Origin of the sequence: Bacillus sp. 22-7 (assembly GCF_010628845.1) — a bacterium.
In the GTDB taxonomy this organism is placed as follows: Bacteria; Bacillota; Bacilli; order Bacillales; family Cytobacillaceae; genus Cytobacillus; species Cytobacillus firmus_B.
Genome location: NZ_NJQY01000018.1, coordinates 1 through 57,671, shown reverse-complemented (window position 1 = coordinate 57,671; position 57,671 = coordinate 1). Strand labels below are relative to the sequence as shown.

57 protein-coding genes and 1 other annotated feature (1 of these 58 running past the window's edge) are annotated in these 57,671 nt (G+C 40.4%); of the genes, 13 read left to right on the top strand and 44 right to left on the bottom strand.

What is annotated here, in order from left to right; genetic code table 11:
- The 5 genes from pepF to CE058_RS15415 form a co-directional block, all read right to left on the bottom strand.
- Positions 1-1,070: the 5' portion of an oligoendopeptidase F gene (gene pepF / locus CE058_RS15435; RefSeq protein WP_163143803.1), read on the bottom strand. It extends 748 nt beyond the left edge of the window; 1,070 of the gene's 1,818 nt are visible here — the first part of the coding sequence; the start codon lies at positions 1,068-1,070; the stop codon falls past the left edge of the window.
- A 122-nt stretch (positions 1,071-1,192) separates the two neighbouring features.
- Complete coding sequence (locus tag CE058_RS15430; RefSeq protein ID WP_457990153.1) at positions 1,193-2,356, bottom strand: competence protein CoiA; 1,164 nt, start codon at positions 2,354-2,356, stop codon at positions 1,193-1,195.
- 471 nt (positions 2,357-2,827) lie between these two features.
- Positions 2,828-3,493 (bottom strand): adaptor protein MecA, encoded by a 666-nt coding sequence (gene mecA / locus CE058_RS15425; RefSeq protein ID WP_048010951.1) that lies wholly within the window; start codon positions 3,491-3,493, stop codon positions 2,828-2,830.
- Between the two features lie 347 nt (positions 3,494-3,840).
- Entirely contained in the window at positions 3,841-4,236 is a 396-nt protein-coding gene (gene spxA / locus CE058_RS15420; protein ID WP_009331204.1) for a transcriptional regulator SpxA, read from the bottom strand.
- Positions 4,237-4,710: 474 nt separating this feature from the next.
- Complete coding sequence (locus CE058_RS15415; protein ID WP_163143799.1) at positions 4,711-5,286, bottom strand: GNAT family N-acetyltransferase; 576 nt, start codon at positions 5,284-5,286, stop codon at positions 4,711-4,713.
- A gap of 244 nt (positions 5,287-5,530) precedes the next feature.
- On the opposite strand from CE058_RS15415, the gene CE058_RS15410 reads away from it, so the two are divergent.
- A complete protein-coding gene (locus CE058_RS15410; RefSeq protein WP_076256698.1) occupies positions 5,531-5,719 on the top strand; it encodes a hypothetical protein in 189 nt (62 codons plus the stop codon).
- A gap of 114 nt (positions 5,720-5,833) precedes the next feature.
- Here CE058_RS15410 and CE058_RS15405 read toward each other — a convergent pair whose 3' ends face one another.
- The 6 genes from CE058_RS15405 to CE058_RS15380 form a co-directional block, all read right to left on the bottom strand.
- The gene (locus tag CE058_RS15405) at positions 5,834-7,039 is read right to left on the bottom strand and encodes a putative glycoside hydrolase (protein ID WP_163143797.1); all 1,206 of its coding nucleotides are present in this window, start codon (positions 7,037-7,039) and stop codon (positions 5,834-5,836) included.
- Between the two features lie 365 nt (positions 7,040-7,404).
- Entirely contained in the window at positions 7,405-8,340 is a 936-nt protein-coding gene (locus tag CE058_RS15400) for an ABC transporter ATP-binding protein (protein ID WP_163143795.1), read from the bottom strand.
- A gap of 2 nt (positions 8,341-8,342) precedes the next feature.
- On the bottom strand, positions 8,343-9,410 hold the full coding sequence (locus tag CE058_RS15395) for an ABC transporter ATP-binding protein (protein ID WP_048010956.1): 1,068 nt from the start codon (positions 9,408-9,410) through the stop codon (positions 8,343-8,345).
- 11 nt (positions 9,411-9,421) lie between these two features.
- Complete coding sequence (locus CE058_RS15390) at positions 9,422-10,339, bottom strand: ABC transporter permease (protein WP_048010957.1); 918 nt, start codon at positions 10,337-10,339, stop codon at positions 9,422-9,424.
- On the bottom strand, positions 10,339-11,274 hold the full coding sequence (locus CE058_RS15385) for an ABC transporter permease (RefSeq protein WP_048010958.1): 936 nt from the start codon (positions 11,272-11,274) through the stop codon (positions 10,339-10,341). Before CE058_RS15385 ends, CE058_RS15390 begins: the two co-directional genes overlap by 1 nt.
- Positions 11,275-11,369: 95 nt before the next feature.
- A complete protein-coding gene (locus tag CE058_RS15380; RefSeq protein WP_048010959.1) occupies positions 11,370-13,016 on the bottom strand; it encodes a peptide ABC transporter substrate-binding protein in 1,647 nt (548 codons plus the stop codon).
- Between the two features lie 612 nt (positions 13,017-13,628).
- Positions 13,629-13,846, top strand: a binding site (T-box leader).
- Positions 13,847-13,955: 109 nt separating this feature from the next.
- On the opposite strand from CE058_RS15380, the gene trpS reads away from it, so the two are divergent.
- Positions 13,956-14,945: a tryptophan--tRNA ligase gene (gene trpS, locus CE058_RS15375; RefSeq protein WP_163143793.1), complete on the top strand. Its 990-nt coding sequence runs from the start codon at positions 13,956-13,958 to the stop codon at positions 14,943-14,945.
- 24 nt (positions 14,946-14,969) lie between these two features.
- Here trpS and CE058_RS15370 read toward each other — a convergent pair whose 3' ends face one another.
- The 10 genes from CE058_RS15370 to CE058_RS15330 form a co-directional block, all read right to left on the bottom strand.
- Complete coding sequence (locus CE058_RS15370) at positions 14,970-15,716, bottom strand: YjbA family protein (RefSeq protein ID WP_048010961.1); 747 nt, start codon at positions 15,714-15,716, stop codon at positions 14,970-14,972.
- Positions 15,717-15,843: 127 nt separating this feature from the next.
- Positions 15,844-16,059: a YuzI family membrane protein gene (locus CE058_RS25335; protein ID WP_076256683.1), complete on the bottom strand. Its 216-nt coding sequence runs from the start codon at positions 16,057-16,059 to the stop codon at positions 15,844-15,846.
- Between the two features lie 157 nt (positions 16,060-16,216).
- Positions 16,217-17,137, bottom strand: a complete 921-nt coding sequence (gene opp4C, locus CE058_RS15365; RefSeq protein WP_035327219.1) for an oligopeptide ABC transporter permease — start codon at positions 17,135-17,137, stop codon at positions 16,217-16,219.
- A 12-nt stretch (positions 17,138-17,149) separates the two neighbouring features.
- Positions 17,150-18,115: an oligopeptide ABC transporter permease gene (opp4B, locus tag CE058_RS15360; RefSeq protein ID WP_048010963.1), complete on the bottom strand. Its 966-nt coding sequence runs from the start codon at positions 18,113-18,115 to the stop codon at positions 17,150-17,152.
- 97 nt (positions 18,116-18,212) lie between these two features.
- A complete protein-coding gene (gene opp4A, locus CE058_RS15355; RefSeq protein ID WP_048010964.1) occupies positions 18,213-19,943 on the bottom strand; it encodes an oligopeptide ABC transporter substrate-binding protein in 1,731 nt (576 codons plus the stop codon).
- 35 nt (positions 19,944-19,978) lie between these two features.
- Positions 19,979-20,995, bottom strand: a complete 1,017-nt coding sequence (locus tag CE058_RS15350) for an ABC transporter ATP-binding protein (protein ID WP_048010965.1) — start codon at positions 20,993-20,995, stop codon at positions 19,979-19,981.
- Entirely contained in the window at positions 20,995-22,020 is a 1,026-nt protein-coding gene (locus tag CE058_RS15345) for an ABC transporter ATP-binding protein (protein ID WP_048010966.1), read from the bottom strand. The genes CE058_RS15350 and CE058_RS15345 overlap by 1 nt, the downstream gene beginning before the upstream one ends.
- 147 nt (positions 22,021-22,167) lie before the next feature.
- Positions 22,168-22,833 (bottom strand): DUF2268 domain-containing putative Zn-dependent protease, encoded by a 666-nt coding sequence (locus CE058_RS15340; protein ID WP_163143791.1) that lies wholly within the window; start codon positions 22,831-22,833, stop codon positions 22,168-22,170.
- Positions 22,834-23,071: 238 nt separating this feature from the next.
- Positions 23,072-24,310: a beta-ketoacyl-ACP synthase II gene (fabF, locus tag CE058_RS15335; RefSeq protein WP_163143789.1), complete on the bottom strand. Its 1,239-nt coding sequence runs from the start codon at positions 24,308-24,310 to the stop codon at positions 23,072-23,074.
- 46 nt (positions 24,311-24,356) lie between these two features.
- Positions 24,357-25,289, bottom strand: coding sequence for a beta-ketoacyl-ACP synthase III (locus tag CE058_RS15330; protein WP_163143787.1), 933 nt, complete (start codon positions 25,287-25,289; stop codon positions 24,357-24,359).
- A gap of 214 nt (positions 25,290-25,503) precedes the next feature.
- On the opposite strand from CE058_RS15330, the gene CE058_RS15325 reads away from it, so the two are divergent.
- The gene (locus tag CE058_RS15325) at positions 25,504-25,890 is read left to right on the top strand and encodes a hypothetical protein (RefSeq protein ID WP_163143785.1); all 387 of its coding nucleotides are present in this window, start codon (positions 25,504-25,506) and stop codon (positions 25,888-25,890) included.
- Between the two features lie 53 nt (positions 25,891-25,943).
- Here CE058_RS15325 and CE058_RS15320 read toward each other — a convergent pair whose 3' ends face one another.
- The 4 genes from CE058_RS15320 to CE058_RS15305 form a co-directional block, all read right to left on the bottom strand.
- Complete coding sequence (locus tag CE058_RS15320) at positions 25,944-26,132, bottom strand: ComZ family protein (protein ID WP_048010971.1); 189 nt, start codon at positions 26,130-26,132, stop codon at positions 25,944-25,946.
- A 29-nt stretch (positions 26,133-26,161) separates the two neighbouring features.
- A complete protein-coding gene (locus CE058_RS15315) occupies positions 26,162-27,118 on the bottom strand; it encodes a BMP family ABC transporter substrate-binding protein (RefSeq protein ID WP_163143783.1) in 957 nt (318 codons plus the stop codon).
- Positions 27,119-27,227: 109 nt separating this feature from the next.
- Entirely contained in the window at positions 27,228-28,055 is an 828-nt protein-coding gene (locus CE058_RS15310) for a hypothetical protein (RefSeq protein ID WP_163143781.1), read from the bottom strand.
- 80 nt (positions 28,056-28,135) lie between these two features.
- Entirely contained in the window at positions 28,136-28,873 is a 738-nt protein-coding gene (locus tag CE058_RS15305) for an alpha/beta hydrolase (protein WP_163143779.1), read from the bottom strand.
- 181 nt (positions 28,874-29,054) lie between these two features.
- Between CE058_RS15305 and CE058_RS15300 the strand changes: the two genes are divergently transcribed.
- Positions 29,055-29,246 (top strand): DUF2929 family protein, encoded by a 192-nt coding sequence (locus CE058_RS15300; RefSeq protein WP_048010975.1) that lies wholly within the window; start codon positions 29,055-29,057, stop codon positions 29,244-29,246.
- A 69-nt stretch (positions 29,247-29,315) separates the two neighbouring features.
- On the opposite strand, the gene clpB is transcribed toward CE058_RS15300, so the two are convergent.
- Positions 29,316-31,913 carry an ATP-dependent chaperone ClpB gene (gene clpB / locus CE058_RS15295; RefSeq protein WP_163143777.1) on the bottom strand — a complete coding sequence of 866 codons (2,598 nt, stop codon included), beginning with the start codon at positions 31,911-31,913 and terminating at the stop codon, positions 29,316-29,318.
- Positions 31,914-32,064: 151 nt separating this feature from the next.
- Entirely contained in the window at positions 32,065-32,244 is a 180-nt protein-coding gene (locus CE058_RS15290) for a YjzC family protein (RefSeq protein WP_163143775.1), read from the bottom strand.
- Positions 32,245-32,415: 171 nt separating this feature from the next.
- Here CE058_RS15290 and CE058_RS15285 point away from each other — a divergent pair, with 171 nt between their 5' ends.
- A complete protein-coding gene (locus CE058_RS15285; protein WP_163143773.1) occupies positions 32,416-33,228 on the top strand; it encodes an undecaprenyl-diphosphate phosphatase in 813 nt (270 codons plus the stop codon).
- Positions 33,229-33,381: 153 nt separating this feature from the next.
- Here the strand turns inward: CE058_RS15285 and argF are convergent, their stop codons facing one another.
- From argF to CE058_RS15235, 10 genes are all read right to left on the bottom strand, one after another.
- Positions 33,382-34,338 carry an ornithine carbamoyltransferase gene (gene argF, locus CE058_RS15280; protein WP_163143771.1) on the bottom strand — a complete coding sequence of 319 codons (957 nt, stop codon included), beginning with the start codon at positions 34,336-34,338 and terminating at the stop codon, positions 33,382-33,384.
- Positions 34,335-37,460, bottom strand: coding sequence for a carbamoyl-phosphate synthase (glutamine-hydrolyzing) large subunit (locus CE058_RS15275; protein WP_163143769.1), 3,126 nt, complete (start codon positions 37,458-37,460; stop codon positions 34,335-34,337). Before CE058_RS15275 ends, argF begins: the two co-directional genes overlap by 4 nt.
- Positions 37,453-38,532 carry a carbamoyl phosphate synthase small subunit gene (locus CE058_RS15270; protein ID WP_048010981.1) on the bottom strand — a complete coding sequence of 360 codons (1,080 nt, stop codon included), beginning with the start codon at positions 38,530-38,532 and terminating at the stop codon, positions 37,453-37,455. The genes CE058_RS15275 and CE058_RS15270 overlap by 8 nt, the downstream gene beginning before the upstream one ends.
- 77 nt (positions 38,533-38,609) lie before the next feature.
- Positions 38,610-39,767 (bottom strand): acetylornithine transaminase, encoded by a 1,158-nt coding sequence (locus CE058_RS15265; protein ID WP_048010982.1) that lies wholly within the window; start codon positions 39,765-39,767, stop codon positions 38,610-38,612.
- Positions 39,764-40,537, bottom strand: a complete 774-nt coding sequence (gene argB, locus CE058_RS15260; RefSeq protein ID WP_163143767.1) for an acetylglutamate kinase — start codon at positions 40,535-40,537, stop codon at positions 39,764-39,766. Before argB ends, CE058_RS15265 begins: the two co-directional genes overlap by 4 nt.
- Before the next feature lie 12 nt (positions 40,538-40,549).
- Positions 40,550-41,779 carry a bifunctional ornithine acetyltransferase/N-acetylglutamate synthase gene (gene argJ / locus CE058_RS15255; RefSeq protein WP_048010984.1) on the bottom strand — a complete coding sequence of 410 codons (1,230 nt, stop codon included), beginning with the start codon at positions 41,777-41,779 and terminating at the stop codon, positions 40,550-40,552.
- Between the two features lie 13 nt (positions 41,780-41,792).
- Positions 41,793-42,824 carry an N-acetyl-gamma-glutamyl-phosphate reductase gene (argC, locus tag CE058_RS15250; RefSeq protein ID WP_048010985.1) on the bottom strand — a complete coding sequence of 344 codons (1,032 nt, stop codon included), beginning with the start codon at positions 42,822-42,824 and terminating at the stop codon, positions 41,793-41,795.
- A gap of 186 nt (positions 42,825-43,010) precedes the next feature.
- Positions 43,011-43,730 carry a YwiC-like family protein gene (locus CE058_RS15245; RefSeq protein WP_053071384.1) on the bottom strand — a complete coding sequence of 240 codons (720 nt, stop codon included), beginning with the start codon at positions 43,728-43,730 and terminating at the stop codon, positions 43,011-43,013.
- Positions 43,731-44,038: 308 nt separating this feature from the next.
- Positions 44,039-44,575 carry a molybdopterin-guanine dinucleotide biosynthesis protein B gene (mobB, locus tag CE058_RS15240; RefSeq protein ID WP_163143765.1) on the bottom strand — a complete coding sequence of 179 codons (537 nt, stop codon included), beginning with the start codon at positions 44,573-44,575 and terminating at the stop codon, positions 44,039-44,041.
- Positions 44,563-45,828, bottom strand: coding sequence for a molybdopterin molybdotransferase MoeA (locus tag CE058_RS15235; protein WP_048011918.1), 1,266 nt, complete (start codon positions 45,826-45,828; stop codon positions 44,563-44,565). The genes mobB and CE058_RS15235 overlap by 13 nt, the downstream gene beginning before the upstream one ends.
- Positions 45,829-46,342: 514 nt before the next feature.
- Here CE058_RS15235 and ric point away from each other — a divergent pair.
- Entirely contained in the window at positions 46,343-47,035 is a 693-nt protein-coding gene (gene ric / locus CE058_RS15230) for an iron-sulfur cluster repair di-iron protein (RefSeq protein WP_048011916.1), read from the top strand.
- Positions 47,036-47,147: 112 nt separating this feature from the next.
- On the opposite strand, the gene moaA is transcribed toward ric, so the two are convergent.
- The gene (moaA, locus tag CE058_RS15225) at positions 47,148-48,164 is read right to left on the bottom strand and encodes a GTP 3',8-cyclase MoaA (protein WP_163143763.1); all 1,017 of its coding nucleotides are present in this window, start codon (positions 48,162-48,164) and stop codon (positions 47,148-47,150) included.
- Positions 48,165-48,448: 284 nt separating this feature from the next.
- Here moaA and CE058_RS15220 point away from each other — a divergent pair, with 284 nt between their 5' ends.
- Positions 48,449-49,150, top strand: a complete 702-nt coding sequence (locus CE058_RS15220; protein ID WP_048011914.1) for a Crp/Fnr family transcriptional regulator — start codon at positions 48,449-48,451, stop codon at positions 49,148-49,150.
- Between the two features lie 31 nt (positions 49,151-49,181).
- On the opposite strand, the gene CE058_RS15215 is transcribed toward CE058_RS15220, so the two are convergent.
- The 3 genes from CE058_RS15215 to CE058_RS15205 all read right to left on the bottom strand — a co-directional run bounded on the left by CE058_RS15215 (position 49,182) and on the right by CE058_RS15205 (position 51,627).
- Positions 49,182-50,309, bottom strand: coding sequence for a TIGR04053 family radical SAM/SPASM domain-containing protein (locus CE058_RS15215; RefSeq protein WP_163143761.1), 1,128 nt, complete (start codon positions 50,307-50,309; stop codon positions 49,182-49,184).
- 170 nt (positions 50,310-50,479) lie between these two features.
- The gene (locus tag CE058_RS15210; protein WP_048011912.1) at positions 50,480-50,788 is read right to left on the bottom strand and encodes a metal-sulfur cluster assembly factor; all 309 of its coding nucleotides are present in this window, start codon (positions 50,786-50,788) and stop codon (positions 50,480-50,482) included.
- Positions 50,789-50,859: 71 nt separating this feature from the next.
- Positions 50,860-51,627, bottom strand: a complete 768-nt coding sequence (locus CE058_RS15205; protein WP_048011911.1) for an alpha/beta fold hydrolase — start codon at positions 51,625-51,627, stop codon at positions 50,860-50,862.
- A gap of 279 nt (positions 51,628-51,906) precedes the next feature.
- Here CE058_RS15205 and CE058_RS15200 point away from each other — a divergent pair, with 279 nt between their 5' ends.
- The 3 genes from CE058_RS15200 to CE058_RS15195 all read left to right on the top strand — a co-directional run bounded on the left by CE058_RS15200 (position 51,907) and on the right by CE058_RS15195 (position 53,189).
- Complete coding sequence (locus CE058_RS15200) at positions 51,907-52,725, top strand: Cof-type HAD-IIB family hydrolase (protein WP_048011910.1); 819 nt, start codon at positions 51,907-51,909, stop codon at positions 52,723-52,725.
- Between the two features lie 123 nt (positions 52,726-52,848).
- Entirely contained in the window at positions 52,849-53,001 is a 153-nt protein-coding gene (locus tag CE058_RS24795; protein WP_174750431.1) for a hypothetical protein, read from the top strand.
- A gap of 2 nt (positions 53,002-53,003) precedes the next feature.
- The gene (locus tag CE058_RS15195; RefSeq protein WP_048011909.1) at positions 53,004-53,189 is read left to right on the top strand and encodes a DUF3813 domain-containing protein; all 186 of its coding nucleotides are present in this window, start codon (positions 53,004-53,006) and stop codon (positions 53,187-53,189) included.
- Positions 53,190-53,224: 35 nt separating this feature from the next.
- Here the strand turns inward: CE058_RS15195 and CE058_RS15190 are convergent, their stop codons facing one another.
- On the bottom strand, positions 53,225-53,974 hold the full coding sequence (locus CE058_RS15190) for a BsuPI-related putative proteinase inhibitor (protein WP_163143759.1): 750 nt from the start codon (positions 53,972-53,974) through the stop codon (positions 53,225-53,227).
- Positions 53,975-53,993: 19 nt separating this feature from the next.
- Complete coding sequence (locus tag CE058_RS15185) at positions 53,994-54,824, bottom strand: YitT family protein (RefSeq protein ID WP_048011907.1); 831 nt, start codon at positions 54,822-54,824, stop codon at positions 53,994-53,996.
- A gap of 125 nt (positions 54,825-54,949) precedes the next feature.
- On the opposite strand from CE058_RS15185, the gene CE058_RS15180 reads away from it, so the two are divergent.
- Complete coding sequence (locus CE058_RS15180) at positions 54,950-55,804, top strand: DegV family protein (protein ID WP_163143757.1); 855 nt, start codon at positions 54,950-54,952, stop codon at positions 55,802-55,804.
- 109 nt (positions 55,805-55,913) lie between these two features.
- Complete coding sequence (locus tag CE058_RS15175) at positions 55,914-56,045, top strand: DUF3941 domain-containing protein (protein ID WP_009331260.1); 132 nt, start codon at positions 55,914-55,916, stop codon at positions 56,043-56,045.
- A gap of 52 nt (positions 56,046-56,097) precedes the next feature.
- On the opposite strand, the gene CE058_RS15170 is transcribed toward CE058_RS15175, so the two are convergent.
- A complete protein-coding gene (locus CE058_RS15170; protein ID WP_048011905.1) occupies positions 56,098-56,961 on the bottom strand; it encodes a CvfB family protein in 864 nt (287 codons plus the stop codon).
- A gap of 157 nt (positions 56,962-57,118) precedes the next feature.
- Here CE058_RS15170 and CE058_RS15165 point away from each other — a divergent pair, with 157 nt between their 5' ends.
- Positions 57,119-57,610 (top strand): YajQ family cyclic di-GMP-binding protein, encoded by a 492-nt coding sequence (locus CE058_RS15165; protein WP_163143755.1) that lies wholly within the window; start codon positions 57,119-57,121, stop codon positions 57,608-57,610.
- Positions 57,611-57,671: the final 61 nt, after the last annotated feature.

The following is a 57,671-nucleotide window of genomic DNA, read 5'->3' as shown; positions in this document are numbered from 1 at the left end:
ACATCAACCCATCTATTTTCAAAACCCTCTTTTAAAATATTTAGATAGTCTTCACCAAGTGGCTTTAATCCTTTTAAAATCAGGTCTTTTGCCTCATTATAAGGTATCTCCATTTTTACTTCCTTCACTAAAGGAGTGTAGAGATCGTACATATGAAGCTCCTTAACCCCAAGAACCTTCTTGCGGAGCTTGACATAGCGGTGCAGCAAATGCAGGTTATCGTTAATGGTATTGACCAGATTTTCATAAACACTTTCAGGAATATTGTCCGCAGAAAGGGCAGCATGGCGCGCGGAGTCATAATTCCGGATCTTTGCATTGAAGTTATCTTTTTTTACGTTTCCACTTAGAGTGCTTGCAAATGTATTGCGAAACTTCCCATAAGTCTCATATACAGCTTTGAAAGCATCATGCCGGACACGCTGCTCATCGCTTTCAAGAAAACGAATGAATCGTCCGTGAGTAATTTCAACTTCTTCCCCATTTTCATCTTTAATGGACGGAAACTCCAAATCTGCATTATTCAGCATGCCAAATGTATTACTGGAAGCCCCAAGCACCTCGGAAGCCTGAGCAAGCAGGGATTCCTGCTCAGCAGATAATACATGAGGCCTTTGAAGGTTAATTTCCTCCAGTGAATGTTTATATAATTGCAGCTCGGTTTTATCCTTCAAAAAGCCTGCAATCTTCTCTTCATCTTCAGCAAGCAGCTCAGGAACAATATAGGCAAGTGCACTAGCAGCTTCAGAATACAAATTTTTAATTCTGTCATCCATTCCCTGATAAAATGAATTTGTTGTATCCTGATCATAGCGCATATGTGCATATGTATAGAGCTTCCCCAGGCGTGAAAGTAAATGATCCTGGAACTGAAGCGCTGCATATAATGTTTCAGCACTTTCCCCGAGCCTGCCCTGATACTTACCTGCATCCGGAATCAGCTTCTGAACTTCACTGTATTCCTTGTTCCACTCATCATCAGAAGGGAAAATATCCTCCAAACGCCACGTATCTTCAGGTGAAATCTCATTCCTTGCCGGCAGTTTCTTTACTGTTGTTTCATTAGCCATACATTCATCCTCCATTCAAAAGTCCCATTACACTATCTTCTCTTTGAAGAAAAAAATTCCTGCTTTTTAAAGAGCAAAAGTGGAAGTCTTTAATTATTTTATGTTAAATAAGACTTTTTCATTTATTTGCCCTGCAAAATCCTTTGAGTGATGCCTCTATAAAAATCGTCCTCTATTTGGATTATACGGGAGTAATGATCAGGCTCACTGCTTAATGCAGTTTTTTTGTATAAACCTTTTTCTGCATGTTTAACAATGTTTAAGTTAATAAGGACATCAAGATATTCTTTAATTGCATGGATTTCGGACCCGGTTTGCACAAGTGGGATTGACCTGATTTTTATATCATTATTCTTTACCCTGTTGCAAAAGGCTGCAATCATCTGCGGAAGTGAGAAGGGCCTCTCTTTGCCGATTATATCCATAAACAAATAACTCTGCCACTGTATAGGTGAGGTTTCTATATATGGAGAATGACGTACAGGAAGGCCAATTTCAGGCGGGAGGAACGAAGGAGCAATTGAGCGGGAGTATAAATCCTGAAGAAAGTTATTTCTAATAGCACCGCTATTATGTGAAAGGGAATTCTTTATTTTCCGAACTTCTCTTTTCCATTCATCTATATTTAAATTATTTTTAAAATATGGATTAAATAATATAGCTGGATCTGCTTGGAAAATTGGTTTTACATCATAATGCGCGCAGGCATTTCTGACTGTAAGGGGCTGGATTTGGTGGATATTGATAAAAGACTTTGTTGTGGGGCAAAAAGATGGAATTACCCAATGGCCTGAAGCTGCTTGCCGAAGAAATAGGTATTGGAACCCAGATAAAGAAATTTTTGTTTTACCCATACGCTTAATACTTTTCCCTGCCAGTATCCAAATTGGAACGATACCTGCCATAAGGTAGGCTTCTGTACGTTTTATAAATAACTCCTCTGAAATGCTTGAACATTGATATTCAAGAGCATAATGTACACCTTCGTAATGGACCCCAATATCCGGCCGCTGTGATATTTCCGGATAAAATGGTTCCAGAATGGGATTTAACCCTTTTTTCTTTAGCCATTGAAACAATAACACCTTTCCGGACATATGGTATTCTGATTCCCTTTCATACCTTTCCGGACATTCTGAACCCTTTCTGTGGCTGAAATGCGGGATTTTTTTCTTTCCGATTTTCATTATTACTTTCTCTTTGCATTCCGGGCAGTAAAAGTTGTGATTTTCCCTGTACTGCTGTAAAGCCGGGATGCTGTGTGAACCTATGAGGCTTATTCGCACTCCATTCTCTATAGAGGCAACTAACAAATGACCATCTCCTTTCCTCCTTATTGTTCTATTTTTAATGGCTAAATTCCTTTTTGTCTGATGTATTCTCTTACAGTTTTTTGCTTAGGCTCTTTTTGAAAGATCAATGTTTCTTTATTTATGAATTTAGCCCGTTGATTTCCGCTGCAGGCACGCAGCGAACCCGCGGGGAGGAATGCGAGCCTCCTCGGCTTCGCCTGCGGGGTCTCACACTTCCCTCTCCTCCCGCATGACATTGAATAAGCTTCTTCGAATGAAGACCGCACGAGGAAAATGCGTCAGCATTTTCGAGGATCAAGTGCCCACAGCGAAGATCAACTCAGCAAATTTAACTAAGTTAAAATAGCAACAAACTATACTAAAAAGCTTAAGCTTATTGATTGCTTCTATGAAACAGTTCACATACAGAAAAGCCGATTTCAAAATGAAATCGGCTTTTCTTTACTATTTAAAATGTTTTCTCAGATTTTCAAAAACATCATTTTCTATAATCAATTTACCATATTCCATTACACGGTGAATAGTTGTACTTGTTTCGTGCCCGTATTCAAGAAGAATACTCAGCATGTTATCTATGTCATCCTCTTCAAAAAGCTCTTCAGGGAACTCTGCGAATAAATAGTATTTCCCTTCAAAGGAATATAGCCTTGTAGTAATGGAATCAAGAATTGACCGCTTTGATAATGAAATAATGTCTTCGAAATCTTTAAATGTTAATAGGAACTCAAGATCTCCTTCATATCCGTTATCATTATCATCATCGGATTTACGGAAATGATGATCAAGCATTTCCTCTATATGTTCATCCACAGGCAAATCTTTCACTTTTTCATCCGGGACAGGAAGCTCAAACTTTTGACCATCCTTTGATAGCTGAGCTTTTGTTACAAGAACCTCCAAACCCTTATCCAACGCTTGAACCTGTATCCATAAAGGGCCTTCAACAAGAAATTCTTCCTCCTGATGGACTTCATCCATCATTTCCCAAAAGAGTTCCTCACTCCGCTCACGATTGTACCAAATCTCTTCACGGTCAAAGCCTCTTTCTTCTATATCAAGATAAGAAATATAAAATTTAACAGTATGATCATTAATACGTTCGATTTCCATGCAGCAACTCTCCCTTCTGGCTATGATTGAAGGGACTAAATACCCCCAGCAGTCATGTGTTATCCATTTACCCGTAAATCAATTGGTTAATCCCCGATTAACTTGAAGGTAAAATGTATTTTGTACCTTGTACTTTTATTTTATGACAAATTGAGCATAAAGGGAATTAAAAAGTCATATGTTTAAAAAAACCGTTAAATGCCTATATTGTCCCAGTTGGTCCATCTCATTGGCTTAACTAAGTATTCTCTTATTATATCCATTTTCCTTTTTCTTTTTCACATAAAGGACAAAAAGACCTTCTTCTGTTAAACAGAAAGAAGGCCTCTCAATTTTAAGTATATTTGTTAATTAACCATACGTTGTGCTTCACGCAACTGGTAAGTACGGACTTTTCTTGGAAGGAAACGTCTTATTTCGTCCTCATTATATCCCACCTGCAAACGTTTTTCATCAAGAATGATTGGACGTCGAAGCAGCCCCGGGTTTTCCTTGATTAGCTCAAATAAATCTTGGAGAGGCATTGATTCAAGGTTTACATCAAGCTTTTGGAATGTCTTTGAGCGAGTTGAAATAATTTCATCTGTTCCATCTTCAGTCATACGAAGAATTTCTTTAATTTCATCAATCGATAGCGGTTCTGAAAAGATATTTCGTTCTTTATAGGCAATTTCATGCTCTTCCAACCATGATTTAGCTTTCCTGCAGGATGTACAACTTGGTGAAGTGTATAATGTGACCATTTTACAATTTCACACTCCTTAAATTTAGACATATATGAAACTATCAGAGATTATATTTGTTTAATCAAATATTTCTAGAGTGTTCTAGATTAAAATAACTTTAATCAAGGAATTTATATTATTAATTATACACTAAACAATATCTATTTGGTATAACTTTTTATAAATATGATAAAAGTATTAAACATTCATTAAACAAACGGATTAAGAATTAGAATCTACTTAATAAGACGAATGAACAAGCAAAAAGTTTCATTTTTTTATATGTTTTTTGTTATAATTACTTCCATAAAGTTTCTTTAGCCTAAACCTAAGGAAATTTTATGTATGAATTTTTTTAGTTCATTACTAAATTATTCTTTATATACCCTTGTTAATTTTTAATAAACCAAAATGCTTATTAATATTTTCTCAATTAATTAATGAAAATGAAAACACAGCCATTTACAAAAATGGCTGTGTTTTTCCAAATTCTTATAAATCCTCTAAGACATCCGGTCCATTTTTATCTTCTTCATAAGTCAGAACCTCATCTACTGGCTGATATGACTTTCCATAAAAATGCGAATCTTTATAAGTGTGAATCATTTCATAGGTTTTCTTCATGGCTTCATAAATCATTTCTTCACTTTCGTTCTCTGGGGACCAATATAGAATTTCCATTGTATTGATTTCATTGGTCGCAAGAGACCGGCGGCTGTACCCGATTGATTGGGCATGCTCAAACCCTTCTCTTTTATAGAACTTAAGGCGCTTTTCAGTATCCGTGTCTTCATAATCAACCGGCTCAACTTCCAATATGATCGGTTTGCCTTTGGCTTTAAGAGTTTGAAGTAGTTTATGGCCAAGTCCCTGTCCTCTGGATTCCTTCGAAACAAACAGATAATCAATAAAAACAAAGTTATCCAGCTCAACATACATAAGCACATGATGTGGACCTTCATCTTTATGATAGATGTCTGACCGTTCCTTTAATAAGGTTTCCATATGCTCTCTTGATTTCATTTCTTCAATCGGGAAATATTGATTCAGTTTTTCATACCAATGCATGGATCTTCTCCTTTTTTGCCCGTAAACAAAGTATTGTTTTAAGAGCATGAATATTTATTCCAGCATGATAAGCTCCCAGCTTTCCTTTCCACTTACTTACTTAGGGTGATATTATTTCCAATCAGTTTAAGTATTTGTGGAATTTCCCCTTTTAATACTGGAAAATTTCGAATAAAATATGATTAGGGATGTTTAAACACTAACTAATCACAGGAGACTGTGAAAAGAAAGATGGAGGTTTATCATGGTTGGTTACATAACTGATTTAACAATTGTTGCATTGCTTATAATTGGATTTACTGCCTTGTTAGGTGTACTAACTAATGGTATTGGAGAAAAGATTTTTGGCGGTAAAAATAAATCCGAGTTCGTGGATCAATCCGCAAGAGTGCAGACTGGATGGAAAAGCGTAGGCGGACAAAAAAAGCAGTAGCCTATGCCTCTATACTATGATACCGTATACAAAATTCGTGTCAAATAATATGTAACTTAATTAATTGATAAACAAATCAAGAAAGAGACCGAAATAATCGGCCTCTTTTTGCTTTCATGGTGTATAATCCACATTTCGTGTATACGAATTACCTGCATTCCATAAAAGGAATTCATTAATTCCCTGTTCTTTCAATGCCTTTATTTGCGCTTCAACTTCCGCTCTTCCATACTCCTTATAGTTTCCTGCTCCTAAATAAGAGGCTGTAAAGTCCTGAAGCCATGGTCTGGATACAGGAGGACTATCCAATTCTCCCAACTTTCGCTTCTCAAGTTTAGCATATTCAGAAACCAGCTTATAAGGTTCCAGGTCCGGCTTGGCTATGCCGAAATAAGATGTCCAGTGGCTTGGATAAATCATAGAAGAAATTACATCCACATGTTCTGAGATCTTAGAGAAATTTTGGCCAATTCCCGGTGCCTCAGGAAGGGTCGCCGTGTAGCCAAAGATATCGACCGAGACCTTTACCCCATATGGCTCGAGCTGCTTCCTGGCATACTCGACAAAATCAGTAACCGCACTTACACGCTTTTGTACATTTTCAATTTTAAGACTTTCGTATTCACCCATACTATATTTCAAAGAGCTATCACGGTGTTCAAACCCCTCAGGAAATCGGACATAGTCAAATTGAATCTCCTGAAACCCCATTTTTGCAGCTTCGATTGCAATTCCAATATTGTAATCCCAAACTTCTTTTAAAAATGGATTTACAAAGGATTCACCTCTGCCATTCTTCCATACTGTATTTCCTTCTTTATATGACCATTCAGGCTTTTTATTCGCCAGAACAGAATCCTTGAAAACGACCACCCGGGCAATCGGATAAATTTGCTTTTCTTCCATGGTTTTCAAGACTTTTTTAGGATCATTTATGTAAGGCTTGCCGATATCGGTATAAGGTGATTTTTCTTCTGGTATATACGTTAAGTTCCCCCAATCGTCCTTAATATCGATGACCATCGCATTCAAATCGGTTTCATCCATCATTTTCACTAATTTATTAAATTTTTCACCCCCTGCTGAGTGGCCTGTGACATATATGCCTCTTACAGCATCTGGATATTGAAAATGAAAGCCAGAATCAAATTGAAAACGGCTTACTTTTTCCGGGAGAGTTTTCACAAGCGAAACATGTTCCCTTTGGGGGTTTTGTCCTGCTTCCTGATTTTCCTGTTCTTTTGCCTCACTTGGATTGGCTGACATAAATAAAGCTGACACTAACATTAAGGCAGCAGCTAACTTTAATGACTTATTCATGTTATGCCCCCTTTTCTAATCATTCTCTTGCTACCTACATTATAAATTTTTTCAAAGAATTAAGAACTATCTTTATACTAAATTATCTTTTTAAGTACTCTTTAAACCAATTTAATTAAAAAATATGAAATTCATGTTTAAATAAACAAAATGACGGAAAAATATAAATAATTGAAAATTCTCATAGTAATATTCCGGAAAATGAGGTATTATATATAAAAGCACACATTAGCGAATAAAAGTGTTAAAGAGAATTTCCACTCTCTCCATATGTGACTGGGCAATTTACATCTTGGTAATTCCTTTATAGCGAACATTTACTTTTCCAGGATGTAAAAAACGATCTCAGTAGAGATCGTTTTTTGTTATTTGACATATTTAGCTTTTAATTCGTTATACTCTTTTTCAGAGCAATAAACAAAATGACCAGCTGTTATTTCGCGCATTTCCAGCTTTTCATTGTCAGCGTAATTGTGAACTGCCGGATCATAAGATTTTCTTCTGCGGGACCGTTCCGTTTCAGGATCTGGAAGCGGAATAGCTGACAGCAGTGATTGAGTATAAGGGTGCATTGGGTTATTATATAAATCTTCTGCTGGTGCAAGTTCAACCAGTTTACCGAAGTACATAACACCAATGCGGTCACTGATGTATTTTACCATAGATAAATCATGTGCGATAAACAGGTATGTCAATCCTTTTTCACGCTGCAGCTTTTTCATAAGGTTTACTACCTGTGCCTGAATGGAAACGTCCAATGCTGAAATGGGCTCATCGGCAATAATGAAATCCGGGTCAACTGCAAGAGCGCGCGCAATCCCGATTCTCTGTCTCTGCCCGCCAGAGAATTCATGAGGGTAACGGTTAGCATGTTCTTTGTTCAGACCAACAGTGTCCAAAAGTTCGTATACCCTCTCCATACGTTCCTTTTTGCTCTTTGCCAAACCGTGAATATCGATTCCTTCAGCAATAATATCGGCAACCGTCATACGAGGGTTTAAGGAAGCATAAGGATCCTGGAAGATCATTTGCATTTTCCGGTTAAACTTTTTCAGTTCTTTTGCAGATTTTTTGCCGTGAACATCTTCACCTTCAAAAAGAACCTGCCCATCAGTTGCATCGTATAATCTGATAATTGTTCGTCCAGTAGTTGATTTACCGCAGCCAGACTCACCAACAAGTCCAAGGGTCTCACCCTTATAAATATCAAAAGTAATCCCATCAACTGCTTTCACCATATTCGGACGGCCAACATTAAAATGCTGTTTTAAGTTTTTAATTTCAAGCAATTTTTCTGCCATTACTATTTTCCCTCCTTGACTAGTACAGGCTTTTCAAAAGTGGAGGATAATTGGCGCATACGTTTTTTTACTGCTTCCGGCGGCTCAACCTTAGGAGCATCCGGGTGAAGAAGCCATGTTTTTGCAAAATGTGTTTCTGAGATTTGGAACATCGGCGGCTCTTCTTCAAAATCAATTGCAAGTGCATATTGATTTCTTGCTGCAAACGCGTCTCCTTTTGGAGGATTCGTCAGATCCGGGGGCGTCCCTGGAATTGCAGCTAATTCAGCTTTCTCATCATTTTCTAAGCTTGGCATGGATGCAAGCAATCCCCATGTATAAGGGTGACGCGGGTCATAGAATATTTCATCTACAGTACCCATTTCAACAATCTGGCCAGCATACATTACAGCTACCCGGTCCGCAACATTTGCTACAACACCGAGGTCATGCGTAATAAAGATAATGGATGTATCCATTTTATTTTGCAGATCTTTCATTAGCTCCAGAATTTGCGCCTGAATCGTAACGTCAAGTGCAGTTGTCGGCTCATCAGCGATAAGCAGCTTGGGATTGGCTGCAAGAGCGATCGCAATCATCGCACGCTGTCTCATACCGCCGGAGAATTCATGCGGATATTGATTTACCCTTTTCTCAGGCATCGGAATACCAACAAGTCTCAGTAATTCTATTGCTCTGTTTTTGGCATCAGTTTTAGACATATTCTGATGTTTAATCAGCACTTCCATTATCTGTGTTCCAACTCTCATCGTCGGATTCAATGATGTCATTGGATCCTGGAAGATCATACTGATTTCTTTGCCGCGGATCTTTTCCATTTGTTTTTCTGTTTTGGGCACGATGTCATCACCGCTAAGCAGGATTTGCCCGCCTGAAATTTGGCCTGGCGGCATAGGTATTAACTTCATAATAGACTGGGAAGTAACACTTTTGCCTGACCCTGATTCACCAACAATCGCAAGCGTCTCTCCCTTATGAAGGTCAAAGCTGACTCCACGGACTGCTTTTACTGTACCTCCATATGTTTGGAATGAGACTTCTAAATTTTTTACTTCAAGTAATTTTTCCATGTTCTCACTCCTTATTTACGCATTCTTGGATCTAGAGCATCACGCAAGCCGTCACCAACCACGTTAAATGCAAAGATTGTTAAGCAGATAAACACAGCAGGGAAGAATAAGCGCCATGGGTAGTACCGCATAGCCGCAAGTCCATCATTGGCCATTGTTCCCCAGCTCGCAATCGGCGGTGTTAGCCCAAGACCAATAAAGCTTAGGAATGCTTCAGTGAAAATAGCAGATGGGACAGTCAGCGTCATGGTGACTAGGATAGGCCCCATTGAATTTGGAATTAAGTGTTTGCCCATAATCCTGCTTGTATTGGCACCAAGCGTTTTGGCAGCCAGGACATATTCCTGATTTTTAAGAGATAACACCTGACCACGGACGATTCGCGACATATTGATCCATCCAGTTATGGACATGGCTATAATCATTGTCGACAATCCCTGTCCAAGTACAACCATTAACAAGATTACTAATAATAGATAAGGTACACCATATAAAATATCGGCAAAGCGCATCATTCCTTCATCTGTGCGTCCGCCTTTATAACCGGCAATACCGCCCCAAAGCACACCAATAATCAAATCAATTACAGCTGCTGCAACTCCAATGAAGATGGAAATTCGTGCACCTTCCCATGTACGGGCAAACATGTCACGACCAAGATCATCCGTTCCAAACCAATGTTCAGAAGAAGGGGACTGGTTTTTGTTGCTTAGATCATTTGATGCATAATCATATGGAGTCATATATGGTCCAAAGATTGCCATGAAGATCAGCAGTCCTAATAATACTAATCCAAACAGGGCAAGCTTGTTTTTTCGAAATCTAATAAATACATCCTTCCAGAAAGAAAGACTTGGTTTTGAAATCTTCTCAGCTTCACCAAGCTGTGTTCCGACTAACTTAAATTTATCTTTCGAAATCTGCATAATTACTCTCCTTTCTTCCCGCCTGCAAGTTTGATGCGTGGGTCGATGATTCCGTATGCAATGTCAACAAGGAGAATAGATACAAGCAACAGAATACTGTAGAAAACGGTTACACCCATTATGACCGTATAGTCACGGTTGTTGATACTAGTTACAAAGTGCGCACCAAGTCCAGGAATACCGAAGATTCTTTCAATAACGAAACTTCCTGTTAAAATACCCGCTGTCAGTGGCCCCATATAAGTTACTACTGGTAAAAGGGCATTACGAATCGTATGTTTTACTGTAATTACTCCCCTGCTTAAACCTTTTGATTTAGCAGTCTTAATATAATCATTCGCGAGAACTTCAAGCATGCTCGAACGGGTTAACCTCGCGATAAACGCCATTGGTGTTGAAGCCAACGCCACGGCTGGCAGAACGCTGTGCATAAAAGTTTCCCACCGTGCTACAGGGAAAATACCCATTTTTATTGCCAGGAAATATTGCAGGAATGATGCCATGATAAAGGAAGGTACTGATATACCTAATACAGCCACAATCATTGCTGTGTAATCCGGCCATCTATTGTGCTTTAATGCCGCAATAATTCCTAAAAGAACCCCTACTGCAACGGCGATAAAAATGGCTTCCATTCCAAGAAGAAATGAAACAGGGAAACCTTCATTAATCAAGTCGTTAACAGTTTGACTTTTATATTTAAATGACGGGCCGAAATCCCAATTCACGATACGAACAAGATACTCCCAATATTGTGCATACCAAGGCTTGTCCAAGCCAAAATGAGCATTCAGGTTAGCTTCAATTTCGGGAGGAAGTTTTTTCTCAGATGCAAAAGGGTTTCCGGGTGCAATGCGCATGAAGAAAAAAGTTGCCGTAACGATCATCCATAAAGACAGAAGCATGTACAGCAAGCGTTTTCCAATATATTTCGCCATTGTCAAACACCTCCAATTTATTACTATGCCTTAATCAGAAACGAAGGTATATGGGACAATTAATCCCATATACCTTTCGTCTTAATCAATATTTTTTATTCAAAGTGTGCCCACTTGTACTGAACATCACCAAGACCAGATACAACAACATCTTTTAAGTTATCAGCCTGTACCCAGTTATTAGTGTAGAAGTAAATTGGTGCTACCGGCATATCTTCCATGAAGATTGCTTCAGCATCTTTTAATAGCTGCTGGCGAGCTTCAGGGTCTGTTTCAGTTGAAGACTTAGCAAGCAGATCCTGGAACTCTTTGCTTTCCCATCCAGTATTGTTATTTCCGCCATCAGCGTCACGATACATTTCAAGGAAGTTCATTGCGTCGTTAAAGTCACCTAGCCAGCCCATACGTGCCACTTGGTAATCCATTTGATTTACCTTATCAAGGAATACATTCCACTCAGCATTATCTAGGGTTACTTCAACACCAAGATTTTGCTTCCACATATCCTGAATTGCCTGAGCAATCTTTTGGTGTGCTTCAGAAGTGTTGTAAGATAGCGTTACTGCTGGAAGCTCAGAAGCATCTTTATAGCCAAGCTCTTCAAGACCTTTTTGTAAATACTCTTTTGCTTTTTCTACATCATTGTCAGGGAAATAACCTTTTTCATTTTCTTCAAACATTGATGGAGGAACAATCGCCATAGCTGGAAGCTGTTCACCCTGAAGGATATTGTCGATGATTTCCTGACGGTTTATAGCATGTGCAAATGCCTTACGAATATTAACATTGTTGAAAGGTTCAACAGTTGTATTGAATTTGTAGTTGTAAATACCTGCAATTGGGTTTGTTACTAAACGGCCATCATCTTTAAGAGCCTGCATAGCATCAGTTGGAAGTGCACCAGTAGGAGCTCCAGCCCAATCTAGTTCTCCATTGTCAAACATTGATAATTCAGTGTTCGGATCATTGATCATGATCATTTCAATGCTGTCCAGCTTAACTGATTCAGCATCCCAATAAGTTTCGCTCTTTTCAAGAACGATTTTATCGCTGTGAGACCATTCTGTTAAATGGAAAGGTCCGTTAGTTGTATAGTTTTCACCAGCATCAGTTGCCCACTCTGGATTAGCTTCTGCAACTTTGCTGTTAACCGGCAGGTAAGTATAGAATGCTGTCAATTCCAAGAAATATGGAGTTGGGTTAACAAGCTTTACTTCAAGAGTTTTGTCATCTACTGCTTTAACGCCTACAGCATCAAGTGAGCCTTTGCCAGTGTTGGCTGCTTCAGCACCTTCGATGTAGTAAAGCTGGTATGCATATGTTGAGTTGTTCGCTGGATCAAGCGCCCATTTCCAAGCATATACAAAGTCATTAGCAGTTACAGGGTCTCCATTAGACCACTTTGCATCACGGATTTTGAAAGTGTAAGTCTTTTGGTCATCAGAAACCTGAACATCTTCTGCCATTGCATTTTCAGGCTTTCCTTCTTTGCCAATACGAGTCAAACCTTCAAGAACCTGGCGAAGAACTGTACCAGATGTGGCATCCTCTGCTAAGCCTGGGTTTAATGATGGTGGTTCAGTGTTGATATTTACTCTTAATTCCTGCGGTACATCAGACTTTCCGCCGTCATCTCCGCCTTTTTCGCCGCCGTCAGCATTGTCTCCGCCGCCGCTGCATGCAGCAAGGAACATACTTAGCACAAGCAGCATGCTAAAAAAGATCGATAATCTTTTGTTCACGGTATTAACCCCCTATTAATTTCCTCAAACAATCCCCTTACCATTTGTCTTTCACAAAAAACACAACTGTGCGCCCCAGATATATTACTTAAATAGTCTGTTAATTCAATTTAAAAAATTTGCAGACTATTTAAAAGGCAACAAAAAAAGCAAGTTTATATTCTCTTAACGATAGATTATCCTTATATTCTGATAATTCAGATTAAATAGATTAACCTATAATATGTAAGCTATAAACTTACTCAATATGCACCATATTCTCGCAATCTGGAGTGATATAGTTTTGTTTTAAATGTAACAAATTCGTAAAGATTATGTTTGTTACGTTTATTATAAATAGTTTAAAAACTTATTGCAAGTGGCTTTTTGTACATGCAATTCCTTGAAGTGCGACATTTTTCGTCAAAAAGTCTTATAAATTAAGATTTTTGAGATAATAAAAAAATTTTTTTTTTAAGATATTTTGCTATTTTACTAGGGTTTTTCAACCATATATTGGTAAAACATCTCCTTGAACTACAGGCATGAACGCCCTTTAATTTCTTATTCTGTGCTTGATTTTTGTGTCCGAATAGTTTACCTTATAATATAATACGATAAAAATAAATGATCTTGTCGGCAATGAAAAAAGAGTAGTACATTTACCCAGGGTTAGCAGAGAGTCTGTGGATGGTGCAAACAGGCAGCCCGGTAAATCGAATGGACTTTTGAGCCTCTGATTTTTCAGGCGCTTCCCTGCGTTATCGGGGACCTATGCGTTTTTCTGCATAGGGCAGAGTGACTCAGTTTTTGAGTAATTAGGGTGGCAACGCGGACCATTCGTCCCTATTTTATAGGGATGAATGGTTCTTTTTTATGCCATTTTTTATAATTACATGACAAACTTCACTTCAACACCTGACAATTCATGATCTTTAAGCCGATTAAAGGAGGAAAAACATGAAAACTATATTTTCCGGCATCCAGCCCAGCGGCACAATTACTCTTGGCAATTACATTGGTGCAATGAAACAATTTGTTGAACTGCAGAATGACTACAACTGCTATTTTTGCATTGTTGATCAGCATGCCATAACTGTTCCCCAGGACAGACTGGAATTGAGGAAAAACATTCGAAGTCTTGCTGCCCTATATTTGGCTGTTGGTATCGACCCTGAGAAATCCACCCTGTTCATCCAATCGGAAGTTCCAGCCCATGCCCAGGCAGGCTGGATGATGCAGTGTGTTTCTTACATCGGTGAGCTCGAGCGCATGACTCAGTTCAAAGACAAATCAGAAGGTAAAGATGCCGTTTCTGCAGGACTGCTGACCTATCCCCCTTTGATGGCTGCAGATATCCTTCTATACAATACTGACTTGGTTCCGGTTGGAGAGGATCAAAAACAGCACTTGGAATTAACCCGCGATCTTGCTGAGAGATTCAATAAGAAGTACAACGACATCTTCACTGTTCCAGATGTCAGAATCGCCAAAGAAGGCGCAAGAGTAATGTCACTTCAGGATCCATTAAAGAAAATGAGCAAATCTGATCCAAATAAAAAATCATTTATTTCATTATTAGATGACCCAAAACAAATTGAAAAGAAAATAAAAAGTGCCGTAACAGATTCTGAAGGCATTGTTAAGTATGATAAGGAAAACAAACCAGGAGTATCTAATCTCCTTTCCATCTACTCAATACTTTCAGGTAAAACCGTTGCAGAAATCGAAGGAGAATATGAAGGCAAAGGATACGGGGAATTTAAAGCCGGCCTTTCTGATATTGTTATTGGAACAATTAAACCTATTCAGGATAAATACTATGCATTAATGGAATCTGAAGAACTTGATCTTGTACTTGATCAAGGAGCTGAAAAAGCTAATAAAGTCGCATACAAAATGATTAAAAAAATGGAAAACGCCATGGGACTTGGCAGAAAGAGAAAATAAAAAAACAGCCTTGGGCTGTTTTTTTTAATTTACTTTTGGACCATGCTCCATTTCCCACAACTTCTCAAAAAACGGCTGTCCTTTTATTAAGTTTTCACAAAACTTTTCATGTTTACTTGACCAGCCGTATTTACTTTCATCAAATAATTCATACCAGGCCTCTTCAAAATTCATTGATTGTATTTTCGTATAACGTTCAGGGCTCCACTCCGTATACCAATAACGAATTTCAGCATCATTTTTGGAGGAATGAAGCTGATCCAGCGCCATAAACAGAAGCTGTTTAAGCTGTCTTTCTTTTCTTGTCAGGCCTGCCATCAAATCCGGAGAAGGAGAAAGAATATGGAATTCCTTCAATGCGGTTTGATCATTAAAAGAGTAATTAGCCGTTTCCTGATTTTCCAGCATTTCATATGCAAGCTGCTCCTGCCTTGGTATTAACCTGCTTTTTCTGATTGGAATATTGTAGCCGATTGTATCTACAGCCAGTATGCCTGTCCCATCTGATACAACAAAGCAATACTCCAATTGGATGCGTTCATGATTTTTTCTTAAGTAAGCTTTTTGATAAATGTCATCTAGCAGTTGTTGTGGCAGCTCAGAAAGATCATTCTCAATATAATTAAAAAGGACCGGGTCAATCTTCAGCAGCGGAACCTGGTCAAGCAGTTCTACCCCATCATCTTTTCTCCATTCATGAAAATGGCATACATTGTATCCATTTTCTTCTCCTTCAAACCAATTCACCCAAACATCATGAAGATACAACATTTTTCAACCCCCACTTCAACAAACTATTTGTCACTCAGTATGGGCAGCAGGCAGTAAATTTATTCCTATTTTGCACTCACAATCCATTTTTTGTAATTAGCAAGCTTTATTTTGATGAGATACTCTTTTAATCATCCTCATTTGAATAGGGAAGATATATGCTCAATGTAATGATAATTATTCCAATCGGAAGCAAATAGCATTCCGGGCGATAGGTGATAAAATGCAAATATTCTTTGAAGGTTTGTCCAGTTGTAAGCAAATTCAAGTACCCTATGACACTGACTCCTCCCGAAACAGAGACTCCAAACCCCGTTAAAAGCCAAAATGCCCTAAATAACATGTTCTTTACTATATTTGTGAGTCATATAAGGTTTTATTGCTGCCATAAACTCACTCCCACTATCTTTTTTACATGTATATGAAAGCATTTGTTTAGATATGTACAAGCTATAGGCCACAAGACAGCAAAAAAACGCCTTATTACAGGCGTTTTTTTGCTATCTGTTGGATTTAGGGTTGAAGGCATCTTTCAAGCCTTCCCCTATGAAGTTGATTGATAGGATTGTAAACGTCAGAATCGCAGCAGGCGGAATCCAAATCCACCATTTACTTGTTAAAACATCAGGACTTCTTGCTTCCTGAAGCATGTTTCCCCAGGTTGGAATGTTGATTGGTACACCAAATCCGAGGAAGCTTAGGCCTGTCTCAGCTACAATCATCGCTGCAAGAGTAATGGTTGCCTGAACAATAATGGTTGACATGACGTTCGGCAGCAAGTGTTTAAAAATGGTTTTTGGTGCAGAGCATCCAATGGAAACAGCACTCATAATATACTCATTTTCCTTCTCAGCCATGACCTTGCTTCGCACCAGACGTGCCGTTCCTGTCCAGCTTAGTACACTTATTACAAATATGAGGGTTCCTGTACTTGATTCGATAAAAATGGATTTCAATACGATAACAAACAGCAGGAATGGAAAGTTCATCATAAAGTCTGTAAATCTCATCAGGGCATTATCGACCCAGCCGCCAAAGTATCCGGCAGTAGCACCAACTAGAGTACCAATGGTAATAACAGCCAGCGTGATAGAGAATGCAAGCAAGAGTGATGTCTTGCCGCCGTGAAGAGTTCTGGCAAAAACGTCCCGGCCAGACTTGTCAGTGCCGAAGTAATGGTCAGCAGATGGTTCTTTGCTCATTTGTGTTAAATTAATCTTAGCTGTCTCCTCAACCGGCATAGTTAGCGGCTCAGCTAATATGGACATTACACAGACCAGCAGCAGGAAAACAAGACTGATCATTGCTGCTTTATTGCGCAAAAACTTGCGGCGGGCGAGAGCCCATGGTGATTGACTCTTCGGCGGTTTAACAGGCTCTGCTAAACCAGGCGAAGTTTGCTGTGAAATTGATGGTTCCATACTCTCACCTACCTAACTTAAACGAATACGCGGATCTACTAATCCATATAGTAAATCTGCAACTAAATTTCCAATTAGTGTTAAAATAGTCAGCATCATGGCAATAGCCATCATGACTGAATAATCACGTGAATTAACTGATTCTACGAATAAATAACCGATGCCAGGGTATGTGAAAATGGTTTCTGTGATAATTGCCCCTCCAAATAGGTTGGCAATATCGAATCCAAGTAAAGTAACAATAGGTATGATTGAGTTTCTTAGAATGTGCTTATTATAAATCGCAGATTCTTTCGTACCTTTAGCTCTTGCTGTACGAACATAATCTTTGCGAGAGCTTTCGATCATATCATTTCTCAAGAACTGTGTATAAGCGGCTGTAGCCATGGCTCCAAGTACTATAGCCGGCAAGACTGTATGTTTGGCTTTACTTAAGTAATATTCCAGTGTCCCTGCTTCTACCCCGCTGCCGATACTTCCACTGGCTGGAACCCATCCAAGATTGATGGCAAAAACATAAATGGCAACTAAAGCTGCAACAAAGCTTGGAATTGCAAGTGCTAGATAGTTAAACGCTGATATTAAATAATCTCCAATGCTATAGGCAAACCGCCCAGAGTATCTTCCCATTAAAAAGGCTAAGAAATAAGTAATTAATAGAGCTGATATTCCTAAAATAATCGTGTTCGGCAAACGGTCACCAATTAATTCCATAACCGGGCGCTTATGAACAAATGAATCTCCAAAATCCCCTTGTACCACACCACTCATCCAGCGGACATACTGCACAGGAATAGGATCGTTCAATCCCATCTGCTCACGCATTTCTTCAATATATTCCGGATCTGAGTTTAATGGGTCAATTTTTCCAGATAGTGCATCACCAGGCATAAGCTTTGCCAGGGTGAAAACCACTACCGAGATAAGGAAAATTATGGGAATCATACCTATGAGTCGTCGAATTGTGTACTGTAGCATTTCCATTCCCCTTACCAAACAAAAATTTATTCGCTGGTTAAACTTGTATTCCTTGGAGGAGCAACTCCCCCAAGGAATACAGGTTCCTATTATTCTGTTACTCTACAATGTGCCACTTGTGGAACTCATCTGTTCCAAATGGTGTTACTTTAACTCCGCCAACACGCTTGTTGATCGCCCATGGATCTACACGCTGCTCGAAGAAGATGATAGGCAATTCTTCATTAACTAGCTTTTGCCATTCATTATAGACTTCCTGACGGTGTTCAGTAACATCTTTACTTGCATCTTCAGGGAATGCAACACCCTTCTTAATTAGCTCATCAGACTTTTCATTGTACCATCTCCACATGTTCCACTTATCAGTAGATAACCAGATTCCAGCTGGATCTGGATCATTTGCAAGTCCCCATGCACCCATGAATGTTTCAACAGATGGATCATCTGCTTCGATAGTGTCATAGAAAAGGTTGAAATCTTTTAATGAACCGCCGTTAAGCTTTGCGTTTAAGCCAACTTCCTGCCAGGATTGCAGGATGAATTGAGCACGTGCCTCTGAAGTTTCAGCGCCTGCCATTGCATCAAAGTTAATTGTGAATGGCTTTCCTTCTGGATCTTCACGGAAACCGTCGCCGTCTTTGTCCACATAACCTGCTTCGTCAAGTAATTTCTTTGCTTTTTCAGGATCATACTCATATGGATTGATTTCTGAATCATCAATCTTAGCCCATGATACTGAAGGGAAAGGAGTGTTTAATGGTTTTCCTAAGCCGTTTGCAAAACCATCGATAAATGCCTGACGGTCAATAGCATGTGCCATTGCATGGCGAAGGGATTTGTTCTGGAACTTCTTATTATCAGATACTACTACACCTTTTTTAGTGTCATAGTGACCCCAGTCAAAAGCAATATAGCTGTAAGACATAGCATCTGCTTCTACAGGATTTACATTATCAAGAGCTTTAATAGCTTCCCACTGATCTTTTGGAGCTTCAATAACATCAATTTCTCCGTTTTGTACTAAACCTTGCGCAAGAGAACCATCAATGATTTTGTAAACTACGCCATCCAATTTGGCTGGTCCCTGCCAGTAATCATCAAAACGCTCAAATTCGATCATTTCGCCAGGTACGATGTTTTTCACTTTAAAAGGACCTACACCGATTGGAGCTTTACGAATTTGATCGGCATCCGGAAGCTCTTTAGAAGAAATATCTCCGTAGTAGTGCTTTGGCTCAGGATAAATCCAAATATTTTCCAACAAGTTAACAGAAGGCTCAGTTACTGTTACCTCAATTGTATAATCGTCTACTACCTTGATACCTTCAATTTTGTCAGCTTTACCATCTTTATATTCTTGAGCACCTTTGATCATTGCTACGTTAGCAAAACGAGCACCTTCATAAGTTGGATCTGCAATTAAATACCAAGCAAATTCCATATCTTCCGCTGTTAATTCTTCACCATCATGCCATTTAACACCTTGCTTAAGCTTGAAGGTTAATTTAGTATTGTCTTCAGATAACTCATAGTCTGCCAAGTTCGGTTCAGAAATAAGCTCATCATTTACTTTGAGCAATCCTTCATGCATAAATTGAAGGGCATTTGCATCATCTTCACCTTCATAATAAGCAAAAGATAAAACGCCTTTAAATGGCTGTGTGTAACCGAATGTTACTGTGCCGCCTTCTTTTACTTCTCCAGATGCTTTCCCATCATCTTTTGGTTCCTTTTCAGTGTTCGCTTTTTCTCCGCCGCCAGAACATGCTGCAAGGAATACAGACATGACAAGCAGAAGCGAAAGCAGCCAAAATGCTGATTTCTTCATTGTTTTCCCCCCGAAAAATATTTTTTGACAAAGCCTTATTTATATAAGTGACAAGCGACTCTATGCCCAGGCTTCACCTCCTTTAATTGCGGTTTTACACTCTGGCATTCCGGCATTGCATGTGCGCAGCGCGGATGGAATGTACATCCTTTCGGAGGATCAATCGGGCTTGGTACATCACCCTCTAATATGATTCTTTCTTTTTTCTTGCGCGGATCCGGTTCAGGAATCGCGGAGATCAGAGCCTGAGTATATGGATGCAGAGGCTCTGCATAGAGGCTGTCCTTTTCAGCAACTTCAACAAGGCCTCCCAGATACATAACCCCTATCCGGTCACTCATATGTTTAACAACACTCAAATCATGGGCAATAAATAAGAAAGTAAGATCAAATTCATCCTGCAGCTCTTTTAAAAGATTCAATACCTGTGATTGGACTGAAACGTCAAGTGCTGAAACAGGCTCATCCGCAATAATCAGCTTAGGCCTTAAAGCCAGGGCTCTTGCGATCCCGATACGCTGTCTTTGCCCGCCGGAAAACTCATGCGGATATTTATAGTAGGCATCTTCAGGCAGCCCAACTTTCGCAAGAAGATCCATTACTTCCGGCTTCAGTTCCTTTTCGGATTTGCTGTTGTAATTTCTGATTGGCTCCGACACAAGGTGTCCGACCATCATCGTAGGATTTAATGAAGCATATGGGTCCTGGAAGACCATCTGGAAGTCCTGGCGGATTTTCCTCAGGCTGGTTCCTCTTACATTTGTGATATCCTGTCCGTCAAAGATGATTTGCCCCTCAGTCGGTTCCAGAAGTCTGAGTATTGTCCTGCCTGCTGTTGATTTTCCACAGCCTGATTCTCCAACCAGGCCTAATGTCTCCCCTTTTTTAATTTCAAAGGAAACATCATCGACAGCCTTAACGACAGCTACAGTCCTTCTAAGGATTCCGCCTTTTATCGGGTAGTATGTTTTTAGGTTTTTAACCTCTAATAGCACTTCATTGCTGCTTTTATCCTTTTTTAGAACAGCTGTATTATTATGTTCTGTACTCATTATGCGTTCACCTCTTGTTTCGGCTGGCTTGTCTCGTAAAGCAGGCAGGCAACCTCATGTCCTTCTTCATTTTCTGCCAATTGAGGTGTAACTGTCAGGCATTCTGGCATTGCCTTAGGGCAGCGTGCCGCAAATTTGCAGCCTGTTTTAGGCATATTTTTTAATGAAGGTACAATTCCTTTTATTGTGCTTAGCTTTTCCACTTCTTCATCCATTTTCGGAATGGCCCCCATCAGGAGCTGAGTGTATGGATGCTTTGGATTGTGAAATAAAGAATCTACATCTGTCCGCTCTGCTATTTTCCCTGCATACATAACAATTACTTCATCGCACATCTCAGCCACTACACCAAGATCATGAGTAATCAGAATGACGGACATATCATTGACTTCCTGGATTTCTTTTAAAAGCTCAAGAATTTGGGCTTGTACAGTCACATCCAGGGCAGTAGTCGGCTCATCAGCGATCAGCAGCTTCGGCTGGCAGGCAATGGCTATGGCAATCATGACCCTTTGCCTCATACCTCCTGAAAGCTGATGTGGATATTCATCTACAATTTTTTCAGGCCTTGAAATTCCTACACTTTTTAGAAGTGCAATACTTTTAAGCCGTGCTTCTTTTTTGGAGATCTTCATATGATTGAATAATACTTCCTGCAGCTGGAACCCGATCGAGAAGACAGGATTTAATGAAGTCATAGGTTCCTGGAATATCATCGCGATATCTTTTCCCCTGATCTTATTAATCTCTGAATCTGTCATGTTCTCCAAATGTACACCGTCAAAGAGAATTTCACCGTTTCGGATCTTGCCAATGCCTTTAGGCAGGAGTTTCATAACAGAGAGGCTCATTACAGATTTTCCACACCCGGACTCTCCCACTATTCCAACTATTTGCCGGGGTTTCACTCGGAAAGAAACATTATCAACTGCGTTATAGTATGTACCATCTATGGAAAAAGCCGTTTCTAGATTCTTCACCTCTAGTAAAGGTGCGTCTTTATGCTGACGGGGATTTGCGCTCATAGGACACCTCTTACATTTTTAATTATTCTGTCAATTCATTCTATTTGTCTAAAATATTATTACAAACTTATTACAATTGCAAGATTTTTTTAAAATTTATTAAAATTCATTTTTCTTTATTTTAAAAAAAGCCCACATTTTAGGGCTTTAAAGCGAATGTGAATCCAGTTTATATAAAGTTTGATCTACAAAATATTCGGACGGCATACTAAAAGAAATTTTTGTAGAAAAACTTTTTTTCTCTTTGAATTCCTTTACAATTTCGTAGCCGGCAGCATAACCAAGTAATAGAGGATAGGGTCTCTCACCATATAATATCTTTTGATGGAGCCTATCATTCTTTTTTAATTTCAGGTTCGGTTTAATCAATTTATCCCAAATATTCCTGATCTCCTCTTTCGAATACCGGGTGCACCAGGATCCTCTGAACTTCTTTCCACAGTGTATTTCTACTGAATGTTCGGCAAGCCCTTCCATTATAATGGAATCTAGCAGCGTAAATTCTTCAAGCTTTTTTTTCTGCGAGTTAATTCTGCAGACATGGTGATATTCATGCACAAATAATGCCTCTAGTTCAGCTTCTTCTATTTCAGAAGGAAGAAACAGAAAGAGCATATTTGCAAAGGATACACCTGATTTCCCAGAATGCCGCGAAAAAAGTCCGCCTCCACCAGACGGGAAAATGTAAACATTAATGTCAGGTCCCGCCCACATCCTCCTATATTTTAAGTGAATGTTTTTTGCCAGATCCCACACTTTCTTTTCTTTTAACTCCTTGAAAATATTCCTGCTGAACCGGTCAGGTGTATACATGCCGAAGCCTGTTAGGTACTCGTATATTTTTCGGGGATTATCATCATTGAAGGGTTCGGTAAGCTTTTCACATATTTTAAGGGGTTCTTTAAAACCTTCCTCTAGCCATAAATCTGTTCTAACTATCCCATTTCTGCACCTCCTTATACTCGATAATATGTAGGTATAAGGATTTGGTTAATCAAAAAAGCTGATTCAAAGGAGGTTTGACTTCCCTTAAATCAGCTTTGGTTATTTCTTATTCATATCTTTTAAAAACAATGGTTGCATTGTGGCCGCCAAAGCCCAGTGAATTGCTCATTGCAGCTGTTATTTCTTTTTCCCTGGCCTTATTTGGAACATAATCCAAATCACATTCAGGATCCGGACTTTCTAGATTAATGGTTGGCGGCAAGATTCCTTCCTTCATAGCCAGAACTGTGAAAATGGCTTCAATTCCACCTGCAGCTCCCAGAAGGTGACCTGTCATTGATTTAGTCGAGCTTACTGCCAATTTATAGGCATGCTCTCCGAACACCTCTTTGATTGCCAACGTTTCAAACTTGTCATTATAATCGGTACTTGTGCCATGAGCATTAATATAATCGATATCATCGGGCTTTAAGCCGCCATCTTCGATTGCCATTTTCATGGCTCTTGCTCCGCCTTCTCCTCCTGGAGCAGGTGCAGTGATATGATAGGCATCCCCTGTAGCACCATAGCCCACTATTTCTGCATAAATTTTTGCGCCGCGGGCAAGTGCATGCTCAAGTTCTTCAAGTACTACAATTCCAGCACCCTCTCCAATAACAAACCCGTCACGATTTTGATCAAATGGACGGCTGGCCGTTTTTGGATCCGGATTGGTTGAAAGAGCGGTGTTTGCACAAAATCCGGCTACAGACATTTTTGTGATTGGTGCTTCTGCCCCGCCTGAAATCATCGCATCGGCATCGCCGCGCTGAATAACCTTGAAGGCATCTCCGATTGAGTTTGTACCAGTGGCACATGCAGTCACTGTACATGAGTTAAACCCTTTTGCCCCCAGATAGATCGAGACTTGGCCAGTTGCCATGTCCGGAATCATCATTGGCACGAAGAATGGGCTGACTCTTCTGTATCCACGTTTCATAAATATTTCATATTGATTTTCAAATGTTTCCATTCCGCCGATGCCTGAACCAATCCAAACACCGATGCGATGAGCATTTTCATCTGTAATCTGAAGGTTTGCATCTCTAACAGCCATCATGGATGAAGCAACAGCGTAATGTGTGAAGCGGTCCATTTTTCGGGCATCTTTTTTATCAAAAAAATCTTCCGGATTGAAATCCTTTACCTCAGCAGCTACTTTAGCCGGGTACTCATCTGCATTTAATCTAGTCAGCGGTCCAACCCCTGAAACACCTGACTTAATATTATTCCATGTCGTTTCTGTATTATTTCCAAGCGGTGTTACAGCTCCAATGCCTGTAACAACAACCCTTCTTTTATTCATAAGATTGCAGCTCCTTTTATATTAGCATCATATTTAAATGAGGTTCTTATCTTCCCCATCTTATCGCAATGGCTCCCCAGGTTAGTCCTCCTCCGAAGCCGACCATCACAAGCAAATCATCATCTTTAATTTTTCCAGCTTCCAGCTCTTCCACCAATGCAATCGGAATAGATGCAGCAGAAGTATTTCCGTATTTATCCACTGTTTTGGACATCTTTTCAACAGGAAGTTCTAATCTTTGACGGGAAGCTTCCATGATGCGGATATTAGCCTGATGAGGGATTAAAAAATCCACGTCTTCTTTGGATAATCCAGCTTTCTCAAGTACGTTGATGCAGCTTTCACCCATTTGACGGACTGCAAATTTGAACACTTCACGCCCGTTCATGATGATATATTCATCCTGGTATAGATGCTTTGCGCCAGTGCCATCTGCTCCTAATTCAAATGATAAAATTCCCCGGCCATCCGAGACTTGCCCAATTACAGCTGCACCTGCTCCGTCTCCAAATAAAACGGCAGTATTACGGTCATTCCAGTCTGTAATTTTTGAAAGCTTTTCTACACCTACTACTAAAACATTTTTATATGCCCCAGTTTCAATAAATTGTTTTGCCGTTATGATACCATACATGAATCCTGCACATGCAGCACTAATGTCCATTGCCGCCGCCTTGCTTGCTTTTAGCCTCTCCTGGAGCATGCAGGCAACAGATGGAAAGGGTTTATCCGGTGTAACCGTTGCAACTAAAATCAGATCTAAATCCTCTGCTTCAATGCCTGCATTATCCAAAGCCTTTAATGCCGACTCATAGGCCATATCTGATGTATCTATGCTGTCATCCGCAATTCTTCTCTCTTCAATTCCAGTCCTGGTCCGGATCCATTCGTCAGAAGTATCAACTATTTTCTCCAAATCAGCATTTGTTACCACTTTTTCAGGAAGATATCTTCCGATTCCTATAATTCCAGCATTCATGGAGCCCCACTCCCTTTCATATTTACAAACCCATAAGTATTCTCTATTTAAATATTATTATCAATTATTATGACTTGGTACTAATTTTATCAAAAGTTTATACAATAACGCAACACTTTTTACCTTCCCGTACTTTTACTCCACAAATGTCTATACCCGGTCAACTTTTCTTCATATGCTGATATATAGGCATCTGGAAGGAGGGAACTGGCATATGCTTAACAAGGATGAAAAAGACAGGGGAAATACAGAAGACCCTTTAACACATTTTTTATTTGGAGAAAGAGTCAGAAACCATAAGCCTGCTGAAGGGAAAATTGAATTCGACAGCAGTGCTGAAGAATATCAAGGGAAAGACGAATGGCTTTTCGGAGGCAGAAGCAGAAATGCTCATGAAGCTGACGACTGGCTCTTAGGGGGAAAAAGGAGAGAAACTACTGAAAGAGCGAGTTCCGGCAAAGAAAATGAAAACAATATCCTGAACAACATAAACGTAGAGGAACTCATGGGCAACATTGATACGCTGATGTCTTCAGCTCATCAATTAAAGCCGTTACTGAAAAAAGCGGGTCCTTTGCTGGAGATGTTTTGGAAGAAGTAGGGGCAGAGTTTCCCCAAAAACAACAAAAACCAGCCCAAAAGGCTGGTTTCCCATTATTCACTCTCATTCAAAGCATCCGTTTTGCCCATTTCATAGGCTTCGTTCATAACTTTGATGAATAGGTTCATGAATGGCTGGATCATTTCCATGGATAGTTCGATGCCTGCTTCGTCAAGCTGCTGTTTGGCTTCTGGCAAGTATTTCATTGCGATTTGCATGAATTCCATGTTTTTTTCGTTCATCTTGCAGTACCTCCTATGTATGGTAATTACTATTCAGGCAATTTGCCTGTTTTTTTGTAATTCTCAATGACAGCGTTTAGTTCTTTTTTGTATTCTTCGTCGACGTCAGGGCTGAATTTTCCAAGTGAAATCACTTCATCCTCGAAATCGAAGGATAGATTTCCTGATTCAAGCTCGCCTTCGTTATATTTTTCTGCCACCAGTTCATATAAAACATCTACATGCTGAATTGTACTGGTCAGGACGACTGATTCACCCAAATCAGACTGATCGGAAATATAGCCGATGGCGTAGAGCCCTTCTTCTTTCAGCTTTTCGATAACAGGAACATTATACCCATCTCCGGCCGGATATACAACATCTGTCTTATTGGCAATAAGTTTGTCCAAAAGAGCGATGGCTTTGTTATCATTGTCCCAGTTGCCGACATATTGGATCTGCACGTTTACATTATCATTGATATAGTTTGCACCTTCATAAAAACCTTCTACTTCCGGCTGCCATTCAAAAGCCGCCAGTATTCCTACATTATTCGTTTTCGTCATATGTCCTGCAACCATACCTCCGAAGAAACCCATGGCATATGCTTCAAAGTTCAAACTGGTGGTGTTTTCATTTTGGGCGTCACCATTAAAGCTGACAAAGTGAATGTCAGGATATTTTTTTGAGATGTTATTAAAGTATGCAGCGTATTCATTGCCATGTCCAAAGATCAGGTTTACACCTTTTTGGTCAAACTCTTTAACTGCTCTTTCAACAACCATCTCTGAATTCATTCCTTCTTTATAATAAACCTCAATATCATAATGGGATTGAATCTTTAGCATGCCTTTATAGCCTTTGGTCCCCCATACTTGGTCATTGACAGTATCGGGCACTAATAATCCAGCTTTCTCAAGTTTTCCTGCAGACATCGGCTGTCTGCAGGAGGCCAATAAAAGAAGGCACAAAAGAAGGATCCCTAATTTCTTTAATGTCTTATGCATCTTCTTTTTCTCCGCCTCTCTGTCTTTCGCTTCCTGCTACCGGTTTAATTTACCAGACTAATTCAATTCTACCTTTTCTTTATCTCAAATGGAAAGATTTTTTTCCAATTTACCAGTCATCCGGGTTTCCTAATGAAATAAAATGTCTTCTTTGTTTTTCGAGACCATCGGAGAATTTTACTGAACACTGAATCGTTCTTTCAGTTACTTTCCCTATTGCCAAATCGGGACATTTCCAATTTTCATTATAGTCAAAGGAAAGATAGTCAGCGCATTTTCGCCAGTGCCCGGTGATACTGCTTTTTAAAAGATAGGACTCATCGAAAGGCCTATCTGCATAACTTGATAAGTAATTGATGAAATCATCAATATAGATAGCATCATGTATCCATTCTCTTTCACTTATCATTACTCTTTCTTTCGCAATAGATTGATGAAAACTAAATTCCTTAGGCTGCCAGGGACCATAAATAACAGGCAGATAAAAGGATGAAACTGAAATATTGTTTTCTTTAAGAATTTTAATAGCATCTTCCAGCCGGCTGTGTGTTCTGCTGATGTCTTTAAGCCACTGTATGGGGAGCAAAAATGCAATTTTCACTTGAAGGCTCTGGAATATAGACAGGTTTTCCATAAGAAATCCTTCAATAAGCTCCTTCTCCCTTAAAGCAGCAAGCTTATTCCTAATATACAAGTCGTATATATCTATAAAAATCATGTCATTTTTTAGTATTTTTCCCGATTTAATCCATTCAAAATATTTTTTTTCATTGAAATTGGCATTCCGTCCGATTGTCAGACGTTTTTCGTAAATTAAAGCGTCATCTTTTTCTTTGTCGAAATGAATTCCATCTATCTCGCAGCCCTGTTCCAGAAGATGCTTGCACAGGCTGAAACCTATAAATTCAAATGTCCCTAAAATGACTGCCCTGTCCATCTTCACCCCTCCTTGAAAGCATATTAATGTATACTATGCTCAAAGGATTGTCTTTATTTCTTTGCGGAATTTAAGCAGATTTACAGGACTTTTTCATATTTTCTAAAGAAGCTTGTCATTTGAGAAGAAATTCGCTGTTTTTTATCCGGGAGGATATAAAACACTGAGATAGGGCTATTTTCATTTTCCCATTGTATGGATCGTTTCTTTAAATAATCCGATTGCTTGTAAGCTCTTCCGCCGGCCAGAACCTGAATGATTCTGACGGGGACTTTAAGGCCGGATGTGAGGTTTTTTTCATGTTTGCTCAGCTGTTCTGCTATGTTATCCTTTTCTATTTCATAGGAAGCTGCCAGTTCTTTTAATAGTTTCTTATAAAAGAACTTATGCTCTTTTTCCTGGTCGAGATGATGCTTTAGTGAAAGAATAGGATTTATTAATACGGCTGAACGGATTAAATCACTCATTTCATGCAACAGCCTAAGGGCAACCAATGCTCCCATGCCCTCAGCAATAATATGGATCTTTTCGTTTATAATTTCTGTACGCGTGATATGTTCATACAAGTACTTAGCCTTCTCAACAGCCCGATCGCTTCCCCAGTGCCTTCCGTATAAATTTGAATAAAAGATCGTATAGCCATCTTGTCTTAGTTTCTTAATTAATGAATATTTCCCTTCATTCTGAGTCCAAAAACTGCAGTTTCTATCCACAAAGTGCCGATCATCCCCAATTATCAGAATACCGAAACCACTTGGTTTATCTGGGTAATGAATCATGCACCATTCTGTATCCAGCTGGAAGTTCCGGCTTTCCATAGTAAAACTCCTTTGCAAGTTTGTTCATAATATAATGTATGTAAATAAACTTAAAATGAAAGGGAGATTAGCCTAGTTTTAGACAAGTTCATCAATGGGCTGAAAAGAGAAAAAATAAATTTATTTCTTTAATGGCTTATGCTAATATGAAAAGGGATTAATTATGTTAGAGGTGAAATAGATGAGATTCTTTTGGACATTCTTCTGGACTTTCCTTCTTGTTCAAATGTTAACGTACGTAGTTTCCTCAATGCTTGGAGCGCCATACGATTTTGTAACCGGCACCATTCTGGCGGTTGGGACAACTGTTTTAATTTTTGTTGTCGCTTCCATCATTCCTGAAGGTCCTGTTGAGAAAGAAGGAATTCATTAATCTGCAGCTTTTGCAGGAAATGAAAAGAGTCATCCTGTTAATTCAGGATGATTCTTTTCATTTGTGGCCTTATTTTACCAGCAGTTCAATTCTTCCGTTTTCTGCTGATATAATAACTTCACTTTGATCTTTAATTTCTCCCGCGATTATTTTGCGGGCGAGTGCTGTTTCAACGTTCCTTTGGATAAACCGTTTGAGCGGCCTGGCGCCGTATACAGGATCAAATCCGTTTTCTGCAATATATTCTCTCGCATCATCATTTATACTTAACTTAATATGCTGATCTGATAATCTTGCTTGAAGCTGAGTAATTAATTTTAATACAATACCCTTTATTTCATTTAGAGCTAAAGGCTTAAACAAGATAATTTCGTCCACTCTGTTTAAAAACTCAGGACGGAAATGGCTCCTCAGCTGTCCAAGTACATTGTCTCTGATCTCTTCAGTTATGTCTGCATCATTGGCAGAGCGTTCCAGAAGATAGTGGGAGCCGATATTGGAAGTCATAATGATAACCGTATTTTTAAAATCAACCGTGCGGCCCTGTGAGTCAGTGATCCTTCCATCATCAAGCATCTGCAGAAGGATATTAAACACTTCTGGATGAGCCTTCTCAATTTCATCAAGCAGGATTACTGAGTATGGCTTCCTTCTGACAGCTTCTGTCAGCTGACCGCCTTCCTCATAACCTACATACCCCGGAGGAGCACCAATCAATCTTGATACAGCATGTTTTTCCATATATTCGGACATATCAATTCTGATTATTTGTTCCTCACTATCAAACAGTGACTGTGCAAGTGCCTTAGCCAATTCTGTTTTTCCCACTCCAGTTGGACCCAGGAAGATGAAAGAGCCAATCGGGCGGTTCGGATCTTTAATGCCTGCTCTTGCTCTTAGGACAGCATCTGACACAAGCTGCACTGCTTCATCCTGTCCAATCACTCTTTCGTGAAGGATATTTTCAAGGCGAAGAAGCTTTTCACGTTCACCTTCAACAAGTTTAACCACGGGAATACCTGTCCACCTTGCTACAATGCCAGCAATCTCTTCTTCTGTGACTTCCTCTCTCAGCAGCCGGTCCCCTTGATTCTCATTAACTGCTTTTTCAAGCTCTTTCAATTCCTTCTCCAAAGCCGGGATTCTTCCATGGCGAAGTTCTGCTGCTTTATTCAAGTCATAATTATTTTCAGCCTCCTCAAGTTCACGGCGCATTATCTCAAGCTGCTCCCGCTTTTCCTGGACTTTTTGGATTCCTTCTTTTTCAAGCTGCCATTTAGCTTTCATGCTATTTGCCTGATCCTTTAGTTCAGCCAGTTCTTTTTGCAGGTCTCCGAGTCTCTGTTTGCTTGCTTCATCACTTTCTTTTCTTAGTGCCGCTTCTTCTATTTCCAGCTGCATGACCCTTCTTGTGACTTCATCCAGCTCAGATGGCATTGAATCAATTTCCGTCCTGATCATTGCACAGGCTTCGTCAACCAAGTCAATCGCCTTATCAGGGAGGAAACGGTCTGTAATATACCTGTCTGATAAGGTTGCGGCAGCCACTAAAGCACGATCGTGGATGTTGACTCCATGATGTATTTCAAAGCGTTCCTTCAGCCCTCTTAGAATAGAGATTGTATCCTCTACATCCGGCTCCTGCACCAATACCTGCTGAAAACGCCGTTCCAGCGCAGGATCTTTTTCGATATATTTGCGGTGCTCCTCAAGTGTGGTAGCTCCTATACAGTGCAATTCTCCCCTTGCAAGCATAGGTTTCAGCATATTCCCTGCATCCATGGCTCCTTCTGTTTTGCCCGCACCTACAATGGTGTGTAATTCGTCAATAAAGAGAAGAATTCTGCCTTCGCTTTTCTTAACTTCATTTAAAACTGCTTTCAGTCTTTCCTCAAATTCACCCCGGAATTTGGCTCCCGCAATTAAAGCGCTCATATCAAGGGCAAAAATGGTTTTATCCTTAAGGCCTTCAGGCACATCTTTACGGACAATTCTCTGTGCCAAACCTTCGACTATAGCGGTCTTCCCAACCCCAGGTTCGCCTATTAAAACCGGATTATTTTTGGTTTTCCTTGAAAGGATGCGAATGACATTCCTGATCTCGCTATCCCGGCCAATTACAGGATCAACTTTTCCTTTCTTTACCTCTGAGACAAGATCTCTTCCATACTTTTTTAATGCCTCATATGTTGATTCAGGATTTTGCGATGTCACTCTCTGATTCCCCCTAACTTCTTTAATCGCCTGCTCGACTTGCTTATTACTAATACCGTATGATTTTATAATTGCTGCCGTTTCGGTTTCCGCTGCTGCAGCAGCCAGCAATACATGCTCCACTGACATGAAATCGTCCTGAAAAGTCTTCATATAATTTTCTGCTTCGGCCAGCAGCCTCTGCAGTTTACCGGTAATATACAGCTTCCCTTGTTCTGTTCCTGAACCAGTTACTTGCGGTTTCTTTCTAAGTGCTTCCTGCATTTTATTAGAAAAAGAATCCGCTTGAATCTGCACTTTGGACAGTATTAATGACACAAGGCTGTTTTCCTGTTCCAGTAAAGCCAGGAATAAATGGGCTTCATCCACCTCCTGATGCTGTTCGCGAATAGCTATTGTCTGTGCATTCAATAACCCTTCCTGAAGCCGCACTGTCATCCGATTTACATCCATTATGCAACCTCCTTTTGACCTTTTTTGACCTTTTAATTTTATTATAAGTCAATCTTTTCATATGTAAAGTTTTCAGCTTTTTCCATATCTAAAAAGCCATCCGCTATTGGGATGGCTCCATTTCCTATTTCCCCAATTTCCATTTAATTAATCAGGGCTTTCTTTTATATGTCCAAATCCGGTTATGATTGGATGTTTCCGGAAATTGGTCTCCAGCTCTCATTTTAAGCACTTGCGGATTATTGACGTTGCTTCCCGTTTCGCCAATTTCTATATAAATTCCATTATTAGGCGCTTTCTGACCAGGCTTAAATTGTCTGTTTTGCCCCATCCAAATACCTCCTTTAATCGTAAATCACTTATTATTATTTCCACTCTTGCATCTCTCATGAGGGAAACTATTGGCATTCCCCAAAAGCAATGAACAGGATATTACTTTACTCTGCCGTCCTTTTTATTGTTAAATGGGGAGGTGTGAGATTTCAATTTGGAGGATTTAAATGTGACTGATTTTCTGGCATTGCTTAAATACTTGTTTTTAGGTTTGTTTCAGGGATTTACAGAGCCTATTCCCATTTCATCGAGCGGGCACCTGGAAATTGCGCAGCACTTTTTCGATCTGGACATTAAAGGTCTTAGCTTTGCCCTTCTTGTAAATACAGCCTCTTTATTAGCAGTTCTGCTTATATACAAAGAGGATATTATAAGACTGATTCGAAATGGACTTGCATACGTTACAACCAAGGATAAACAGGCAGAATCAGACTTCCGGTTTATCATTTACTTGATTATCGGTACCATCCCTGCCGGTGTTATTGGTATTTTGTTTGAGGATTTTATTGATGATCATCTTGCCAATATTAAGACAGTAGGGATTACTCTAATCGTAACTGGACTCGCCCTGTGGCTGATCCGGAATTTACGAGGAAGGAAAAATGATGCTGAATTATCTTATAAGGACGCAATCATTGTAGGTTTTGCACAGGCAGTTGCCCTGATACCGGGAATCAGCCGTTCAGGTGCTACCATTGTCGCCGCTATGGGACTTGGGATGAAACAGGAAACAGCCTTAAGGTTTTCTTTCCTTTTATATATCCCCGTAAGTGCCGGCGGAATGATATTGGGTTTCAACGACATTTTAACAGATCCCAATTTATCTGAATTGGCTTTGCCCTATACAATAGCCTTTTTTGCCTCACTGATTGCTTCTTACTTTTCCCTGAAATGGTTCATGAATATTATGGCTAAAGGGAACCTGAAGTATTTTGCGATTTATTGTTTTATTGTTGGTCCGCTTGTTTATTTCTTATCTTAATAAAAGGCTCTTTTCGTATAAGTTGTTTTTTTCCTATCAATGTTGTCCGTTGATTTCCGCTCCAATCAACTCAGTAAATAATATAAAATAGCAACAAACCTTGCGAAAATAGCCTAATGAAAAAGCCTTCTCTGCGATGAGAAGGCTTTTTCTTTATAATATCTCTGAAAGAATGGCTTTTTGAACATGAAGTCTGTTCCCAGCCTGCTGAAATACAGCGGAATTGTTTCCATCAATGACCTCTGCTGTAACTTCCTCACCGCGATGGGCAGGCAGACAATGCAAAAAGACGTAATCATTTTTGGCTTTTTGGACAAGATATTGATTAACCTGATATTCAGCAAAGTCTTTGAGCCTCTTGTCATTCTCTGCTTCCTGGCCCATGCTCGTCCAGACATCCGTATAGATGGCATCGGCATTAGCAGCGGCTTCTTCAGGATCCGATGTGACGATTACCTTTGAACCGGTTTGTTCGGCAAACTCTTGTGATTGCTGGAGAACAGATTGATCCGGTTCATATCCTGCAGGACAGGCAATCGTGATATTTACCCCCATCTTGGCAGAAGCAATCATTAATGAATGGGCCACATTATTGCCATCGCCTATATATGCCAGGTTTTGGCCTTTTAACTCCCCATTTTTCTCTTCGATTGTTAGAAGATCTGCAAGAGCCTGGCATGGATGATAAAGATCTGTCAGGCCGTTAATAACCGGGATGTCCGCATGATAAGCAAGTTCCTGGATCTTCTCATGGGAGAACGTGCGGATCATAATCGCATCAACATACTGGGAAAGCACTTTAGCTGTATCCGCAATGCTTTCTCCTCTTCCAAGCTGCAGGTCCTGGCTGTTTAGATATAAGGCATGGCCCCCAAGCTGAAGCATCCCTGCTTCAAAGGAAACCCTTGTACGCGTAGATGACTTTTCAAAAATCATGCCAAGAATTTTCCCTTTTAGGAAAGATGTTTCTGCCCCCTGCAGATAAGCTTCCTTTAATTGCTTTGCTTTTTCCAAAAGCCCCTTTATTTCGTCTCCTGAAAAGTCTGCAAGTGTTAGAAAGTCCTTCCCTTTAATATTTAAGCTCTTATCCGCTGCCTGAATTGAAATCATATGACGCCCACTTCCTTTTCTGCCTCATTATTTTTTATACCCTGCCAATCTTCAATGGATTTTACATCCAATTCGCCTGCCGTCATTGAATTTAATAATGCAATAAACGTTTCCTTTTCACTGAAAGTCAAAATTCGGTTTTTGGTTCCCATTTCTCTCATTTTTTTATCTTCTTCACTCATTCCGGGATTATATAAAGCAAAGGTTTCCTGGGCATTCCAGTCCATATTGTCTTGAGACAGGAAAACAGGCACAGCTTTAGCCTGATTAATATAATGTGTTAATTCGTCTGTTTTTGGAGAATTTGCTATTACCACACAATTGCCCTTAACACCGTTTAAACCAGCGTGGAAAGACTTTCTGACAGCTTCCTCATAGTTGGGCGCCAGTGAAATGCCCTCACCTGTTGATTTCATTTCAGGACCTACTTTGCTGTCCAATCCCTTTAAAGCATAATTCGAGAAGACCGGGAATTTTACACATACAAACGGGAGTATCGAATCAGCTGGAATTTCATCCTTCGACAAATTATATTTCCCAAGCAATATTTTTGTCGCAATCTCTACCAGCTGCACACCTGTGACCTTGCTGATAATAGGCACCGTTCTGCTTGCACGGGGGTTAATTTCAAGAATATATACCTCTTCACCATTCACGATATATTGAATATTCATAAGTCCTTTATAATTGAGCTTTTGCACAATCGCTTTTGCATAGGCCAGCATTTTATTCTGGACTTTCTCTGAGAGATTTTGCGGCGGGAGAACGGACATGCTGTCCCCTGAGTGCACTCCGGTTTTTTCAATATGCTCCATAATTGCCGGTGCACAGATATAATTTCCGTCTGCTGCCAGATCAAGTTCCGCTTCTAAAGCATGCACGAATTGATCAATTAAAATTGGATAAGGGACATCACCTTTCGTTAAATAACTCTCCAGCTCAGATGATGAAGAAATACGCTCCATTCCTCTGCCGCCTATAACATAGGATGGGCGTACAAGAATGGGGTATCCAATGTTTTCAGCTGCTTCTTTTAGCTCTGCTTCTGAGTGGACAACATCTCCTTTTATCCTCGGGATATTTAAATCATCCAATAGCTGATAAAAAAGCTTCCGGTCCTCTAATGCATCAATTGTATTTGAGTCAGTTCCAAGCAGGGTAACGCCATAAGCTTCAAGATCGGATGCCAGATTCAGAGCTGTTTGCCCGCCAAGCTGCACAATGACTTCTGAGACTCCTTCTGCTTCAATCACATTCAAGATATCCTCAAGGATTAACGGTTCAAAATAAAGCCTGTCTGCTGTTGTATAATCCGTACTTACCGTTTCAGGGTTGTTATTGATCATGATCGTCTCAACGCCTTCATCTTTCAGCGCAAACACTCCCTGAACAGAGCAATAATCAAATTCAATGCCTTGGCCAATCCTGATGGGACCGCTTCCGATAATCAGGACTTTCCTCTTATCACTCTTCACCTGTTCATTTTCACCAAAATAACTGGAGTAATAATAATTAGATTGTGCTTCAAATTCAGCTGCGCATGTGTCAACCATTTTATAGGCCGGAAGAATGCCAGCCTCTTTCCGTTTGTCCCTGACATCTTTCTCCGTTACATTCCATTCGAATGCAAGAAACTTATCGCTGAAGCCCTTTTCCTTAAAAAGCTGCAGCTCTTCTTTTGTTGCACCATCAAGTGTTAAGGAAGAAATGTGTTTTTCCTGTTTAACCATTTCATTGAGTATGTGGAGATAGAAATAATCTATTTTTGTGATAGAGTGTAATGCTTCTAATGAGTGATTTCTCCGCAGCAATTCAATCACGGTAAAAAATCTTTCGTCAGTCTGCTTTAATAGCAGTTCCTCCAGTTCACCTGCCGATTTAGCAGATAAGACTGGTGATATTAAATCCATTCCCTTCACTTCGAGTGAATGAATTGCTTTTAAAAGAGCCCGTTCCAGATTCCGGTCAATACCCATTACCTCTCCGGTGGCTTTCATTTGTGTTCCGAGCTTGCGGTCTGCTGAAGGAAATTTATCAAAAGGCCATTTTGGAAATTTAACAATGACATAATCTAGAGCTGGTTCAAAGCTTGCAAATGTGTCTCCTGTTACAGGGTTTATGATCTCTGATAAGTTATACCCGACTGCAAGTTTTGCAGCCATTCTGGCAATTGGATAGCCTGTTGCTTTGGAAGCAAGGGCAGATGACCTGCTGACTCTCGGATTTACTTCAATCAAGTAATAATTCCTGCTATGCGGATCCAGGGCGAATTGAATGTTGCACCCTCCAATAATGCCCAGCTCTGAAATGATTTTAATAGATGCCGTTCGGAGCATCTGGTATTCATCATCAGTTAAGGTCTGGGAAGGCGCGACAACAATTGAATCACCTGTGTGCACCCCTACAGGATCAATATTTTCCATATTGCAAATCGTGATGCACGTATTCTGGGAATCACGCATAACCTCATACTCTATTTCCTTAAACCCTGCTATGCTTTTTTCTACCAGACATTGGTTAATCGCACTTTCTTTTAACCCGCCCTGCACCAGGGATGTCAGTTCCTCGAAATCTCCTGCAATTCCCCCGCCTGTTCCGCCAAGGGTATAGGCTGGACGGACGATAATAGGGAATCCAATATCACGCGCAAATTGAACGGCTTCTTCCACTTCATGGACAATGATGCTTTCAGGAACAGGTTCGTTAAGCTCGTTCATCAGCTTACGAAAGGCTTCCCGGTCTTCACCTTTCTTAATGGATTCAATACTGCTGCCCAAAAGCTTCACTCCATAACGTTCAAGGACACCTGATTCACTCAGTTTAAATGCAAGATTTAATCCTGTCTGGCCTCCCAGTGTGGCAAGCAGGCCATCTGGACGTTCTTTCTTTATAATCTTTTCAAGGCTGTCAGCTGTCATCGGCTCAAAGTAGACTTTGTCTGCAAAAGCTTTGTCAGACATGATGGTAGCCGGATTGTTATTAACAAGGATAACCTTATAGCCTTCTTCCTTTAATGCTGCGCAGGCCTGTGTTCCTGCATAATCAAATTCTGCTGCCTGCCCGATGACAATCGGGCCGGATCCGATTACTAATATGGATTGGATACTGGTGTCTTTAGGCATAAGCGAAAACTCTCCTATTCTCCTCTTGAATCATATTCATAAATTCATCAAAAATATAATCACCATCCGCCGGGCCCGGATGTGCTTCCGGATGGAATTGCACCGTATGGATTGGCAGGACCTTATGCATCAGTCCCTCAATAGACTGGTCATGAAGGTTGATATAGCGGGTTTTAAACCCAGTATCTTTTATGCTTTCTTCATCAACAACATAGCTATGATTTTGTGATGACATAAAGACTGTGCCCTTTGTCATGTCCGCAATCGGATGGTTGGCACCCCTATGGCCAAAGGATAGCTTCTTTGTGTTGCCTCCAAATGCTAAAGCTGCCAGCTGGTGGCCAAGGCAAATTCCCAATGATGGATACAGCTCCAGCATCTTTTTTAGTTCCGGGAGTATGCTTTTTAATTCTTTTGGATCTCCAGGCCCGTTTGAAAGCACCACACCGTCTGGATTTAGCTTTTTTATCTGTTCAAAGTTTGTATTATATGGAACAGACGTAACCTTGCACGCTCTTTTCAGCAATGAATCCACAATTGATTTTTTAGCGCCAAAATCAATGACAACTATATGAACGCTGCCCTCTCCAAAGCACTCCATAGCTTGTGAAGATACTTTACAAACTTTTTCATCCTTTGGAAGCAGCAATCCGTCAGCTGATGTTTCCGAAGAAGACATTTTTGCCGGCATGCTGCCTTCCGAACGGATTTTCTTTACAATGGATCGGGTGTCCATATGTCCTAATAATGGAATATTCCATTTCTGAAGGTATTCCTGAAGCGAATAAGCCGATTTGTAATGCGAAGGATTTCGGCTTCCTTCATATACAATAACCCCAGCCACATGAGGTTTCTTGCTCTCAAAATCAGACTCATTTATTCCGTAATTTCCGATTAAAGGATACGTAAATACAATGATTTGGTCCTTATAAGAAGGATCTGTCAATACTTCCTGGTAGCCTGTCATTCCTGTAAAAAAAACGATTTCCCCTTCTATTTCCTGTTCAGGCTGATCCGTCAGCCATTGGCCCTTATAGGAATTGCCGCTATTTAAATGAAGGTATCCTTCCATTCTCAACACCTCGAAGCTATTTGTATATTTATATAAATTAATTAATTTTTATTCATTCATTTGAAAAATAATACAGCTTACACAGCTGATTTCGAAAATTCATTCAGTATGGATTGCAGAATTTGTACCGCTTCATCTATTTCAGATCTGGATGCTGTCAAAGGAGGCAGCAGCCTCAAAACATTTTCCCCTGCAGGCAATGCCAGCAAGCCCTGGTCTCTTAATTCCTTTAACAAAGATGGAAGGGGGGTATCTGATTCAATACCGACCATAAAACCAAGCTGGCGAATCTCTTTAACAGCTGCGATCTGTTTTAGCGCTTCTGTCAACTTGTCAAAAAGATACGCACTTTTCTCCTGAACGCCTTGTAAAAAATCATCATTAAATATTGTTTTCATTGTAGCAATAGCTGCAGCAATGCTGATCGGGTTCCCGCCAAATGTTGATCCATGGCTTCCTGGTCCAAACACCCCTTCTAATGCTTTTCTTCCAATTACAGCGCCTATTGGCATTCCGCTTCCCAGGCCTTTAGCTGCGGTTACGATATCGGGAGCAAGGTCAAAATGCTGAAATCCAAAGGCTTTCCCCGTCCTGCCAATGCCGGTCTGAATTTCATCTACTATCAGCAGCGCACCGTATTCTTTGCAAAGCTTCTCTGTTTCTGCAAGAAACTCCTGATTCCCAATATGAATCCCGCCTTCACCCTGGACAATTTCCAGCATTACAGCGGCTGTTTCCAAATCCATCTCATCCTTTAATGCATTAATATCATTAAAAGGAACATATTTAAACTTTTCCAGCATGGAACCATAGCCACTTTTTATTTTATCCTGGCCTGTTGCAGCCATAGTGGCGAAGGTCCTCCCGTGGAAGGATTGCTGAAAAGTAATGATTTTTTCCCGTCCGGAGGCTTTTCTGGCAAGTTTGATCGCTGCTTCATTTGCTTCTGCTCCACTGTTGGCAAAGAATACAAGGTCCATGCCCGCGGCTTCAGAGAGAGCTTTTGCTGCATTCTCCTGCTGATCCTGTATGAACAAATTGGAAACATGCCAGAATTTATTCAGCTGTTCGTTAATAGATTTTTGGACAGCTGCTGGACGGTGACCCAGATTGCAGACTCCGATTCCTGAGGTGAAGTCCAAATAGCGCTTTCCGCTTTTATCAAAAAGATAACTTCCTTCTGCTTTTTCCGGCTCGACTTCCCACCGGGCATATGTTGGAAATAGATTACTCAAGTTAAAACCTCCTTCTTGGCAGATACGTTCGTCCCGATCCATATGCCATCCTCATAAAATTTTTCTTTACCTGATACAATCATTACGCTATTTAGTCCTTTGCTGATTAGGCTCAAGGCAGAGGTAACTTTTGGAATCATTCCGCCAGTAATTTTTTTATCGTTTATATGCTGTTCAATTTCATCCGCATCAAGCTGGGGAGCGAGGTTGCCGTCAATGAAAATTCCTTTTACATCCGTTACAAAAATGCAATGTTCAGCTTTAAGGGCATTGGCAACTGCTGCCGCAGCATAGTCGGCATTGATATTCAGTTTCGTGCCGCCTTCTGAAGCTGCAATAGGAGTAATGACAGGGACCAGGTCTTCGTTAAATAACATTTTCAGTACTGACTGATTAACAGACGTTATTTCTCCAACCAGTCCAAGCTCATCCTGATTAATGCATTCTGCCTTTAGTAATCCTGCATCACTGCCATTTACGCCAAAACTTCTCAATCCATGCAGTTCGATCATTGAGGTAAGTTTGCGGTTTGATTGTCCTGCCAAGACCATCTCTGCTACCTCCAGAACTGCCGGAGTCGTCTTTCTCAACCCATTGACAAATTCATGAGGGATATTATAAAGTTCCAGCATGCTGTTAATTGCCGGACCGCCTCCATGAACAAAAACAATCTGGTATCCTTCATTCTTTAACACTAAAAGACTATCAAAAAAGTCTTCTCCCAGTTCTTCCATAACACTGCCGCCGCATTTAATGACAATACTTTTCAAATAGCTTCCCCCTCAGGTGCGATAGCTTGCATTGATTTTGACATAATCATAGGATAAGTCACATCCCCAGGCCTTCCCTATGCCAGCTCCCTGATGAAGATTCACAGTAATCTGAATGGCAGAATTGGATAAGTACTCTTTTGCTTCTTCTTCTGAAAATGCCAAAGGAACACTATCTTTCAGCATGACTATAGGTCCGATTGCAATATCAACCGAAGAAGGGTCAATAGCCGGCTGGCCCTGACCGATTGCCCCGATAATTCTGCCCCAATTGGCATCTGCTCCATATATAGCAGTCTTTACAAGGTTCGAGCCGACAATCTGTTTAGCGATCACTCTAGCATCGTCATCGGTTTTCGTCCCCGATACCTCCACCTCGATCAGCTTTGTTGCTCCCTCACCATCTTTTGCGATTTGTTTGGCAAGACTTTCACATGTTTTGGAAATCAGCTGTATAAATACATCCCAATCTGGATGATCTGGCGAAAGTTTATTGGTACCGCTGGCTCCATTGGCCATGACCATTACCATATCATTTGTTGAGGTATCCCCATCAACTGTAATCTGATTGAACGTTCGATCGGTAACCTGTTTTAAAGCAAATTTCAAATCAGAGCTGGCTATATTCGCATCCGTTGTGATAAACGCAAGCATGGTTGCCATATTGGGATGAATCATTCCTGAACCCTTAGCAGACCCGCCCATCGTGACTGTTTTTCCATCTATAACTGCAGAATAGCAGCACTTCTTCATCACTAAATCTGTTGTTAATATGGCTGTCTGAAAATCGTCTGAGTGTAATGCCTCATTGCCGGGCTTCAGCATCTTAATACCCTCTTCTATCTTATCCATCTGCATATACTCGCCAATGACACCGGTAGAGGCAACCGCCACATGCTGTTCCTTTATATTGAATTTATCTGCTGCTGATTTTCTCATTTGATAAGCATCTATTAGCCCCTGTTCCCCAGTACATGCATTGGCACATGCACTATTTACAATGACTGCCTGTATGAGCCCATCTGCTGCAATGCTTTCCTGTGTCACTTTTAGAGGAGCCGCCTGAAAATGGCTGGTTGTATAAACTGCTGCACAATGTGCAGGAGTCTCACTTAAAATAATCCCTAAGTCCTTTTTGGAATAGCGAAGTCCGGCATGAACACCAGCTGCTGTAAAGCCTTTTGGTGTGATGATGCTTCCGGCGGGCAGTTCAGTTACTTCAGCTTGAGATACTAATTGCATTTATCTTTCCTCCTTATGGATAGAGCGGAACAAATTCGAGACCCGCTGCTTCATCACATCCGCTTATTATATTGGCATTTTGCACAGCCTGACCGGCAGCGCCTTTCATTAAGTTATCAATCACTGAAACGATTGTCAGTCTGCCCGTTCTGGAGTCCATATGGATACCTATGTCGCAAAAGTTAGAGCCTGCAACCTCTTTTACAGAAGGGAAAGTATTTTCCGGACGAATCCGGACAAATGGCTGGTTTTCATAGACTGATTGATAAAGTTCAAGAATTTGAGAAGAAGTGTATTCCTTGGTCAGCTGTACATAACTGGTTGTCATAATGCCCCGTGTTATCGGAAGAAGATGGGTCGTGAAGGTGATAGGCCTCATTTCGGAATTCCACTTCATCAGCTGCTGTTCGATTTCCGGTGTATGCTGATGCTGGTTTACCTTATAAACCCGCAGGTTTTCATTTGCTTCAGCATAGCTGGTTGTTCTCGAAAGCGCCCTTCCTGCCCCGGACACTCCGGATTTTGCATCGATGACAACACTATCTGGTCTTATTAAATTTTCATTTACAACAGGTGCAAGACTTAGCAAAGAAGCTGTTGGATAGCACCCAGGATTAGATATGATTTCTGCGGATGCTATTTCTCTGCGGTGCCATTCAGGAAGACCATATACTGCTTTTTCTACGAGTGCTTCGTTTGCAGGAGCGTGTTTATACCACTCCTGATAGGCTTGAGCAGGAATTCGAAGGTCACCGGATAGGTCAATTACCTTAACGTCTTTACCTGAAAAATCTTCAGCAAGTTTTCCCGAAATCCCGGATGGTGTAGCCAGAAAAACAATATCAGACTGTGCAGCTATTTGATCTGAATCTATTCCCTGTAAATTTTCGTCTAAGATTCCATATAGATGCGGATATTCATTCCAAATGGGGATGTTATCTTTAGTAGAATGAATCGATTTAATGTCAAATTCCGGATGCTGCTTGAGGATACGGAGCAATTCAGCACCCCCATATCCGGTTGTTCCGATTATTGAAACGTTCATAATTGCTCCTTTCACACGTTATTGTATATTTAATCATTTATATACATATTTATGAATTAATGTTTCTCTTATTATAGAAACTGGTTTGAAAAATTGCAACCTATTTTACTGAAGTTTTAAAGATTTCTAATATTAATTATCCGATTTCTTGATAAATTGAAAAAACCGGCCTGTGCAGGCCGGTTCTCAAGTGTGTATGGCAAATAATAGCATAAAGAAGAATATTGAAGCATTAGCAATTTCATAAACACCAATTTTTTTAGGTGTAAATGACTTCCCATAAAATACAATCGACCTGAAAAGGCTGGGAAGAAACGCAGCAGATACAAGCCATCCGCCCGCCAGCAGCCAAAGTATCGGTACCGCAGTATGAAAGATCCATGAAACCCATTTAAAGGAACTATTTTTCTTTTCCCTGATCATTGATTTTACATAGAAAGTGCTTCCTGTAAAAAATAAAACAGATGCCGCAAACACAGTCCAGGCCATTGGTGAAATTTCCCCCTGCGGCAAGAAGCTGCTCGCAAGACCTGCTATTGAAAATGCACAAATAGCACTAAAGTCATTGCCCAATGCTCTATCTCTGTTTTTGGAAGAATAGAGCGCATTAATAATAAAAAAAGGAACCATAAGAAGTCCGAAAATGATAATGGATGGCCTTTCCAGTAAAGGAACTAATAGGAGTAAAATAGCCGGGACCAGATAAATGGCTGTCCATTTAGAGTATAAAGCCATTCTTTTTCTTTTAAATAGCAGAAGTCCTGGATAAGTGGCCAGATATAGTAATATCCATCCTAAAAAAAACGGGATATGAGACCAAATAATATCAGATGCAGCTGCTCCGAGCCAAAATGGCAGAATCAGCATTGCCCAGGCACCATGCTGTTTTGGCATAAATAACTTCATCTATAATACCTCCCCGCTGCTTTCTGCCTATAGTATATAATCTTCTGGGTAAATAGAAAGTGAAGATTATCACTGATACACGCAACGCCACAAAACGTTCAATTTTGAGGATATTAAAAACAGCCCAAAATAGAATTGGGCTGTTCTGCTTTTATCTTTATCGCAGTCTAACGGGCAGTAAGACCCCCACTTCAAGACTCAGAGGAATCAAAGGAGGATAAGTGGTCAAACTGCCCGTAAAGGCCCGATTGGTTCAACTAACAATCAGTGGGGGATAAGGAGCCCCCCCCACTGATTGAAGTTTCACTTTATTTCATTCTTTCGCTCACTAAATACTCAACAATCCAATCAGGACCTTTGGGATCACCAATGCTGAAAAACGGCGCTTCAAAATTTGCATCGTTTGGTTTTATAACGTTATCATCCCAGCTGATCACTGTACAGATATTTGTCAATTCCTTCATAAGGTGCATATCTTCATCACTTCTTAGCAAGAGAGCCTTAGAAAAAGATGCCTTTTTATGACCTTCAATAAGCACGACGTCCGGCTGCAGCTGCAGCACAATCCTTACCTGCTCCTCCAGGCTCCAGCTTTTCTTCTCGGCATGCATAAGCAGTCTGCCTCCCCCTTCTACAAGAGAAGCGGCAGCCCCTGATTTAATATGGCTTGTAGAATCCTTTCCTTCCGGGGTTTCAGGTTTGCCGCCATGACCATGATGTTTAATGGTAATGGCAGAAAGCCCCTTCTCTTTTAATCCTGAAATTAATTTATTTATCAACGTTGTTTTTCCGCTGTTTTGATAGCCGGCTACCTGAAAGATAACAGGTTCCTTTACCATGGCCATTCGCTTCCTTCATGGTCCTCAAGCAATAGCACTTCAACGGTGTCCCCCTTGCCATAGCCTCTTGTTCCGCCTGGCAGAATCATTAGCGAATTCGCACCGGCAAGACTCATCACAATGTTTGATTTATCCACTCCGCTTGGTGCTGCCACCAGTCGTCCTGACAAATAATTAACAGACGTCCTGACAAATCGTGTAAACGGGTTTGCTTTTGGAAATTCTGCCACTAGTTCAGCAGTTTCTTTCCTTAAATGCGGTTTCTCAGAGAACAGCATTTTTCGGATGACTGGTCTTGTAAAAAGTTCAAACCCGACATAGCAGGCAGAAGGATTTCCCGAAAGTCCAAACAGAAGCTTTCCTTCATGCTGGGCAACAGTCGTCACACTGCCTGGCCTCATGGCAACTTTATTGAAAAGCACCTCAGCCTCAAGCTTTTCATAAATGCCCGGCAGATAATCAAAATCGCCCACAGATACACCGCCTGTAGTGATCAGCATATCCACATTGTTCAATGCTTCTTTCACAGCATTAAAACATGTATCAAATTCGTCAGGAAGCTTTCCATAATAAATAACTTCCGCGCCGGCCCGTTCAATTTGCGCTGTAATCATATGAGCATTGCTGTTTCTGATTTTCCCCGGCTCCAGCGGTTCATGGACTTCCAATAGTTCAGTTCCTGTTGCAAATAATCCAATAACAGGCTTTTTGGCAACAGGCACTTCTGCATAACCAAAGGTTGCGAGAATGGCCTGAATTCCGGGATTGATCTTTGTCCCCTTTTTAACTAAAGAATCTCCTTTTTTTGCATCTTCTCCTTTGAAAGAAACATTGTCTCCTTGTTTATAGGATCGCTTTATGGACATAAAATTCTTACCGTCTTCTTCATATGCTTTTGCCAGTTCAAGCATTACAACTGCATCACATTCCTGAGGCATTTGCGCACCGGTCATGATCCTCACAGCCTGGAATGGACCAATGTTTTTAGAAGTCACATGCCCCGCCCCAATGTGGTCTACCACCTCAAATACGACGGAATTTTCCATTGAAGCTTCCTTTGTATCTGCAGAACGGACAGCAAAACCATCATATGGTGATCGATCAAAATGAGGGACATCATTTGTTGCTTTTAAATCTTCTGCCAGAAAACGGCCATTGCTTTCATTAATGGATACGTATTCTGCACTTCCGGTTAATTGATATGCCATGATTTTTTCAACTGCTTCAGCAACAGGAATGGGAGTTCTTTTTTCCAGCATGATATCAGCTCCTATGTACTTTTCTTAATGTCTTCTCTAATTCAATTATTATAAACGTACATGAAAATCCATAACATGACAATCGTCACACTTTCTGTTTTCATCTGTGGAGGGTTTACCCAAAGGCTGTTTTCGTAAGGTTTGTTGCTTTTTGTATATTATTTACTGAGTTGATTGTAGCGGAAGGTGCGAGATCCTCAAAAATGCATTCGCATTTTCTTCGTGCGGTGTTTACTCAATGGAGCTTATTCAATGTCCTGCGGGAGTAGCGGGACAGGTGAGACCCCGCAGACGCGGAGCGTTGAGGAGGCTCACCGCCCACCCCGCGGTTCGGTGAGCAGCCTGGAGCGGAAATCAACGGAAAACATTGATAGGCGAAGAATAACAATTTATGCGAAAAGAGTCTACCCAAAAAACTTTATAAAAAGCCTGCAAGTGTGATGCCCATCACCAAATCAAAAAGGGAATTCGTATATTCTTTAGATAGTTCACAAGATAGAAGGAGGAAAATACAATGACTATACAGATTACAGAAGATCGTCTCGTAAAAGATATCGTAAATGAATTTCCAAAGACAAGTGATGTTTTTAAACGTCATCGCATTGATTTTTGCTGCGGCGGAAATATTCCGCTGGCGCGTGCTGTTTCAGAACAGTCAGCAGATATGAACGTCCTGATTAACGAATTAAACGAAGTAATTCAAAAGGAAAACCAAACTGATAATTTAGAGGTTTGGACAGATAGTACATCAGAAGACATTATTGAACATGTCATTAATCGATATCATCGTCCTCTTGAAGAAGAACTATCGCAATTAAGCCCATATGTAACAAAGGTGTCAAGAGTTCATGGAGAAAGCCATGAGGAGCTTCTTAGAGTCCATCAATTATTCTATGAATTGAAGCACGAGCTTCTTGAACATACTTCCAAAGAGGAAGAGTCAGTTTTTCCACTTCTGCTGAAGCTTGAAGATCCTAAAGTTGAAAATCGCGAAGAAATCATCAGCTATATCCGGGAGCTTGAGAAGGAGCATGATCATGCAGGTTCCATCTTAAAGGAATTGAGGGAAATTACAGCTGATTTTACTCCTCCAGCTGATGCATGCGGTTCTTACCGTCTTGTATATAAGCGGCTTGAAGATTTAGAAAGCCAAACGTTCATGCATGTTCATCTGGAAAATAATATTCTTTTTCCTCGATATATATAAACACTCATTATCTGCAGCCAATATCAGCTGCAGATTTTTTGTGCATTCAAACGGCAAAAATAAAAGCCTGCCCGCTATGTCCATTTTTCATGACACAGCAAAACATGCTTTTTCATCCCCCAATATAGGACATTTCAATCTTTTTCCTGTTTGCAGCGGTTTCTTCTGTCCGTTCGTCTGAGTACCTGTCTTTTCTGCCATTCCAAATCTTAATAATCCGATCGGTAATTTCTTCGTCAGTAGCGCCTTTTCTCATAAATTCCTTTAAATCGTGCCCTTCACCATTAAATAGGCATGTGAAAATTTGGCCATTTGCTGACAATCTTGAACGAGTGCAGCTTGAACAGAAGGATTCAGAAACAGATGTAATAAACCCAACATCCACATCGGTGCCTTTATAGCGGTACCGCTTGGCCACCTCTCCGAAATAATCCGGATCTACCGGCTCTAATAAATAGTGTTCCTTTAAGATCTCATAAATCTCTTTTTTAGTTACAACCTCATCCATTTTCCAGCCGTTTGTGCTGCCGACATCCATGTATTCAATAAAACGGAGCTGTAAGCCGTTATCTTTACAAAACTTAGCCATCGGGACAATTTCAGAATCATTCAGGCCTTTTTTGACGACCATATTAATCTTCACGCCAAGTCCTGCTTCTTTTGCTGCTTCAATCCCTTTAATAACTGGTTTGACACCCACATTGCGTCCGTTGATTTGTCCGAAAAGCTCATCATCCAGACTGTCAAGACTGATGTTAACCCTCAACAGTCCCGCTTCCTTTAAGTCCTTCGCATGTTTGGGAAGCAATACACCGTTGGTGGTTAGTCCAATATCTTTTAATCCCTCAATGTCTGAAAGCATTTTAACAAGTTTAGGCATGTCCTTTCTCATAAGGGGCTCCCCGCCTGTTAACCTGATCTTCTCCACTCCAAGGCTTACGAAGATTTTAGCCAGCCGTTCAATTTCTTCATAGCTGAGCAGCTCGCTTTTTGGAAGAAAAGCAAAATCAGGACCGAAGATTTCTGCCGGCATGCAATATTGGCAGCGGAAATTACAGCGGTCAATGACAGAAATGCGCAGGTCTCTTAAAGGTCTATTCAATTTATCTTTAATAATTGTTTTAACCATTCCGTTCAACTCCATTTAAAGAGTGACTTTATTAAGCTTTCTATACAGAGGTATATTTTAGCCTTTCCCTTAAAATAACAGAAATAACCCAGTATCTCAAATTAAGAGCTTTTACTATTAGAACATACAATCGCTGCAATGTTAATAGGGAATTGCTGTTTATTAGTTAAGACTGACATTTCTATAGAAAATGCCACAATAAAGACACAAAAGCCGGCAATGTTTTCACTATACAAATGATATTATTGTGAGAAAAGATAGTTGTTATATGAAGGAGGATTCCCATGGCTCATACAGCCATTAAACAGACACATTCCATTGAGATTAAAGAGCTTCTTCATTTCGCTGACCGGCATATGAAAACACAGAAAGGGGCTTATATTTTTCAGGAAGGCATGGATGCTGATGAGCTATATATCATCCTTTCCGGCAAGATTCAAATCAGCAAGATAACAGCGGACGGCAGGGAACTCACCTTCAGGCTATGCGGGGAAAATGAAATCATTGGTGAGCTGACCTTATTTACCAGCGATCCTAAATATTTATTGAATGCTTTAGTTCTTGAAGCTGGTGAGGTAGCTGTAATAAAAAAAGATGTCCTGGAAAAGGAGATTTTTAAAAATAGTACTTTGGCCTATGAATTTATGAAATGGATGAGCGATCATTTCCGCAATACACAGACCAAATTCAGAGATCTCGTGCTCAATGGAAAAAAAGGTGCCCTGTATTCAACTCTTATCAGAATGACTAACAGCTATGGAATAAAAGTAAATGACGGCATACTCATAGATCTGCCACTTACGAATCAGGAACTTGGAAATTTCTGCGGCACCTCCAGAGAGAGCACCAACCGGATACTGGGCGAACTGAAGAAGGACGGCATTATTTCAATAATAAATGGAAAAATTACAATTAAAGATCTAGAGTATTTAAAAAATGAAATAGGCTGTGAAAATTGCCCTGCCGTATACTGCAGCATTGAATAGGAGTGCAGTCATGATGCACTCCTTTACTCCTTTATGCTTTTGCTGCTTTCGTTCTAAGCGCCTTAGGAATATATACACAAAACGGCTCGCTTTCCATATAATCCCCTGTCATGGCAAATGCACGTGATCTCGATCCTCCGCAAACATAACGGAATTCGCATTGGCCGCATTTCCCTTTATATTTATCAGGATTTCTGAGATCTTTAAAGATGGGTGATTCCCTGTATATTTCAGCGAGCGGCTGTTCCCTTACATTTCCTGCTTTAACAGGCAAAAGCCCGCTTGGATAAACGTCCCCAACGTGTGAAATGAAAACAAACCCGTTTCCGTCATTTACTCCTTTAGGCGCCCTGCCTAAACCATCTATAGAACCCGTCAGCCCTTGCTGTGTAAGTGCATCGAGATATTGAATATCCTCATTTTGATCTTTTGCTTCCTTCATTTTTTGCTGAATGACAACTCGGCGATAATGCTGGGCAGCTGTTGTCTTAATATCGAAGGAAACCTTTTTGCTTAAGTTATACAGCCATGTAAAAACCTTCTCATGCTCAACCGGTGAGATCATATCCTTTTCCTGCCCTCTCCCTGTTGGGACGAGGAAGAACACACTCCAAAGAACACATTTGAGTTCTTCTACAACCTGTGCCATTTCCTCAAGGTAATCGATATTATAACGTGAGATCACTGTATTAATCTGGACAGGAATTTCAAGCTCGTGCAGATATTTAATCCTTTCAATCGTTAAATCGTAGGAACCGGAAGTCCCTCTAAAGTGGTCGTGTATTTCTGCATTTGGCCCATCAAGGCTGAACGCCCATCGAGCTAAGCCGACCTGTTTGGCTTTTTCAATAGCTTCTTTCGTTACATTTGGTGTCGCACTGGGCGTCATGGAAACACGAACGCCCTTTTTCACCGCATATTCGGCAATGTCGAATACATCCTGCCTCATTAATGGATCTCCACCCGTAAACACAAGCATAGGATTATTCATTTCCCTGATTTGGTCAATTAGGGCCATCCCTTCTTCAAAGGAAAGTTCTCTCGGATCTCTCCTATATTGTGCCTCCGCACGGCAGTGCAGACATTTTAGCTGGCATGCCCTTGTTAATTCCCATATCACAATAAAAGGGTCTTTATTAAAATCTCTATCAAATCCCATTAGAAATGCCTCCTTAATGGCCTTACTCCCGGCCATTTGTCAACGCAAAGCAAACTATATTTTGTCTTTCCATTGTTATTATAGGATAATCAGCATGTGAAATAAGTGAACTACCTCACAAGGGCACAAAAAAACAGCAGGAAATACTCCTGCTGTTTTGAGCTTAAATTTTATCGTACGCCAAGTGCAATTTTTGCATAGCGGGACATTTTGTCCTTGGACCAAGGCGGGTTCCAGACAATATTCACTTCAGTGTCTTTTACTTCAGGGATATCTGCCAGCGCTGACTTTACTTGTTCAACAATTGTGCCTGCCAAAGGACAGCCCATGGAAGTAAGAGTCATATCAACTATAGCTTTCCCTTCCTCTTCCATTTTCACATCATATACCAAGCCTAAATTTACAATGTCAATGCCCAGCTCAGGGTCTACTACAAGCTCCAGTGCACCCATAATGCTGTCTTTTAAATCCTGATCCATATCTGCAGCACTCCTTCATTATTTACTATCTTTATCTTAACAAAAATTTAAATGAATTGAAAAAATACAGGTTATAAATGTTCCTCGAACCATTTAACTGTTTCAAGCAGTCCCTCCCTGCTGACTTTATGCCCCGCCTGTTCATCTGATATAAACAGGAGGTTTTCAGGTGAGTCACTATACAGGGGCTGGATGGTCTCATAAAATTGGTATGTATAGGAATAAGGAACAACCGGGTCCTTCTTGCCATGCCAGAACATGAGCGGCCTTCCGCCAAGCTTTTCTGGCTGAAGGCTCAGATCACGCTCCCTAAGGATTCTCAGAAGATCTGCAAGTTCTTCATTTGTGAGCGGAACCTTAATATTATTTTTCTTAAGTTCATCAAGCTGAAGCTGAGCAAACTTTTCATAATATGGCATACCCATAAGGCTAACTGCAGTTTTGACCCATTCATACTGTGTCAGGGCGCCCAAAGTGACTATTCCCCCCATGGAGGTGCCCACAAGCCCTATTCTTCCCTGGTCAATCAGGTCCCTATCCTCATAGACATTTCTGATTATGTTCAATTCCGCAATGGTATTCAGAACAATATCCCAAAGCTTGAAGTTTAAATCGCTGCCTGATAAGCCCTCGGATCTTTCCCCATGATATAAGGTGTCCGGCAGCACTACCCTAAACCCCTTTTCTGCAAGCAGATAGGCATAATGCAGATTATGTTCTTTGGCACTCGTAAACCCATGAACAAAAATGATAAAAGGCAGGGGTTCCCCTTTTATTTCCTGTCTGGCAAGTTCAAGAACAGGAATTTCTCTGATAAGCTTACGTTCAATAACAACCACATTTTTTCCTCCTAAACCTGTTGTACCAAGATGAATTTTTTTACAAAATTATTATAATATTGATAACATATATGTATAAAATGATTTTGTAAAAGCTTAAGCTCTTGTCTTATGTAAATTCTTTCTATATTTTCAGTTTAACATGTGGACTTTTCTTTTCCAAAACCTTTACACTTAAAAGAAAAGCGGGGCATACTTCAATATAAGCAATGCGCTGCAGTCCGCTGGCTGCAATTACATTATTATTATAAAAGTGCTGAGCGCTTAGAAGGAGATCTTATGGCAGAAAAACATTTAATTGCATTGGACCTTGATGGCACATTATTAAAAGATGACAAAACCATCTCGGCTAAAACTAAAATGATTATTCAAAAGGCACGTGAACAAGGGCATGAAGTAATGATTGCCACTGGAAGGCCATTTCGCTCGAGTGAAATATACTATCGTGAAATGGGTTTGACTACGCCGATTGTCAATTTCAATGGTGCATACATACATCATCCTAAAGACCATAATTGGGGTGTTTACCACACACCACTGCAAATGAACGTGGCAAAGGAAATTGTCGAAGCCGTTAATAGCTATACTATTCATAATATCGTGGCAGAAGTTATTGATGATGTTTATTTGCACTACCATGATGAGAAGCTTCTCGACATCTTCGGTTTTGGCGATCCGAATATTACGACCGGAGATTTGCGCAGTTACTTAAAAGATAATCCGACAAGCATGCTGATACATACTGATGAGGAACATGTAAAATCCATCAGAAATCATCTTTCCGAGGTCCATGCCGAAGTAATTGACCACCGCAGATGGGCGGCTCCCTGGCATGTCATTGAAATCGTGAAAACAGGACTGAATAAAGCTGTTGGCCTCAAAAAAGCAGCTGATTATTTCCAAATACCGCCCGAGCGGATCATTGCTTTTGGCGATGAGGACAATGATCTCGAAATGCTTGAATTTGCAGGCTACGGGATTGCCATGGGCAATGCGATCGACCAGGTGAAAAATATTGCCAAAGAGGTCACATTAACCAATGAGGAAGATGGAATCGGCATTTATCTAAATGACTTATTAAATCTTAAAGCTCTTTAAGCAGCTGACCAAAAGGAATTAAATTGAAACCATTAAATCCCCTTTTTAAATCCTTCCTTTAGAGCATACTAAAGATGAAGCAGCCCAATTGCGGCTTCAAACTCTTTCATGGAGGGGATTCGAATGGGTAAACGTAATAAATCAAAACGCTTCGTTCAACAGGGTGCTGATACTGTTAGTAAGCATGATGAGCGTATCCCGTACCACATGACCTATGCTGAGGCGGAAGCCCAAAAACTAGCTAATGTGAAAGAATCATCCCTCGGAGGAATATAGCGATGGGTAACAGATTATTTCAGGAAGCCAGAAAATATGTGGAAATAGCCAAAAATTCTGCAGGCGAAGAAACTGTTTCCCGGGCGAAAAATGCTTTAAGTTCTGCATTTGCCAACTCCACAGCGGCTGAACAGGCTCAGCTCCGGGAGATGCAGCAGGAACTTGAACAATATTCGCAGTATCGCTAAAAAGAGCTGGCGGCCTCAATGGCTGCCAGCTCTTTTTAATTGTTTTCCAGTATAACAGGATAAGAATTCATAATATCTCCGTCTTCATCTTTTTCATATAAATGCAAAACCACTGTTCCGTTTTCAGGTATGTTTCCAGAAGGAAGGCTTATCTTTATCCTAAAGCTCTTCCAATTATTTGATGAAGCCAATATGGTCTTTTCAGACTGCAGCCCGTTATGGCCGTCTTCAACTGTATACCATAGCTTTCCGCTTTTTGGCCGAGCTTTAAATAATATGATATATTCGCCGTTCCTGCCTGTAACCTTTGCCTGGCTAATGGAAGGATTTGGGCCAGGGATATAAACAGATGCTTCAGATTCAGGTTTTGTCTCCAACTTTTTTCCATTTAAGTTTGATGCCAGAAGCCTGGCTTTTACTATGTACTCTCCCTCCTTAACTCTATTCCCTTTATACCTGTAATCCCACTGCTCTTCCCATACCTTGCTTTCATCCGGGTTGACGGCAATGGTTTGAATAGCTTGTAAAAATGCTTTTCCTTCTGAGGAAGAATATACCTTTTCGCCTTCTTGACTGAAAATCTCCACTTCATAAAACTGAGAGGATCCAAACTCAAAGCTCAGCGGATAATTGGCCTTATTCCTCAGAAGCAAATCGATCTTTAGTGTTTCCTGTCCTGCTTGAGGCATTACATTAAAATCAAAAGGCATTTCCTTTATAGAAGCTTCAAAACTTTGCATAGGCATAGTGAGGATAATTACAGCAGCAGCCAAAAGCCGAAGCATCCTTCATCCCTCCATTCATTTAATCCCTGCGGAAGAAACCATATACACCAGTGGTTTGAACAATATTTGTAAAAGCATTCGGATCCACTTCTTTTATGATCCTTTCAAGGTCAAATAACTCATATCGGGTGATGACAATCATCATCATTTCCTTATTTTCATTTGTAAAAGCTCCCTTTGCAGGGAAAGTTGTTATTCCCCTGACAAGATGGTCATGGATCGCTTTTTTCATTTCTTCGGATTTTTTCGTGATAATCAGAGCTGTAAGTTTTTCATGTCTGGTATGGATGGCATCAATAACCCTTGTAGAAGCATAAAGGGTTACAAGGGTGTATAGTGCTTTTTCCCAGCCATACAAAAAACCGGCTGTTATAATAATAATGGCATTAAGAGTGAAAAAATATGTACCGACAGGTTTGTCTTTCATCCTGGACAAGACCATCGCAATGATATCCATTCCTCCTGTGGAAGCCCCCCATTTAAGTGTAATCCCTACACCTACAGCTGCTATGACACCTCCAAAAACGGCATTAAGCAGAATATCCCTGGATACATGAATTACAGGTATCACTTCCAGGAAGAAAGACATCAGGAAGACGCTTAGAAAACTATAAATCGTAAACGAACGGCCAACCTTTTTCCAGGCCAATATGGTAACAGGAATGTTTAGAATGAACAGCAATATCCCTGTTGATCCGAAATCACCCAAAATACTTGATAAGAGCTGTGCCACCCCTGTAAAACCGCTTGCATATACATTAGCGGGTATCAGAAAAAAATTCATCGCGATAGCATTCAATACCGCGCCAATCAAAACAATAAATACCTTCTTAGTTTCTAGCCAAACCATTTTTTACCCCCCGAATTTTTATAGTTTCTTTACCCCAATAAGGTGCATTTTCAACACAATTCATTGTTTTTTCTCCTTGATTTCTATAAACTTAATTCATATAGTTTGAAAGCAGGTGAAAGATAATGTCAGTAAAAATTCTAGCTGACAGTGCGTGTGACTTGCCGCTTAGCTTTTATAAAGAACATGGCGTCACACTTTTCCCGTTACAGGTCCAACTGAATGATGGAGAATATGAAGATTTAGTCACCATAGAACCTAAGGATGTTTATAGAGCTATACGGGAAGGCCAAATGCCTAAAACATCTCAGGTATCCCCTCTTCTTTTTGAAGAGACGTTCAATAAAATGGCAGAAAACAATGAAAACGGCATTTATATTGCTTTTTCCTCCGAACTTTCGGGTACATACCAGACCGCTGTCATGATCCTGGAGCAAGTAAAAGAGAAATATCCCGATTTCCAATTAACCATCATCGATTCCAAGGCTGCTTCATTGGGATATGGATTAATTGTGAAGGCTGCTGCTGCTGCAGCGCAATCAGGCGCATCCAAGGAAGACCTCCAGAAAGTAATCGAATTTCGCTGCCGAAACCTCGAGAGCTTATTTACGGTAAATGATCTTGAATACCTCGCAAAAGGCGGCCGCGTTTCGAAAGCCTCGGCTTTTTTGGGCGGACTTTTGAATATTAAACCTCTTTTAACAGTAGAAGATGGCAAACTTGTGCCGATTGAGAAACTGCGCGGCAAGAAAAAGCTGCTTCGCCGCATTATTGAGCTGATGAAAGAAAATGGGACTTCCTTTGAGATGCAGACTGTCGGCATCAGCCATGCTGATGATGAAGACACAGCTCTTGAAATGAAAAAGCTGATACTGGACGAGCTTAATGCCAAAGAAGTCTATATTACTTCCATTGGCTCAGCAATCGGGGCTCATACAGGCCCAGGGTCTATAGCGATATTCTACTTTAAGCAAATTTAAACCATAAGTGCAGGATACATACTCCATTTCATTCTGACAGACAATATGACTGTACTTCAGTTATATTCCTGAAGGCTAAACCCATCAGTATGAAAGGAGTATTTTTATTATGCCGCATACTTCCGATAATGATAAGAAAGCGAAAGACAATAATGCGCTTCTCCACGAAAAAAATATGATGCGCGAGAAAAACCGCAAAGCCGGGAAAAACCAATATTCGAAAAAGACAGATCATCTTTAATAATAAAACGGGCAAGCATTGGCTTGTCCGTTTTATTATTTTTTGCAGTTGATTAGTCTTTCTTAATATATGTCCATCCCTCTTCCTGATAAATCCTGCCTTCCTTCATAAGCCGGCCCAAAGCTCTTTTAAAAGAAGCTTTGCTTAACTGAAAACGCTCCTGGATATCTTCCGGGGCACTTTTATCGCCATATGGCATCGCACCGCTTCGGCTTTCAAGATAAGAGATGATTTTTTCGGAATCATCATCAAGTGCTTCATGCTTTCTTGGAATAAGAGAAACATTCACGGTCCCATCTTCTTTCACATCAACTATGCGACCTTCCACTTTCTCTCCAAGACGGGGCTCTCTTTTTCGCTGGGATTCATGGATAAACCCTTTAAAGCCCTCAGCTGTATAAATCCAGCTTCCCACCTTTGCGGTTCTATAAATATGTCCGTGAATATTTTTATTAAAGTCACTTTTGGATGCTTTAATTGAAATATCGGTAATGACAGGATCAGTAGCCATTTTCACATAAATTCTGTTATTCTTATTTACCCGGAGTGTAATATATAATCTATCTCCTTCAATCGGCCACACAGCTTCATGGACAGGAAGATCCTCCTCCCCAAGGAGCATGTCTTTCTGAATGCCAATATTGATAAATACACCGATGCCGGGCTTAACATCGCTTACATGTGCCCATCCATATGTACCCGCCTGAACCTCGGGAATGACAGTTGTTGCTGCGATTCTTCCCTGTGAGTCCATGTAAAGGAAAGCCTCAACCTCCTGCCCTTCTTCGAGCTTTTCATCCGTCTCATTCTGATGAAGAAGAACATCCTCCTCTCCATCTGTCAAAAAATAGCCAAATGCTGCTTCCCTTGAAACGATCAGCTTAACAGCACGGCCCAAATTCTCTTCTATAGCCATCTCTTTTCCTCCTTCTCAGCAGTAAACAGCAAATATTCATTATATTAAATCTTTCCCAAAAAAGATCACATAACTCCTAAAGTTGTTTGAACTGCTATATTTTACTATAATAAGGACAAGAAGTGAAACTTAAATTGTAATCGCCAAGGAGGCTGTCATGTCTAAAGAAAGCTCATTTGATATTGTATCTAAAGTTGACTTTTCTGAAGTAACCAATGCCATTAATATTGCCATGAAGGAAATTTCCACCCGCTATGACTTTAAAGGCAGCAAAAGTGATATAAAGCTGGATAAAGAGGAGCTTGTGCTTCTATCTGATGATGAATTTAAGCTTGACCAGCTTAAGGATGTTTTATTAGGCAAGTTAATTAAACGGGGCATTCCTGTAAAAAATCTTGATTACAGCAAGATTGAGGGAGCATCAGGCGGAACGGTCCGCCAAAGAGCAAAGCTTGTCCAGGGCATTGATAAAGAAAATGCCAAGAAGATTAATACCCTGATTAAAAACAGCGAATTAAAGGTGAAGAGCCAGGTTCAGGATGATCAGGTACGTGTAACCGGCAAAAACCGCGATGACCTGCAGAAGATTATTGCTGCTGTTAAAGAGGCAGATTTGACAGTTGATGTTCAATTCGTTAACTATCGCTAAAAAAAGCAAACGGAAAACTCCGTTTGCTTTTTTGTTTGTTTAGTTTATCGCAGTCTAACGG

Excerpts from the sequence above, each read along its gene's own strand:
- mecA (WP_048010951.1), bottom strand. The coding sequence starts at position 3,493 with ATGGAAATCGAACGTATTAATGATCATACTGTTAAATTTTATATTTCT.
- spxA (WP_009331204.1), bottom strand. The coding sequence starts at position 4,236 with ATGGTCACATTATACACTTCACCAAGTTGTACATCCTGCAGGAAAGCT.
- CE058_RS15415 (WP_163143799.1), bottom strand. The coding sequence starts at position 5,286 with ATGCATTGGTATGAAAAACTGAATCAATATTTCCCGATTGAAGAAATG.
- CE058_RS15410 (WP_076256698.1), top strand. The coding sequence starts at position 5,531 with ATGGTTGGTTACATAACTGATTTAACAATTGTTGCATTGCTTATAATT.
- CE058_RS15405 (WP_163143797.1), bottom strand. The coding sequence starts at position 7,039 with ATGAATAAGTCATTAAAGTTAGCTGCTGCCTTAATGTTAGTGTCAGCT.
- CE058_RS15400 (WP_163143795.1), bottom strand. The coding sequence starts at position 8,340 with ATGGCAGAAAAATTGCTTGAAATTAAAAACTTAAAACAGCATTTTAAT.
- CE058_RS15395 (WP_048010956.1), bottom strand. The coding sequence starts at position 9,410 with ATGGAAAAATTACTTGAAGTAAAAAATTTAGAAGTCTCATTCCAAACA.
- CE058_RS15385 (WP_048010958.1), bottom strand. The coding sequence starts at position 11,274 with ATGGCGAAATATATTGGAAAACGCTTGCTGTACATGCTTCTGTCTTTA.
- trpS (WP_163143793.1), top strand. The coding sequence starts at position 13,956 with ATGAAAACTATATTTTCCGGCATCCAGCCCAGCGGCACAATTACTCTT.
- CE058_RS15370 (WP_048010961.1), bottom strand. The coding sequence starts at position 15,716 with ATGTTGTATCTTCATGATGTTTGGGTGAATTGGTTTGAAGGAGAAGAA.
- CE058_RS25335 (WP_076256683.1), bottom strand. The coding sequence starts at position 16,059 with ATGTTATTTAGGGCATTTTGGCTTTTAACGGGGTTTGGAGTCTCTGTT.
- opp4C (WP_035327219.1), bottom strand. The coding sequence starts at position 17,137 with ATGGAACCATCAATTTCACAGCAAACTTCGCCTGGTTTAGCAGAGCCT.
- opp4B (WP_048010963.1), bottom strand. The coding sequence starts at position 18,115 with ATGCTACAGTACACAATTCGACGACTCATAGGTATGATTCCCATAATT.
- opp4A (WP_048010964.1), bottom strand. The coding sequence starts at position 19,943 with ATGAAGAAATCAGCATTTTGGCTGCTTTCGCTTCTGCTTGTCATGTCT.
- CE058_RS15350 (WP_048010965.1), bottom strand. The coding sequence starts at position 20,995 with ATGAGTACAGAACATAATAATACAGCTGTTCTAAAAAAGGATAAAAGC.
- CE058_RS15345 (WP_048010966.1), bottom strand. The coding sequence starts at position 22,020 with ATGAGCGCAAATCCCCGTCAGCATAAAGACGCACCTTTACTAGAGGTG.
- CE058_RS15340 (WP_163143791.1), bottom strand. The coding sequence starts at position 22,833 with ATGTATACACCTGACCGGTTCAGCAGGAATATTTTCAAGGAGTTAAAA.
- fabF (WP_163143789.1), bottom strand. The coding sequence starts at position 24,310 with ATGAATAAAAGAAGGGTTGTTGTTACAGGCATTGGAGCTGTAACACCG.
- CE058_RS15330 (WP_163143787.1), bottom strand. The coding sequence starts at position 25,289 with ATGAATGCTGGAATTATAGGAATCGGAAGATATCTTCCTGAAAAAGTG.
- CE058_RS15325 (WP_163143785.1), top strand. The coding sequence starts at position 25,504 with ATGCTTAACAAGGATGAAAAAGACAGGGGAAATACAGAAGACCCTTTA.
- CE058_RS15320 (WP_048010971.1), bottom strand. The coding sequence starts at position 26,132 with ATGAACGAAAAAAACATGGAATTCATGCAAATCGCAATGAAATACTTG.
- CE058_RS15315 (WP_163143783.1), bottom strand. The coding sequence starts at position 27,118 with ATGCATAAGACATTAAAGAAATTAGGGATCCTTCTTTTGTGCCTTCTT.
- CE058_RS15310 (WP_163143781.1), bottom strand. The coding sequence starts at position 28,055 with ATGGACAGGGCAGTCATTTTAGGGACATTTGAATTTATAGGTTTCAGC.
- CE058_RS15305 (WP_163143779.1), bottom strand. The coding sequence starts at position 28,873 with ATGGAAAGCCGGAACTTCCAGCTGGATACAGAATGGTGCATGATTCAT.
- CE058_RS15300 (WP_048010975.1), top strand. The coding sequence starts at position 29,055 with ATGAGATTCTTTTGGACATTCTTCTGGACTTTCCTTCTTGTTCAAATG.
- clpB (WP_163143777.1), bottom strand. The coding sequence starts at position 31,913 with ATGGATGTAAATCGGATGACAGTGCGGCTTCAGGAAGGGTTATTGAAT.
- CE058_RS15290 (WP_163143775.1), bottom strand. The coding sequence starts at position 32,244 with ATGGGGCAAAACAGACAATTTAAGCCTGGTCAGAAAGCGCCTAATAAT.
- argF (WP_163143771.1), bottom strand. The coding sequence starts at position 34,338 with ATGATTTCAATTCAGGCAGCGGATAAGAGCTTAAATATTAAAGGGAAG.
- CE058_RS15275 (WP_163143769.1), bottom strand. The coding sequence starts at position 37,460 with ATGCCTAAAGACACCAGTATCCAATCCATATTAGTAATCGGATCCGGC.
- CE058_RS15270 (WP_048010981.1), bottom strand. The coding sequence starts at position 38,532 with ATGGAAGGATACCTTCATTTAAATAGCGGCAATTCCTATAAGGGCCAA.
- argJ (WP_048010984.1), bottom strand. The coding sequence starts at position 41,779 with ATGCAATTAGTATCTCAAGCTGAAGTAACTGAACTGCCCGCCGGAAGC.
- argC (WP_048010985.1), bottom strand. The coding sequence starts at position 42,824 with ATGAACGTTTCAATAATCGGAACAACCGGATATGGGGGTGCTGAATTG.
- CE058_RS15245 (WP_053071384.1), bottom strand. The coding sequence starts at position 43,730 with ATGAAGTTATTTATGCCAAAACAGCATGGTGCCTGGGCAATGCTGATT.
- mobB (WP_163143765.1), bottom strand. The coding sequence starts at position 44,575 with ATGGCCATGGTAAAGGAACCTGTTATCTTTCAGGTAGCCGGCTATCAA.
- CE058_RS15235 (WP_048011918.1), bottom strand. The coding sequence starts at position 45,828 with ATGCTGGAAAAAAGAACTCCCATTCCTGTTGCTGAAGCAGTTGAAAAA.
- ric (WP_048011916.1), top strand. The coding sequence starts at position 46,343 with ATGACTATACAGATTACAGAAGATCGTCTCGTAAAAGATATCGTAAAT.
- moaA (WP_163143763.1), bottom strand. The coding sequence starts at position 48,164 with ATGGTTAAAACAATTATTAAAGATAAATTGAATAGACCTTTAAGAGAC.
- CE058_RS15220 (WP_048011914.1), top strand. The coding sequence starts at position 48,449 with ATGGCTCATACAGCCATTAAACAGACACATTCCATTGAGATTAAAGAG.
- CE058_RS15215 (WP_163143761.1), bottom strand. The coding sequence starts at position 50,309 with ATGGGATTTGATAGAGATTTTAATAAAGACCCTTTTATTGTGATATGG.
- CE058_RS15210 (WP_048011912.1), bottom strand. The coding sequence starts at position 50,788 with ATGGATCAGGATTTAAAAGACAGCATTATGGGTGCACTGGAGCTTGTA.
- CE058_RS15200 (WP_048011910.1), top strand. The coding sequence starts at position 51,907 with ATGGCAGAAAAACATTTAATTGCATTGGACCTTGATGGCACATTATTA.
- CE058_RS24795 (WP_174750431.1), top strand. The coding sequence starts at position 52,849 with ATGGGTAAACGTAATAAATCAAAACGCTTCGTTCAACAGGGTGCTGAT.
- CE058_RS15195 (WP_048011909.1), top strand. The coding sequence starts at position 53,004 with ATGGGTAACAGATTATTTCAGGAAGCCAGAAAATATGTGGAAATAGCC.
- CE058_RS15190 (WP_163143759.1), bottom strand. The coding sequence starts at position 53,974 with ATGCTTCGGCTTTTGGCTGCTGCTGTAATTATCCTCACTATGCCTATG.
- CE058_RS15185 (WP_048011907.1), bottom strand. The coding sequence starts at position 54,824 with ATGGTTTGGCTAGAAACTAAGAAGGTATTTATTGTTTTGATTGGCGCG.
- CE058_RS15180 (WP_163143757.1), top strand. The coding sequence starts at position 54,950 with ATGTCAGTAAAAATTCTAGCTGACAGTGCGTGTGACTTGCCGCTTAGC.
- CE058_RS15175 (WP_009331260.1), top strand. The coding sequence starts at position 55,914 with ATGCCGCATACTTCCGATAATGATAAGAAAGCGAAAGACAATAATGCG.
- CE058_RS15170 (WP_048011905.1), bottom strand. The coding sequence starts at position 56,961 with ATGGCTATAGAAGAGAATTTGGGCCGTGCTGTTAAGCTGATCGTTTCA.
- CE058_RS15165 (WP_163143755.1), top strand. The coding sequence starts at position 57,119 with ATGTCTAAAGAAAGCTCATTTGATATTGTATCTAAAGTTGACTTTTCT.